The following is a 57,671-nucleotide window of genomic DNA, read 5'->3' as shown; positions in this document are numbered from 1 at the left end:
AAAAATAAAAATATAGTTATTATTGGTTGTGGTGCTCAAGGTTTAAATCAAGGATTGAACATGAGAGATGCAGGACTACATGTTTCTTATGCATTAAAAAAAAATAGCATTTTAGAAAAAAATCAATCTTGGATTAATGCTGTTGAAAATAATTTTAATGTAGGTGATTATGAATCACTAATACCAAATGCTGATTTGGTAATTAATTTAGCGCCTGATAAACAACATCATAATGTTGTAAAAAAACTACAAACATTAATGAAAAAGAATTCTTGTTTAGGTTATTCACATGGTTTTAATATTGTAGAATTTGGAGAAATAATAAGAAAAGATATTACCGTCATTATGGTTGCTCCAAAGTGTCCTGGAACAGAAGTACGAGAAGAATATAAACGAGGATTTGGAGTTCCGACATTAATTGCAGTACATTATGAGAATGATATTAACAAAATAGGATTAGAAATTGCAAAAGCATGGGCTTTTTCTATTGGAGGACATCGTGCAGGTGTACTTGAATCATCATTTGTAGCAGAAGTAAAATCAGATTTAATGGGTGAACAAACGATTTTATGTGGAATGCTTCAAACCGCCTCATTATTATGCTATGAAAAGTTAATTAAGGAAAACTATGATTCAGCATATGCTTCAAAATTAATACAGTATGGATGGGAAACTATTACAGAATCTCTCAAACATGGCGGTATTACTTTAATGATGGACCGATTATCTAATACATCGAAAATAAGAGCTTATAAACTTTCTAAAACAATTAAAAAAATATTATCACCATTATTTCAAAAACATATGGATAATATTATTTCAGGCGATTTTTCTCATGAAATGATGAAAGATTGGAAAAATGGAGATAAAAAATTATTAAATTGGCGATATAATACAAAAAATACAGCTTTTGAAAAAGCTCCTTCTTACCAAGGTAAGATACCAGAACAAGAATATTATGATCATGGTACATTAATGGTTGCAATATTAAAAGCAGGCATTGAATTATCTTTTGAAACAATGATTCAAACGGGTATTATACAAGAATCAGCTTACTATGAATCATTACATGAACTACCATTAATTGCTAATACTATTGCAAGAAAAAAATTATACGAAATGAACAAAGTTATTTCAGATACTGCTGAATATGGTAGTTATCTTTTTTCTGAAGCAGCATATCCTATTTTACAAAAATTCATGTTAACTCTTGAAAAAAGTGATCTTGGTTGTTCGTTACCTAATCAATTAATAGATAATATTGAGCTATATAAAATAAATCACAAGATTCAAAATCATTCAATAGAAATTATTGGACGTCAACTAAGAAGTTATATGAGCAAAATGAAATCTATTATAGTTGCAAGATAAAAATTAAAATACACAATTTTTATTTATCAATTCAATAATATTATCTATCAATTAAGTATTAATATTTTATGTCTCTAAATCTTACTCAAAAAAATGCTGTTGAATTTACTAATGGTCCCTGTCTAATATTAGCAGGGGCTGGTTCTGGAAAAACAAAAGTTATTATTAATAAAATCATTTATTTAATTAATAAATGCGAATATAAACCTGATAATATTGCAGCAGTAACTTTTACAAATAAAGCTGCTTATGAAATGAGAATACGCTTGTCACAATGCTTGAATATATCACAAATAAAAAGAATCACTATTTCGACATTTCATTCATTGGGATTAAATATTATCAAAGAAGAAATTAATGAATTAAGATTTAATTATAATTTCACTCTATTAGATGAAAAAGATCAAATGATCTTATTGAAAAAAATATGCAAAAAAGAAATATACAATAGTATTCAAGCATTAAAAAAATTAAATTTTATGATTTCTTATTGGAAAAATAAATTTTTTACTCCTTTGCAAGTTCAATTATTAGCAAAATCTAGTGAAGAAAAAGATTTTGCATATATTTATAAAGAATATAATCATTATCTTTATCAAGCTAATATATTAGATTTTGATGATTTGATTTGCATACCAACATTATTATTAAAAAACAACAAAAAAATAAGAACACGTTGGCAAAAAAAAATCTCATATTTATTAGTAGATGAATACCAAGATACAAATAATAGCCAATATGAACTTATTAAAATGCTTACTAATAATAATTCTAGTTTTACATTAGTTGGAGATGAAGATCAATCAATTTATTCATGGAGAGGAGCAAATCCTCAAAACATTTTTTTATTAAGAAAAGATTTTCCCAGTTTAAAAATTATAACAATGGAACATAATTATCGATCTTCGGGTAGAATTTTAAAAGCTGCTAATATTCTTATTGCTAACAATATACATTTTTTAGAAAAAAAGTTATTCTCCAAACTTAAATATGGAAAAATTATAAAAATTCTCATAGGTGAAAATGAAGAAAATGAAGCTGAAAAAATAGTTAAAAAAATCATTTCCCAACACTTTAAAAAAAAAGTAAAATATCAAGATCATGCTATTTTATACCGTGGTAATTATCAATCTCGAATTGTTGAAAAAGTTTTAATAAAAGAAAATATACCATACAATATTTCAGAAAAATCATCATTTTTTTCTCGTCCTGAAATTAAAGATTTATTAAGCTATCTTCGCATTGTTATTAATCCAGATGATAATCATGCTTTTTTAAGAATTATCAACGTTCCTTCTCGTCAAATAGGGAAAATTACATTAACAAAATTAGAAGAATGGGCAAAAAAAACAAATAAAAGTCTTTTTCAAGTATGTAATGATGTACTAATAAAAAACTTTCTAAAAGAAAAAACTATCAATAAAATCAAAAAATTTATTTTAAAAATAAAAAAGTTTACCAAACTATCTTATTTACAACCACATAATGTTTTAGATTATATTATTGATGATATTGAATACAAAATATGGTTATCTAAAATTTTAAAAGAACCTGATAAAGTTAAAAATAGCATCAACAATATTTATACTTTATCAAAATGGTTTAAAAATATGCTTAAAGGAGATGATTTTGAACAACCAATGACTTTATCACAAATTGTTACACGAATGACAATTCGTGACATTCCAGCAAAAAATATAAAAGAAGAACAACAAGATCAAGTACAATTAATGACTTTGCATGCTTCTAAAGGATTAGAATTTTCTTCAGTATTTATAATTGGTATGTGTGAAGGAATCTTACCTAATCAAAAAAGCATTGATAATAACAATATAGAAGAAGAAAGAAGATTAACTTACGTGGGGATAACTCGAGCAAAAAAACAGCTATTTTTTACTTACTGTTATAAGCGTAATCAATATGGACGAATATTAGATATGCTACCTAGCAGGTTTTTGTTTGAATTGCCTCAAGAAGATTTAGAATGGGAAAAAAATATTTTTTTAAATCAATCTATCGAAAAAATAAAAGAAATTAAATCAAAAATATCTAATTTTAAAAAAAAATCAAAAAAAAACAAAATAATTTTAAACAAAATTTTTTAAATTTAGTTTTAAAAAATTATTAAAAATGATATTATGATAATACATACTTTTAAATTGTAAGAATTCAAATTTTATTTTATTTAAAATTTCTTACGACTGAGCAAACATATCAAAATGAATAAAATAGTTAAACTAACCGATGAGAATTTTAAAGAAAAAGTTTTAAACTCAAAAAATTTTGTTTTAGTTGATTTTTGGGCCCAATGGTGCAATCCTTGCAAAATTTTAGCACCTATTTTAGAAGAAATATCAACAGAATATTCTAATAAAATTATTATTGGAAAATTAAATATTGAAGAAAATCCCAATACTGCACCATTATATTCTATCAGAAGTATTCCTACGTTATTATTATTTCATAATAGTGAAGTTCTTGCTACAAAAGTTGGAGCCATATCTAAACTACAACTGAAAGAATTTTTAGATGAACATATTAACTAAAAATATTAAAATAGTTAATGAAAAACATTAAAAATTTCATTTAAAATTTACTAGTAAATTTTAAAATTATGTCATAATTTTTATTTCGAGATATACCCCGATTTTACTAAGAACCCACCATTATGAACCTTACCGCACTTAAAAATATGCCAGTTTCTGAATTAATTACTCTTGGTGAAAAAATGGGGTTGGAAAATTTAGCGCGTATGCGTAAACAAGATATTATTTTTGCCATCCTTAAACAACATGCAAAAAGTGGAGAAGATATATTTGGAGACGGTGTTTTAGAAATACTGCAAGATGGGTTTGGTTTTTTACGTTCTGCAGATAGCTCTTATTTAGCTGGTCCTGATGATATTTATGTTTCACCAAGTCAAATTCGTAGATTTAATTTACGCACAGGTGATACTATCGCTGGAAAAATAAGACCGCCTAAAGAAGGTGAAAGATATTTTGCTCTACTTAAAGTAAATGAAGTGAATTATGATAAACCTGAAAATGCAAGAAGCAAAATATTATTTGAAAATTTAACACCATTGCATGCTAACTCTAGATTAAGAATGGAACGTGGAAATGGATCTACTGAAGATTTAACAGCTAGGGTATTAGATTTAGCATCACCCATTGGACGAGGACAAAGAGGATTAATTGTAGCACCTCCAAAAGCAGGAAAAACAATATTACTACAAAATATAGCACAAAGCATTGCTTACAATCATCCAGATTGCGTTTTAATGGTATTATTGATTGATGAAAGACCAGAAGAAGTAACTGAAATGCAAAGACTAGTCAAGGGGGAAGTAGTTGCTTCTACTTTTGATGAACCTGCATCAAGACACGTACAAGTTGCTGAAATGGTTATTGAAAAAGCTAAAAGATTAGTTGAGCATAAAAAAGACGTAATTATTCTACTTGATTCTATTACTCGTTTAGCAAGAGCATATAATACAGTAGTTCCAGCATCTGGAAAAGTCTTAACGGGAGGGGTTGATGCTAATGCTTTACATAGACCCAAAAGATTTTTTGGTGCCGCACGGAATGTAGAAGAAGGAGGAAGTTTAACAATTATTGCAACTGCACTAGTAGATACTGGTTCTAAAATGGACGAAGTAATTTACGAGGAGTTTAAAGGAACAGGAAACATGGAACTTCCATTATCTAGAAAAATTGCAGAAAAACGTGTTTTTCCAGCTATTGATTATAACCGATCAGGAACAAGAAAAGAAGAATTGTTAACCTTACCAGATGAACTACAAAAAATGTGGATCTTAAGAAAAATTATTCATCCTATGAGTGAAATAGATGCAATGGAATTCTTACTTAATAAACTCTCTATGACTAAAACAAACGATGAATTTTTTGACATGATGAAACGTTCGTAAATTTAAAAATATTTGTAATATTTATTAAATATATTTTTTTTTTAAAAAAAGCTGGACAATCAAGATTATTAATTTTAAAATCTAATTTGTTTTTATATTTAATGCGCTCGTAGCTCATTTGGATAGAGCGCTACCCTCCGAAGGTAGAGGTATCAGGTTCAAATCCTGTCGAGCGCACTTTTTCTTTTTTTTATAGAGAAAAATTTTTAAATTGGTGGCTATAGCTCAGTTGGTAGAGTGCTGGATTGTGATTCCAGTGGTCATGGGTTCAAATCCCATTAGCCACCCCAAATAATAATGCTATATAATAAATATTATTAAAAACTTATTATTAAAAACGGCGAATAGCGCAGCTTGGTAGCGCAACTGGTTTGGGACCAGTAGGTCAGAGGTTCAAATCCTCTTTCGCCGACCAAAAAACTACATTTTAAAATTTATACTTTTAATTATTTTAAGAAAAGATTCATTATTAGCATAGTTTGAAACTATAATATCTTTCCAACCTAATTTTTTTGCTATCTGTAATAATCTTTTTCCTACAACAAAAATTTTACACTCAAGTAACCATTGGCTTTGATTAGCATTAGAAATAATATTCTTTATTTGATATAAAGCCTCACTACTCGTTACTAATAAAGTGTCTATTTTGTAAAAACGCCATTTTTTTACTTCTATATTGCTATCCAAAACTTTAAAAACTCTTTTATAACATTCAATTAAACAAATTTTAAAACCTTCTTTTTTTAATTTTTTTGCTATTAATTTTCGACCATTTTCTCCTTGTAATAAAACAATTTTGTTATTTTTTATTTTATCTCTATATAATATTTTTAATAAACCTTCACTATTTTCTTTTTGTAGAGGAAAAGTAATTTTTTTTTAATATATTTTTGCAGAAAAAAAGCACTGCTTTTTCCAATAGCATAATATTTTACATGAAAAGGCCATGTTAAATTATTATTTTTTAAATACAAATTAGTGTAAAAAACAGACTTTTTAGAAAAAATAACAATAATTTTTGATTCATATAATTCATTAATTTTTTCTGATAAACTTATCGAACTAGTACTTGGATAAAAATCAAATAAAGAAAAATGCCAAGAAGGTATACCCGTATTGTTTAGATTTTTTACTAATTCTTCTCCTGAAGGAGAAGGTCGTACGACTAATATTTTCATATATGATGAAATTGTTTAATATAAAGATTGTTTAAAATATTTTTAGCTCCATTACTAAGTAATTCATCAGCAAGTGAATATCCCATTTTTTCTGCTGTATTGTACCAACCTATTCTTTCTCCCTTTAATATTATTTTACCATTAGGTGAACCTACTAATCCTCTTAACCAAATCTTATTTTTTTTTAAAATAGCATAACTTCCAATGGGAATTTGACATCCCGATTCTAATTTTCTGCAAAAAGCTCTTTCTGCATTTATTTCGATGAAAGTATTTATATGATTGAGACGAGATAAAAAAAACAAAACTTTTTTATCATGTGTTCTAGATTGAATACCAATAGCACCCTGTCCACATGGTGGTAAAGATAATTCTGCAGGTATAATTTGAGTGATTCTATTTTTCAAACTTAATCTATTTAATCCCTCAGTAGCAAGAATAATTGCATCATATTTACCTTGATCTAATTTAGCTATCCTAGTTTCTATATTGCCTCTTAAAGGAGAAATAATTAAATCTGGACGATAAGTAATTAATTGACACTGTCTTCTTAAGCTGGATGTCCCAATTATAGCACCTCTAGGTAATTGATTTATGGATTGATAATTATTAGATACTAGTGAGTCTAAAGCATTCCCTCTTTTACATATGCTAACTAAACACAATTCTTTGGTAATATTTACAGGAAGATCTTTCATAGAATGAATTGCAATATCTGCTTTATTTTCAAGCAAAGCAAGTTCTAATTCTTTAATAAATAATCCCTTTCCTCCAATTTTTGAAAGAGATTTATTTAAGACATTATCTCCATGAGTCACAATAGGAATTAGCTTGATATTTAAATCAGGATATAAAGACAGTATTTTTTTTTGAACATATTTAGTTTGCTCTAAAGCTAAGGGACTTCTTCTAGTAGCAATTCTTAATGTTTTATTGTGCATATCAGGATTCATATTAAAATAGATGCATTTTTTATAATTTTGTACAATAAAAATATTTTTTTATTTAAAAAATATTATCATTTGTTATATTCAACATATATTATTTTTTATAAAAAATAAAATCTTTATTTGATTGAATAGAACATGCATTTTCAAATATCTCCCAAAAATTTTTATTAGTACGATTGCAGATCCATTCATTATTTTTATAATTAAAATGATATCCATTTATCTTTGTAGCTAACCAAATTTGTTTTAATGGTTCTTGTTTATTAATTATAATTGAACTTTTGTTTTCAAAAGTAATAGTTATGACATAATCTTGAATTTCGTAATCAAAATCAATTTGATCATGTAATTGTAAACCATCTTCTATTTTTAAAAATAAACTATTTACTAATGCATAAAAATTGTTATTCTCTTTTTCAGAACTTATTTTTTTTTTCATAAAAAAATCCTTAATTTAATTTTAATTATAACAAATTATAAAAAATAAAAATAATCAAATTTACACAAATAAAAACTATCTCATTTTCTTAATAAAATTAAAATATGATATAAAAGTATTAAAATGTTAATTATGATAAATAAATAATAATATCAAAAATATAGAAATAATTATTAGAGAACATAATGAACTTACACTATAAAAATAAAAAAAAAATAAACTTTTCTAAAATGCATGGGTTAGGTAATGATTTTATGGTTATTAATTGTATTAAAGAAAATTTTATTTTATCATCATTTATAATAAAAAAATTGTCTAATCGATATACTGGAATTGGTTTCGATCAACTTTTGCTTGTAGAAAAATCAAAAAATTCTCTATTTGATTTCAATTATAGAATTTTTAATGCTAATGGGAACGAAGTGGAACAATGTGGAAATGGTGCACGATGTTTTGGTCTTTTTTTATTATTAAAAGGCCTAACTAAGAAAAATAAAATCTCAGTTAGTACAAAAAAAAGTCACTTAATTATTGAATTTCTATCTAAAAATATGATTAAAGTAAATATGAATCAACCTGATTTCAACTTGTATGATTCATTTTCATCAAAAAATATTTTGCATGAAAATTTTTCAATAAAGATTTTTAATGAAAATTTAATTTGCAGTTTGGTGTCTATGGGTAATCCTCATTGTATTATTAAAGTACAATGTATTAAACATGCACCTGTAAATATTCTTGGTAAACGTATAGGAAAAAATTCAATATTTCCAAAGGGAATAAATGTAAGTTTTATGGAAATTATAAATAAAAAAAATATTAAATTAAGAGTATATGAACGTGATGTAGGTGAAACACAAGCTTGTGGAAGTGCTGCTTGTGCTGCAGTTGCAATAGGTATAGCACAAAAATTACTTTCTAATGTTGTTGAAGTTGAACTACTAGGTGGGAAACTAATTATAATATGGGAAGGTTTTGGAACTCCGCTTTATATGATAGGACCTGCAAAACATGTTTATGACGGTTGCGTATACATATAAAAACTATTTTTAATCAAAAAAGAGGCTAGATATTTTGATTTTATTAAACAATACAAAAAAATTATTAGAAAAAGAATACATAAAAAAAAATACAAAAAAATTTAATCAAGTTATTTTAGCTCTTTTTTCCGGTGGTTTTGCTACTTTTTCTATTTTATATTGCGTTCAATCAATTCTACCGATATTTTCTAAACAATTTTATTTAACTCCTGCAGAAAGTAGTTTATCTCTTTCTGCTGCAACTGTAACAATGGCTTTAGGTATGCTTTTTACAGGACCATTATCTGATATAATTGGTAGAAAATCAATTATGTCTACCTGTTTATTTATAGCTGCAATATTAACTATAATATGTTCAATGATGACTAGCTGGACTAGTATTGTCCTATTACGATCATTAACTGGATTAGCCTTAAGCGGTGTTGTTGCTGTTGCAATGACATATATTAGTGAAGAAATACATCCAAATTCTTTATCTTTTTGTATGGGATTATATATTAGTGGAAATACTATAGGTGGCTTTTCAGGAAGATTTTTAAGTAGTATTTTAGCAGAAAAATTTTCTTGGAATGTTTCACTAATGATAATTGGTTTATTTGCTTTCATAGCATCTTGTTTTTTTTTGTATTTTTTACCCCCTTCTAAAAATTTTTCATCCATTTCCATTAATTTTTATAAATTTTTAAATCATTTTTATTTACAAATAAAAAATCCAGCGTTATTCATTCTTTTCATAATAGGTTTTATACTAATGGGGAGTTTTGTTACTATTTTTAATTATATTGGTTATCGTTTGATGTTAGCACCATTTTTTCTTTGTCAATCAAGTATAGGATTAATATCTATTATTTATTTAACTGGAGTATACAGTTCTCCTAAAGCTGGTATTTTAATTCATAAATATCATCGTAATAATATTCTTATTGCATCGTTACTATTAATGATAATAGGTGTTTTTATTACACAATATAATCAATTATTAATAATAATTCTGGGTTTAGTAATATTTTCTGGCGGGTTTTTTGCATCTCATTCAACTGCTAGTAGCTGGGTCGGTTCATATACCCATGTTGCTAAAATTCAAGCTACATCTTTATATCTATTTTTTTATTATCTAGGCTCTAGCGTATTTGGTACATTTGGCGGTTTTTTTTGGTTTCATATGAAATGGTCTGGAATTTCTATTTTCATAATAATAACATTATTTTTTGGTGTTTTTTTATCTTTTAAATTAAAGAAAAAAAATTTTTAAAAAAATTCTAATATTTTTTTGCGTTATACAAAATGTTTTATAAAATAAAAAATATATTTTACTTTCCTCAAGCATAGTTTCTCACAGATAATAAACTTAGTTTAATTCATCAAAATGGCTTAAAGATTATGCTAGATTTATTTTCTTATTCTGATTTGAATCATAGTTTATTGGTTTTTTTAGCTTTATTTTTTGTTTTATTTTATGAAGCTATTAACGGGTTTCATGATACAGCAAACGCAGTATCAACTTTAATATATACTCGAGCAATGTCTGCAAATATTGCAGTTATAATGTCTGGTATATTTAATTTTTTAGGTGTTTTATTAGGAGGCTTAACTGTTGCTTATGCAATTGTTCATTTATTGCCAAACGATTTATTATTAAATACCACTTCAAAAAATGCTCTTGCTATGGTTTTTTCAATGTTACTAGCAGCTATAATTTGGAATTTATCTACATGGTATTTTTGTTTACCTGCATCAAGTTCGCATTCTTTGATTGGTGCAATTATTGGAATAGGTTTAACAAATGCAATAGTTACAGGTTCATCTTTAGTAAATGCACTTAATGTTCCTAAAATGACTAATGTTTTTTTATCTCTTATTTTTTCTCCTATTATTGGATTAATAGTAGCTGGAAGTTTAATTTTTTTACTACGATACTATTTAAATAATAATAAAAATTTTTATCGTATTCATATGACACCATTAGAACGTGAAAAAATAGATGGTAAAAAAACACCACCATTTTTAATTAGAATAGCCTTGATTTTATCATCTATTGGAGTTAGTTATGCTCATGGTGCAAACGATGGACAAAAAGGTATTGGGTTAATAATGCTAGTACTAATAGGTATTTTACCTAATTCTTTTTTAGTAAATTTAAATGCTAATAAATATGAAATAAAATATACAAAAAACACACTAAATAATTTAGAAAAATATTATTTAGAACACACTACTCATAAATTAAATATTGCAAAAAACAAAAATGCAATAAACAATTCAATTGTAAATTATCAATTTTATGATGCTATAAAAAATATTCAAAACACTAAATTATTATTAGAAAACGTGTCTGACTATAATGTTTTAAATATTCAGAAAAGATTTCAATTACGGCATTTTTTACTATCAATTTCTGATTTCATCGACAAAACAGTCAATTCTTCTGATGTTAATTCAAAAGACAAATATTTTTTAATAACAAGCAAAAAAATGATACTTAAAACAATCGAATATGCACCAATGTGGATTATATTAATTATTGCTTTGTCTTTATCAATAGGAACAATGATAGGTTGGAAACGTATAGTTATTACTATTGGTGAGAAAATAGGAAAAAGAAGAATGACATATGCACAAGCTATGTCAGCACAAATAACAGCTTCTTTTTCTATTGGGATAGCAAGTTATACAGGTATACCTGTTTCTACTACACATATCCTTTCATCTTCTGTGGCAGGTACTATGTTAATTGATGGTGGTGGAATTCAAATAAAAACCATAAACAATATCGCTTTAGCATGGATATTAACTCTACCCGTTTCAATTTTCTTGTCTGGATTTTTATATTGGATTACATTGTTTATAATATAAAAAATTAAATCTTAATATATTTATAATATTTATCAATAAATTAACAGGAGTACCTGTGAAATATATGTACTCCTGTTATATTGAAAAAGGTTGGTATATGTCAAAACGATGTTTTTTTGTGGTAATAGTAAAATTCACTTTATCTTTAGATAAAGGCTTTGCATAATAAGGACGTTTTACAATAATTCTATTTTTTGCTAATTTTCTAGAAGTATTTAACAACATTTCAGAATCATAATTATATCCTATTAATTTTCTAATAAGCTGCATATTTTTTTTAGGTAAAGATTTTTTATTATGAGAGGGATACATAGGATCTAAATAAATTATATCTGGTCTTGAAATAGGCATTTCTAACATATTAGAACTATCGTTTATTACTAAACGCAATCTTTTTTTTAACCAATGACCTATTTTTTTATCTTGATATCCTCTTTGTAAACCATCTTTTAACAAAGCAGCCACTATTGGATGACGTTCTATCATAAGAACTTGACAACCTAAAAAAGAAAACATGAAAGAATCATTACCTAAACCTGCAGTTGCATCTAATATAGAAGGAAAATAAGAACTTTTTATTCCCGCAACTTTAAATAAAATTTCATTTTTTTTTCTAAAATGAAAACATCGATAATTATTTTTTTTTGAAGTAAAATCAACTTTTATAGATTTTTGATTAAAATTTTCACGGTTATATAACTCTAATGAGTTATGATTTATTATCAAACCCATAGAACAATTTTCATCATGTTTTAATTTAAGTGAATTAATTAAACTGTATATTCTTCTATTGTAATGGTTAAATTTTAAGTATATTTTCATATTTTCTATCTTTTTTATTTTCTAAAATTAATATTTGACTTTTAAAAAAAAATAATTAAAATATAGAATAATAATTTTTTTATATATTTTAAAGTTTTAAAAGCACATTTAAAGTATATTAAAATAATTCTTCAAAAAGGCACAATATTATGTCATCTAATTTTTTATTTAATATAGATATAGTAAACAAAAGATATTCAAATAAAACAGATTTTTATGAAGATACTATAAAAAAAATGTTAAATAACAAAAAAAATATTAATAAATTCCAAAAAACTAATTTTGATGATAAAAATTCTGAAAAATTAAATGATGTTGAAAATAAAACAAATTTAACAAATTTAGAAAAATCATATAAAAATTCTTTGATTTTATTGGATATAATGCAAAAAAAAATCGAAAAAACTATTCTTCTTGAAAAATATCATATAGAAATGAATAAAGAAGAAAAAAATAATATAATTATTAAAAAAAGTGATGATAAAAAAAATCAAAATATACTCATAAAAAAAAATTCTTGAAGAATCCCCTTCAAATTTTTTCAAAAAAAAAACAGAACCTTCTAATAACAAATTCCTAGATTTTGATATTTTCGAAATAGCTGAAAGCATTCTTGAAACAATAAAAAACACAGTTGTACAAACTTATGAAACTGTTAAAACAGAAACTATAAATTTATTTAATGGTACAACATTTAAAAAAATGTTTTTTTTGCCAGATGATAAAATTTTAAAATCAAAACCAAAATCAGAATCCCTCGCTGCTCTATCTGAACATATTAAACAGCTTGAAAGAATTATTGAATCTTCAAAAGCTTATATTAGAGCCATTATTGAAAAAATTAGATATCAAGGAAAAATAAAAATTGTCAATAAACTAAATGGCAATCCACTTCATCCTGAGTATCAAAGTTCATTTCCTGATCTTTTAACTCCAACACCTAAACCTAAAAATGACAATGATTTTTATCCCTTCAAAAGATTAGATGAAAATTTCGATTCAGAAGGAAGAAAAGATATATCAAAAACAGATCAAAGTTTTAAAACGAGAATGAATAAAAGCATTCAAGAAGCTTATTATAGTAATTTTATTAATAATGACGTATGGATAGTTTCAGATCAATTAAACTCACTTCAAAATATTCAATTCACAATTAAAAATTTTCAAAAACACTATGAATCTTTAAAATTATCTGATAATTTAGATCAAAAATTTATGGCTGATTCAAATCCATTTCTTTTTATTATAAACAATGATTTTATTCCCATTAACAATCGACAAAAAATGCTAGAAGATTTTAAGAAAATAATACCAGATATTGAATCTCAAAAATTGATTTCCACATATGCAAATCAAAAATTTTTGTATCAATCTTATCTTCAGTTAATTTCTGAACATCCAGAGATTGATCAATATCTAATAAAAAATTCAAGAAATATTTACAAAGTAAACTTTCTAAATGACGGTTCAATCAAATTAGTTGCTACTAATTTATCTGACTTAGATGTAAATAATGATAGTAATCAAATTCAAAAATATAAATCTTTTGGAATACGTGCAACTATAATTTTTCCCCCAAATAATTCTCCAATAATGAAATATTCACATTTCGTAAAATAAATATTTTTAAATTTTTAATGTATTAGTAGGGTATACTATATACCCTACTATTTGAAAAAAATAATTTCATTTTATAGAATTATTATTGAGTTTTCTTAATAATGCAGAATGAACTTCTTTAGGAATATAAGGTTTGATGTTACCTTTATATTTTGCAATTTCTTTAACAAAAGATGAGGATATAAAAGAAACTTCTTTAGAAGAAAGTAAAAAAATACTATCCAAATCTGGATAAATCTGTTTATTTATAGCAGCTAATTTTATTTCATAATCAAAATCAAATATTGTTCTAACTCCTCTAATTAAAACATTAGCCTTTTCTTTTTTTGCTAAATTAGCAAGTAAGTCATTAAATCCAAGTATTTTTTTTACATTTTTTAAATTAATTGTAACTATTCTAGTTAATTCTATACGTTCTTTTAAATTAAAAATTGGTTTTTTTTCAACATTATTAGAAATTGCAATAGTTATGCTATCAAATATTTTTGTTGCACGTGTTATGATATCTAAATGTCCGTATGTAATTGGATCAAAAGTACCTGGATATATTGCAGTTTTATTCATATTTTTATTTTTTTGTTTTATTTTGAATCAACTTTTCTTAACCTTAGTAAATTTCAAGGAAAATTAAAATGAAAAAAATAGTCTGGAAACCTAGCGCTTCTATTGCAAGTTTAATTAAAAGATCGAAAATTATTTCTAACATTCGTTTATTTTTTTCTCAAAAAAATGTCCTTGAAGTAGAAACACCAATTTTATCGCGTTCAACGGTTACTGATATAAATTTATCATCATTTGAAACCAATTATTTTCCATCAAACAATGTCAACGAAAAATTAAAACTATGGTTAGTAACTAGTCCAGAATATCATATGAAACGCTTATTAGCATCAGAAAGTGGACCTATATATCAAATTTGTCATAGTTTTCGAAATGCAGAATTAGGTCAATATCATAATCCAGAATTTACTATATTAGAATGGTATCAACCATTTTATTCAATGAAGAAATTTATTAAAGAAATAGATAAATTTCTTCAAAATATATTAAATTGCAATCAATCAGATAAAATTTCTTATCAAAATCTGTTCATAGATTTTTTTAAAATAGATCCATTATCTACGAACTTGTTAGAGTTACATCAACTATCTAAAAAACTAAAATTAGATTATTTAACTCATTCTGAAAATGATTTAAATAAATTTATACAATTATTATTTACACTAAAAATAGAACCTAATATAGGAAAAGATAGACCTATTTTTGTTTATCATTTTCCTGCAAAACAAGCGTCTCTTGCTGCTATTAATTCACAAGATTCTCGCATATCAGATAGATTTGAGATTTTTTTTAAAGGAATAGAATTAGGAAATGGTTTTTATGAACTCACAGATGCTAATGAGCAAAAAAGACGTTTTATCAAAGATAATCAGGAACGTTTTTCTATGAATCTTCCAGTACAAAAAATAGATAATTTTTTTTTGGATGCTTTATATCATGGTTTACCGCCTTGTTCAGGAGTTGCAATAGGTTTAGATCGATTAATTATGTTAGTTTTAAACAAAAAGAATATTCAAGAAGTTATCTCTTTTGCATTAGATCGTTGTTAAGATTAGAAGAAATATTCTACCAATAATTTTCTGTTGTAATGTTACCTTTTTTTCGACGTAAATGTTTTTCCATATTTCTATTATTTTTCAAGAATAAAAAAGTATCTTTCACCATAAAGGGATTTCCACACAACATAACATGTGAAGTTTCAGGATTGATTGAAAGACCGATATTTTTTTCTAATATTTTATTTTTTAATAAAAAAGGTATTCTACCAGTTAAAGAATTTATATTATTTTCTCTACTAGTAATAGTTTGAATTTTTAATTTTCCATTATATTTTTTATATAATTCTTTCATAAGAGGCAAGTAAGTTAATTCATTTTGATACCGAACAGCATGTATTAGGACAATGTGGTTAAATCTATCAATATTTTTACCTTCTTTTAAAATTGAACAATAAGGACCTATGCCTGTACCGGTAGCAAACATCCATAATGTTTCGCAATCTGGCACTTCATCTATAATAAAAAAACCAAACGCTTTTTTTTTAATAAAAATTTTATCGCCTCTTTTAAGATTATACAATAGATTGCTCAGTTTTCCATTTATTACACGAACGATATAAATTTCTAAATTTTTTTCACTAGGAGCATTAACGTATGAATATGCTCTTTGAATTTTATTTTGATTGAGCATATTACTATCACATAAAGCTAGTTTAGTAAATTGTCCGGCAAGAAAAGGTTCTATGGAAGCATTTAAAATAAGACTGAATAAATTTTTAGTCCATCTTTTTACTGTTAAAATATCTGCACTGATCCATGGGTTCATTATTTATTCTCAATAATTTGCAATTAAACCGCTGTACTTATTTTTATAAGTACAGCGATTTTTATCTTGTTTATAGTTTTATTTTTTATCAATTTTTTTAGTATCTTCAGGAAGATTAATTAAAATTTTTTTAGGTTTTTCTTCTTCTGGAATATTACATTCAAAGTCTAACTTTAATAAACCCAAAGATAGTTCTGCTTTTTTTACTTTGATTTTATGATCTAGATTAAAATTTAAAGAAAAATTATTAAATATTATACCCTTATGTAACCATTTACTACATTCCTGGTTATTATAACTGTTATTATCTTCTTTTTTACCTTTAATAGATAATTGATTGTTGTGTACAGATATATCTAATTCTTCTTCTTTATATCCAGGAACACTCAGTGTTAATTGATATTGAATTTCATTTATTTGACATAAATTATATGTCGGTGTATCAGATATCGGTTTCTCTCCTGTTAAAGTACTAAACATTTTATCGATTTGATTAAATCTGTTTGAAAAAATATTATGATCATTAAAATTTGGAATAAATGAAAGAGAACGATAAGACATAGCAGATTCCTCTTAAATATTTTCTGATTAAAAAATCAATAAATGTTTTATTGTATAGTAAGGTTTTATTTTTTTTTTTCAATAGAAATTGTTAAATTAATTTAAATTTATTTTTAATAATGCAAAAAAATATTTATTTTTTTTACAAAAAATTATAAAATAAAACGGCTAAGATCTTCATTAGATATTAATTGATCTAAATTTTCACCTACGTAATTTGAATTAATTTCAATGGTTTTACCTTTATTATCGCTGGCATTAAAAGATATGTCTTCCATTAATTTTTCTAACACAGTATGTAATCGACGAGCTCCAATATTTTCCATAGATTCATTCACCTTCCAAGCGGCTTCTGCAATATTACGTATTCCTTCTTTTGTGAAATTAATACAGACACCTTCTGTTTCCATAAGTGCTTTATATTGTGCAGTAATAGATGCTTTAGGTTCAGTTAAAATTTTTTCGAAATCATCAATGGTAAGTGCTTGCAATTCAACTTTAATTGGCAGGCGACCTTGTAGTTCAGGAATCAAATCAGAAGGTGTAGAAGTTTGAAATGCTCCAGATGCAATAAATAAAATATGATCTGTCTTAACCATACCATGTTTAGTAGATATAGTACATCCTTCAACTAATGGAAGTAAATCTCTTTGAACACCCTCTCGAGAGATATCTGGACCAGAGGAATCACCTCGTTTACATATTTTATCAATTTCATCAATAAAAACTATTCCATGTTGTTCAACTGCATTGATAGCTTCTTTTTTAATTTCTTCTTGATTAATCAGTTTAGCTGCTTCTTCTTCTGTTAAAAGTATGATGGCATCTTTAATTTTAAGACGTCTACTATTTTTTTTCTGTCCTCCTAGATTTTGAAACAAAGATTGCAATTGACTGGTTAACTCTTCCATTCCTGGCGGCGCCATTATTTCAACACCCATAGTAGTTGCTAATACATTAATTTCTATTTCTTTGTCATCTAAAACACCTTCTCGTAATTTTTTTCGAAATATTTGAATTGTTTTTGAAAGACTTTCATTTTTTTCGTTTTCTGCCCAATTTTTTTTGGGTCTAGGAACAAGAACATCTAAAATTTTCTCTTCTACTATTTCTTCTACGCGAATTTTGTTTTTTTCTATGTTTTTAATTCGAATCATTTTTATTGCAGCATCAGTTAAATCTCGAATAATTGAATCTACTTCTTTTCCAACATATCCTACTTCAGTAAATTTAGTAGCCTCTACTTTAATAAAAGGAGAATTTGCTAATTTAGCTAAACGTCTTGCAATTTCTGTTTTTCCTACTCCTGTAGGCCCAATCATTAAAATATTTTTAGGTGTTATTTCATGACGTAATTCACTATTTAACTGCATACGGCGCCAACGATTTCTTAATGCAATAGACACAGCTCTTTTTGCTTTTTCTTGACCAATAATAAATTTATCAAGTTCAGAAACAATTTGAGGAGGAGTCATTTCAGACATAGAGATAATCCTTATTTTTCTGAAAATAGTTCTTTTATAGTGAAAGTGTGATTTGTGTATATACAAATATTAGCAGCAATATTTAATGATTTTTTTACAATTTGATTCGCATCCAAATCAGTGTTATCTATTAATGCTCTAGCAGAAGATTGAGCATAAGCACCACCAGATCCTATAGCTATTAAATCATCTTCAGGTTGTATTACATCTCCATTTCCTGTAATTATTAATGACGTTTCTTTATCAGCAACTGCTAATAAAGCTTCAAGTTTTCGCAACATTCTATCTGATCGCCAATCTTTTGCTAATTCAATAGCAGAACGTTGTAATTGACCTTGATACATGGCTAATTTTTTTTCAAACATTTCAAATAACGTAAATGCATCTGCAGTACCACCTGCAAAACCAGCAATTACTTTTTCATGATATAACGATCTGATTTTTTTTACATTGCTTTTCATGATTGTATTGCCTAAAGTTGCTTGTCCATCACCTCCAATTACTACTTTATCTTTTAATCTTACGCTTAATATTGTGGTCACAAGAAAAACCTCTTCAAAATAATATTTTTATTTCTTATACTTTTTTATTAATATAAAAATATTTTATATATAAGATGTAATTGGCTATTTTTTTAAATAGCATATGATTTTAAGTTATATTATTTTTTTAAAATATTTTTCTAAAATACTTTTTGAAATAATTTATTTGATTGTGTAAAACTGTAATAAATCAATTTGATTAATTGTAAAAAGATATGCATTTTACAAATTTTCTAATTTGTGAATATATTCCCATTTTTCCTTTGGTTTAGGTGGTAATACGTTATTATTTTTACTATTTTTTGTAATATTTTTAATTTTATTTTCAGAAGATTTTTTCGTATTTATATTTAAATAAATAAAAAAAATAAATATAGATATTAGAACTAAACATATATATGAATTCAATTTTTTGTTTTTATTTTTTTTTTTATTAAAATACACAGAATTGATTTTTCTTTTATCATCATACATATATTTTTTGAATATTATATTTTATAAATAAAAATTGATAATTTTTTAGTATTAATACATTAATACTCGTATAATAAATATAGATATTTAAAATTAATTCAGGAGTTTTTTAGATGAAAAAAAACATCCATCCTTGTTATTCTAAAATAACAGCTACCTGTTCTTGTGGAAATATAATTGAAGTTTGTTCTACTATTAATCATAATCTAAATTTAGATATATGTGCAAAATGTCATCCATTCTATACGGGAAAACAAAGAGTTATTGATACTGGAGGCCGTGTTGAAAGATTTAAAAAGCGTTTTAAATTTATTAAGAAAGAATTAAATTAAAATTATTTTTTATAATTAATGTTTTTAAAATTTAAGCATCTAAAAATTACATGTTTAGATGCTTAATGAGCACGAAATTACTATTTTAAAATGTATTTATTTTCTTAAAAGTTAATAGAATGATTAAAATAATTCTTAAGACCTAAATAGATAGAACTAGCAATTTTATTCTGGTGATCAGCAGTTCTCAATTTTTTTTCTTCTAAAAAATTTGTAATAAAACCAGTTTCTATTAATATTGAAGGTGTATTAATAGAACTTAATATACTTAAACTAGCATAATTTGGGTATGTTTTATTTAACTTTGTGTTTTTTTTAAGTTGTTCTAATATTTTTTGAGACAAATCTAATTCCATTTTTTGAAAATTATTAAACTGTAAATCTAAAATGGTTTTTTTTAAAAAAAAATCGTATTTATTTTCGTTAAATATATTTTCAATTTTTTTAGAAAAAAGTATTGCTGGTTTTTTTTTTAAATAATCATCAATTTCACGATTTATTCTAGTTTTTGATACCATCCAAACGGATGCTCCTGATACATATTGTTTTCTAGAAGAGTCGGCGTGAATAGATATTAATAAATTTACGTGATTGTTTTTGAGAAACTGTTTTCTTTTTGTTAATGAAAGATAAGAATCATTATTACGAGTTAGAATTGTGCAGAACAAACTATCATGATTTAGTAAATTTTTAAGGCGAAGTGCTATTTCAATGTTTACTTTTTTTTCTTGTAATCCTTGAATTCCAATTGCTCCAGGATCGTGTCCACCGTGTCCTGCGTCTATTACTATAGTAATTTTTTTTGATGTATTCAAATTATTGTAAAATTTATTTTTAGTATAATAATGAATTTTTTTAAAATTTTTATTTTTTTGGTTTTTTGCTAAGCACATTTTCTTAAAAAAAAATTTTCTGTTTTTTTTTTGCTGTCTTTAATAAATAAAAAATTTTTTTTGTTACTAGCTTCGATTTGGAATATAAATACAAATAGAAAGATAAACAATATCATCCATTTATAAGAAAAAACCATAAATTTCCTTAAATTTTTTTCGATATACAATTATTTTTTTCTATTTAATTAAAAAAAAATTCTTAGATTTTAAAGTGAATATTTCGTTATATTAAGAATATAGTTATACTAAAACTATAGTAATTATGTAGTTATTTTAAAAAATCTTATTGGAGCGGGAAACGAGACTTGAACTCGTGACCCCAACCTTGGCAAGGTTGTGCTCTACCAACTGAGCTATTCCCGCAATAATATATAAAAATTTAAAAGCTTTAAAGTATGTATTTTATATATATAAAATATATTTTTCAAGCTTTCTTTTGTAAAAAATTATTTTTATTTAAATTTAAAAAAATTTTTTTTATAAAAATTTAACTCTCTTACTGATTCACGAATATCTTCTAATGCTTTATGATTATTGTTTTTTTTAAATTTATTGAATACCTTTGGATTCCAACGGCAAGCTAATTCTTTGATAGTACTAACATCTATACATCTATAATGAAAATAATTTTCTAATTTTGGCATGTATTGAAATAAAAATCTCCGATCTTGTGCAATACTGTTACCGCAAATTGGGGATGATTGAATTGGTACCCATTTTTTCAAAAATAGTATAGTTTCAAACTCTGCTTTTTTTTCATCATAAAAACTTTTTTTAACTCGTTTTATTAATCCGTTCTTTTTATGAACTGTTCTGTTCCAATTATCCATTAGCAAAATTTGTTCTTTTTCTTGATGTATAGGAATTACTGGACCTTCGGAAATTATATTTAAGTTAATGTCTGTAATTAATGTCGCAATTTCAATAATACGATGTATTCTAGGATTCAGTCCAGTCATTTCTAAATCTATCCAAATCAAATTTGTCTTGTTAATTTTCATTTTTTATAATTATTGAATTAAATTTTTTATATTAACTTTTAAATTCAATTTTTAAAAGAGAAGCACAGAATAATTTGATTATTGATCTACGATTTTTTATTATATATTTAATTTTTGTATTATATATGTTAATTATATATGAAAATTTTTAATGAAAAATATATTCCCTAGAATATTTTAGAAATTTTTTTACATAAAAATAAAAAATTAAAATGATTTTAGCTTTTTAGCATCTTCAAAACAAAAATCTTTTATACCTTTTAAGAGGGATAAATTCTTTAATGAAAAATATGAGTTTTAATCATACTAAATCTTATCAAGATTTAAAAAACCATTTTAAAAAAATAAAAAATGTTCATTTAAGAGATCTTTTTTCGTCTGATTTAAATCGATTTAAAAAATTTTCGATTTTATTTGAAAACGAAATGTTAATTGATTTTTCAAAAAACCGCATTAATGATGACACTTTAATGTATCTATTAAACTTAGCTAAAGAAACTAATGTGAAATCGGGAATACATTCTATGTTTTCCGGATCTAAAATAAATCAAACAGAAGATCGTTCTGTGTTACATATAGCATTACGTAATAGAAATAATCATCCTATTATAGTAAATAATTGCAATATTATGTTGGAAATTAATAGTTTACTGGAAAAGATGAAAAATTTTTCAAAAATTGTTATTAATGGACAATGGAAAGGTTACACAGGTAAGTCTATTTCTGATGTTGTAAATATTGGTATCGGAGGTTCTGATTTAGGACCTTATATGGTCAGCGAGGCATTACGACCATATAAAAATCATTTAAATATGCATTATGTTTCAAATATTGATGGTACTCATTTGACTGAAGTGTTAAAAAAAATCAATCCTGAAACAACTATTTTTTTAATTGCATCTAAAACATTTACAACAGATGAAACTATAACTAATGCATATAGTGCAAAAAAATGGTTTTTAGATTATTTAACGGATAAAAACGATTTAGACAAACACTTTTTTGCGTTGTCAGCTAACATAGAAAATGCTTTAAATTTTGGCATTCATATTAATAATATTTTTAAATTTTGGGATTGGGTGGGAGGACGTTTTTCATTATGGTCTTCAGCAGGATTATCTATAATATTATCTATTGGATTTCATAATTTTGAGAAATTTTTAGATGGTGCTCATGCTATGGATAATCACTTTTATAATGCTGATTATAATAAAAATATTCCAATATTATTAGCCTTAATTAGTATCTGGTATACTAATTTCTTTCAATCTGAAACAGAAGCGATATTTCCATATGATCAATATATGCATCGTTTTTCTGCGTATTTTCAACAAGCTAATATGGAATCTAATGGTAAATCAATTAATAGAAATGGAGAAAAGATAGAGTATCAAACTGGTCCTATTATTTGGGGTGAACCTGGTACTAATGGTCAACATGCGTTTTATCAACTAATACATCAAGGTACTAAATTAATTCCTTGCGATTTTATCGCTCCAATTTTTTCACATAATGATTTGGGTGATCATCATATAAAATTAATATCTAATTTCTTTGCTCAGACAAAAGCACTAGCTTTTGGTAGATCTAGAGATGATATTTTACATGAATTGATATCATCTAAAAAAAATAAGGATGACATAGATAGAATTTTACCTTTTAAAATATGTGATGGAAATCAACCTACTAATTCAATTTTAATTCGGAAAATTACTCCTTATAATTTAGGAGCATTAATTTCTTTATACGAACATAAAATTTTTGTGCAAGGTTATATATTAAACATTTTTAGTTTTGATCAATGGGGGGTTGAAATAGGAAAAAGATTATCTCAAAATATTTATAACTATTTAAATAACAACATCAAAAACGGATATTATGACTCTTCAACTAAAGGTCTTATTGATTTTTATCAATCTTTTCTAGAGTAAGATGTTATTTTAAAAAAATCTATAAATTAAAAAGTATATTAAAGTTTTCTTTTAAATATTTTATATATTAGAGTTAAATGCTTATTTTCAGATAATCAAATCAGCAATTTAATGGTTAACGCTTTAATTTCAAATGACTTTTAAAATATTAGTTTTTGTAAGAATATGAGTGATTATTATGTTGATATTAATTAAATTAAAAATACAGAATTTTGGTCGATTTTTAAGTAATATGATAATGCCTAATATAAGTATTTTTATCGCATGGGGAATGATGAATGCTTTATTTATGCCATTAGGATGGCAACCTAATAAAACTTTGGAACAATTAATATCACCAATTATTTTTTATCTTGTACCCATTCTAATTGGATATACCGGAGGTAGTTTAGTTGCTAATTCTAGAGGAGGCTTAGTTGGAAGTATAACTACTATAGGAGTGATTGCTAGTACCAATATACCAATGTTATTAGGTGGAATGATTGTAGGACCTTTAGGTGGTTGGGCTATAAAATATTTTGATAAAAAGGTAGAAAATAAAGTAAAAAATGGTTTTGAAATGTTAGTAAATAATTTCTCTCTTGCTATATTCGGAATGTTTTTAGCAATAATTTCATTTTTTACAATCGGTCCGTTTATCGAATGGATTTCTCTTTTTTTAAGTGAATTAATAAAAGTTATCGTATCATACAACTTATTACCTCTGACTTCTATAATTATAGAACCAGCTAAAATATTTTTTTTAAATAATGTTATTAATCACGGCGTTTTTTCTCCTTTAGGCATTCAAGACGCATTAGATAAAAATAGCTCTATATTTTTTTTAATTGAATCTAATCCAGGTCCAGGACTAGGTGTGTTAATAGCATGGTTTTTTTTCGGAAAAGGCGAGCTTTCTAAATCTTCTGGAGGAGCAGCAGTCATTGAATTTTTAGGAGGTGTTCATGAGATTTACTTTCCTTATATTCTAATTAAACCAAAATTAATTATTTCTCTTATTTTAGGTGGTATGAGTGGTATTTTTATGCTTGTTTCATTGCATGGGGGTTTAATTTCAGCAGCATCACCAGGCTCTATTTTATCTATTTTAGCTATGACACCTAAAGGCCTTTATTTTGCTAATATCATTTCTATTTTTTGTTCTTTTATCATTTCATTTATAACTGCTTCTATGTTTTTAAAATATCATTTTTATACAATCAAAAAAAATAATAAAAACATTGAGAACACATGTGAAAATAATTTAAATTTAAGAATATCAAAAGATAGTTCTAAAACTTCTAGTCTTAGTGATATTAATACAATTATCGTTGCCTGTGATGCGGGAATGGGATCTAGTGCAATGGGTGCAAGTATTCTTCGAAAAAAAATAAAAAATGCTAATTTAAATCATATTTCTGTTTTAAATATGGCAATTAATGTATTATCAAGTAAAAATGCAGATTTAATTATTACACATCAAAATTTAACCGAGCGAGCTAAAAATTATGCTCCATATGCTCAGCATATATCTTTAAAAAACTTTCTTAATAATAATTTTTATGATAATTTAGTTGAAAAATTAAAAGACAGTATCATTAATTCAGATAATATTTATATTAATTCTGAAAATATAGATAATAAACAAAAATCACATAATTTATTTCAGTTAAGTGAAAAAAATATTATTCTTAATCAATATGCAAATAACAAAGAAGAAGCAATTAATATTGTTGGGAAAAACCTAGTCAAACAAGGTTATGTCAAGTCTGATTATATTAATTCAATGTTAGCAAGAGAAAAAATTGCTTCCACTTGGCTAGGGGAATCAATAGCATTACCGCATGGAACTATTGAATCAAAAGATTCCGTTTTAAAGACCGGCATAATTTTTTGTCAATTTCCTCATGGTGTTCATTTTGGAGAAGATGTAGACGATATTGCCTATCTTGTAATTGGAATTGCAGCTAAAAATAATGAACATATTATGGTAGTAAGTAATATCACTAATGCGTTAGACAATAAAGATACAATTAAAAAATTATCTAACACTACTAGTGTAAAAGAAGCATTATCACTTTTAACTGTTGAAAAAATTTAGTTTACTATTAATTCTAAATATATAATTTCATTGGACTTGCGTATGAAAGCACTACATTTTGGAGCTGGAAACATTGGGCGTGGTTTTATTGGAAAAACATTATCAGAGTCCGGTTTTAATGTTATTTTTTCTGATGTTAATCAAGATATAGTTGACAACATCAATCATAATAAAGAATATTCTATTAAAATAATAGGAACCAATGAAAAAAATATTTTTAATATTAAAGATATAACTGCTATAAATGCTAACAATCCAGATATTATTAAAATCGTTGCTTCAGTTGATTTAATTACAACTGCAGTTGGTCCTAATACGTTAGATAAAATTGCTCTCATTATTGTTTCTGGGATAATATTAAAGATTAAAAATAGATCCATAAAAACACTTAACATTATTGCTTGTGAAAATAAAATTAAAGCTAGTTCTTTTTTAAAAAAAGTAGTTCTTGAAAAATTACCTATAAAATATCACGATTATTTAAATAAATATATTGGTTTTATAGATTGTAGTATTGATACAATCATACCTTCAGTTGATAAAAAAGATTGTTTATTTTTGATCGTTGAAGATTTTAAAGAATGGATTGTTAACATTACACAATTTAAAGGCACATTACCCAAAATAGTTGATATGAAAATGAGTAATAATTTAGATGCTTTTATAGAAAGAAAATTATTTACATTAAACACAGGACATGCTATAGCGTCTTATTTGGGTTTAATAAAAAAACATAAAACAATGCAAGAAGCTATCTCGGATAAAAAAATACGTGTTATTGTAAGGTGTGCTATGGAAGAGAGTGGATCAGTATTGATAAAAAAATATAATTTTAAAAAAAATGATCACTTAGCTTATATTGATAAAATTTTCTCGCGTTTTGAAAATCCTTTTTTATCAGACAGACTTGAACGTATAGCAAGGAATCCAGTTCAGAAACTAAGAAAAGAAGAACGTCTAATAAAACCTCTTTTAGGAACCATTAAATATCACTTGCCTTTTTCTAATTTAATTAAAGGTATTGCGGCAGCATTGCATTATAATAATCCAAATGATCTAGAATCAATATACATTTCGTCTTTAATAAAAAAACAAGGTTTAAAAAATACTTTAATCAAGATTTGTAATTTATGTGAAAATAGTAATGTAATAGATTTTATTATTTCAGAATATAATACAATTGTGCAGACAATTAAATAGATTATAATATATCATAAAAAGATTTTATTTTTTAATTTAAAATACTATTATTTTATTTTTCATTAATAATATTGTAAATGCATTTAGAGAATAAGGTAATGCCTATTCGTATATTACCATCTGATTTATCAAGTCAAATTTCTGCTGGAGAAATTATTGAACGTCCGGCTTCAGTCGTTAAAGAAATTATAGAGAACAGCATAGATGCTGGTGCAAAAAATATTAATATTGTAATAGAAAAAAGTGGATTTCAATCTATTATGTTAAACGATGACGGTTGTGGTATTCATAAAAAAGAATTATTACTTGCAGTATGTCATCATGCTACTAGTAAAATTAATTCATTATCAGATTTAGATAAACTTACTACATTTGGATTTCGAGGAGAAGCTTTAGCTAGTATTAGAGCCGTTTCAAGATTAACTCTGATTTCTTCTAATCAATTGCATGATATTGCTTGGAAAATATACTTAGAAGGATTTTCTAGTAATCATATTGCTGTTCAACCAATAGCTCATCCTCAAGGAACTACTGTTTTAGTGGAAAGTTTATTTTATAATATGCCAGTTCGTCTTAAATTCTTAAAAAATAAAAAATTAGAATTTATAAAGATTTTAGAAATAGTAAAAAAAATAGCTTTATCTTATTTTCATATAAATTTTTCTCTTAAACATAACAACAGATTAATTGTACAATATAATTCAATAAATCATAAAAAAAATAAAATCAACCGATTAAAAGATATACTAAATATAGTTGATATAAATCAATTTATAGAAATAACAGAAAAAAAATATAATCTGCATCTTTTTGGATGGATAGCAAATCCATACAATTATAAAAAATTAAAAAAAATTCAGTATTGTTATATTAATAATCGATATGTTTATAATAATATTTTCATGAATGCAGTTCGTTCTGCTTACTATAAAATATCAGTAAAAATAGATCTGTCATTTATTTTATATTTAAATATTTCACCTAGTGATATTGATGTTAATATCCATCCTTCTAAAAGTGAAATAAAATTTCATAAACCTAATGTAGTTTATACATTTATTTATCAAACTCTTTTGTATCATTTAAAAAAATATAAAAAACAATATTTTTTAAACAATAATTTTTGCGAAAAACAAAATAATGCTTATCAACAAAAACAATCCAATTTAGATTCCTTACACTTTATTTTTTTTACATTAATGCCTTTATTTTTTTTGAGAAAAAATTTTTCTGGAAGTTTTAATTCAGAAAAAAAATATAATCATCGCATTTTAAATATTTCGTCAGGAAAATATCAGTGCTCTATTGGAAAGTTATTAATAATTACACATAAATACTATGGTTTAATTTATAATAGAAATAATTTTTCATTAATTTCTTTCCCCTTAGCTAAAGCAATAGTTAGAAGAGAAAAATTGCAGAATGATATTAAACAAAAATCTACACTGCAATGTTTTTTAAGCAATATTAAAGTTAATATCACATCTCAAGAACATTTAATACTACTTCACAACAAAGAAATTTTATTAAAAATTGGATTTCATTTAATTTTTGAAAAAAAATATGTTATTTTATCTTCTATTCCTATTTTTTTAAAAAAACGGAATATTTATCTGATAATATCAGATTTTTTTGCATTTTTATTTTTTAAAAAACAAGTCTTAATTTCAGAAATAATAAATTGGTTTTATATTAATGTTTTTATAGAATCAAAAAATTGGACTCGTTCTAATGGAATTGCAGTGCTGTTAGAAATGGAATATTTTTGTCCTTTATTGTTAATAAATCCTCCACCAAAATTGTTACAAAAAATAAATATTAATAGAGCATTATGTATGTTAAAAATATAAATATTTATAAAAAAAAACCCATTGTTATTTTTTTAATGGGACCTACAGCATGTGGAAAAAGTCACCTTGCTATTTATCTTAGAAAGTACTTGCCAATAGAATTGATCAGTGTAGATTCTACATTAATTTATCGTGGAATGGATATTGGAACAGATAAACCAAATTTTTCTGATTTATCTAGTCATCCTCATCGTTTATTAAATATTAAAGATCCAATTGAACAGTATTCAGCTGCAGAATTTCAAAAAGACGTTTTAAAAGAAATTGACGATATTATTAAATTAGGCAAAATACCTTGTCTTGTTGGCGGGACGATGTTTTATTATAATACATTACTGCATGGATTATCTATTTTACCACCATCTAATATTAAAATTCGCGAATTTTTATTACAAAATAGTCATGACAAAAATTTTCTACATAAGAAATTAGAATTAATAGATCCTATTTCTGCTAGTCGAATTCATAAAAATGATTTCCAAAGATTGCTAAGAGCTTTGGAAGTTTTTTATCTATCCGGGAAAAGTTTAACAGAACTAAAAGAACATAATAACTATCAATTACCATATAATATTTTTCAATTTGCAATTATGCCTCCAGATAAAGAATGGTTGAATAATAAAATTGAACGTCGCGTAAAAAAAATGTTAATTTTAGGTTTTCAAAAAGAAGTAGAAATTCTTTTTTTAAGAGGAGATTTACATATAAATTTACCATCTATTCGATCTATCGGATATCGTCAAATGTGGGAATATCTTGAATATAAAAACAGTTATCAGGAAATGTTTAATAAAATAATATATGCTACGAGAAAACTTGCTAAACATCAATTAACGTGGTTAAAAAAATGGAAAAATCTCAATAAAATATTATATCACCCTATTCCTGATATTTTAGTTCAAAATATATTAAATATTCTTAAAAAAAAATAATTATCTATATAATTTTAACAATTTTTATAAAAGTTATGTTTTATTATTACGGGATAAAAGATTTACTCTTTTCAATAAAATTTTCTTATTAAAAAACATAATCTCTTAAATAATTTTTTCAAAATTTATTTTAGCAAAAAAAACAATAAATGAGGCATAATATGGTTTGGAACAAACCAAATGATAATAAACCAGAATTTGATCCATGGGGGAACAATAACAGTAATAATCAAAATGGTTCAGATAATACACATGAAAAAAAAACGACTGTGTCCGATGTAAAAAATTTTTTATACGGTCTGAGAAATATTATTACTAAAAAAACTAATTCTTCAGGTTCATCGAAAAAAGTAATTCATCCTTTTCCAATAATAATATTTATAAGTTTTTTTATTTGGGGTGTTAGTGGGTTTTATACTATTAAAGAAGCTGAGCGTGGTGTGGTTACGAGTTTTGGTAAATTCAGTCATTTAGTTCAGCCAGGATTAAATTGGAGACCTATTTTTATTAATGAAGTTAAAGCTGTTAATGTTGAGACAGTACGTGAATTAGCGACTTCAGGTATGATGCTGACTTCAGATGAAAATGTAGTACGCGTCGAGATGAACGTACAATATAAAATAACTAATCCTGCTGATTATCTTTTTTCTGTATGTTATCCAGATGACAGTTTACGTCAAGCAACAGATAGCGCACTTAGAGGCGTTATTGGGCATTCCACTATGGATCGAGTGTTGACAGAAGGCCGAACTTTAGTTCGAAGTGATACTCAAAAAGAAATTGAAGAAACAATTAGACCATATAAAATGGGTATTACAATATTAGATGTTAATTTTCAAACAGCTCGGCCTCCTGAAGAAGTGAAAGCTGCTTTTGATGATGCGATTGCTGCACGTGAAAATCGTGAACAATATGTGCGTGAGGCCGAAGCTTATTCAAATGAAGTACAGCCGAAAGCTAATGGTAAAGCACAAAGAATCATAGAAGAAGCTCGAGCATATTCTTCACGCATAATTTTAGAAGCTCAAGGAGAAGTTGCTCGTTTTTCTAAAATTTTACCTCAATATAGAATAGCTAAAAAAATAACTTTAAAACGTCTTTACATAGAATCTATGGAAAGATTATTAAGCAAAAATAAAAAAATATTCATTGATAAGAAAAATAATTCAGTATTTTTTTTATCTTTAGATCATTTTTTTTCTAAAAAAAAATCACTTAATGAAAATTTCAAAAAGAATATTAAGTCTAATAAAAATAATGCTCCCCTTAACAATCAAGAAAAAAATATTAATTATTTTTCTTCATCATCTCCTAATAACATTTTAGAACAACGTCGTATTGATTCGATTCGAAATGATCTTAAAAACATAGAAAGAGAATGAATATGAACAAAGTTTTTATTTTTCTATCAAGTATTTTTGTTCTTTTATTATCTTCTTCTTTTTTTATTGTTAAAGAAGGAGAATGTGGTATTGTTTTACAATTTGGAAAAGTTTTACGTAACAATGAACAAAAAACAGTAGTATATAATCCTGGATTACATTTTAAATTACCATTTCTAGAAACCGTTAAAATGTTAGATGCACGAATTCATACTATGGATAATCAAGCAGATCGTTTTGTTACAAAGGAAAAAAAAGACCTTATTGTTGACTCTTATATAAAATGGCGTATTAATGATTTTAGTCGTTATTATCTTGCAACTGGAGGAGGAGATATTTTTCAGGCAGAAGTATTATTAAAAAGAAAATTTAGTGATCGATTACGTTCTGAAATAGGTCGTCTTAATGTCAGGGAAATTGTTACTGATTCAAGAGGAAGATTAACAACTGATGTTTTAAATTCTTTAAATAAAGGAAGTGTTAATTTAGAAAAAAATTCTTTAATCAATGTCAATAGTATGAATGCATTAGGAATTCATGTAGTAGATGTGCGTATTAAACAAATTAATTTACCTGTCGAAGTCTCTGATGCTATATATAATCGAATGAGAGCTGAAAGAGAAGCTGTAGCTAGAAGTCAACGTTCTCAGGGACAAGAAAATGCTGAAAAATTACGTGCAACAGCAGATTATAAAGTATCTATAATATTATCAGAGGCACAAAAATCAGCGTTGATAATTAAAGGTCAAGGAGAAGCTGAAGTAACGAAGTTATTTGCAGAAAATTTTAGTGAAGAACCAGATTTTTATTTTTTTATTCGTAGTTTACGTGCCTATGAAAATAGTTTTAAAAATAATCAAAATATTATATTAATTAATTCAGATAGTGAATTTTTTCAATACATGAATAAAATGATCAATATTAAAAATTAATAATTTTAAATATCATAGTAAAAAAGTCCAATAAAATAGGCATTATAAAGAAATGAATAAAAATATTGTAATATTAGGAACACAATGGGGTGATGAAGGTAAAGGAAAGATAGTAGATTGTTTAACTTCAGATGGTTCGTATGTAGTTCGATATCAAGGAGGACATAACGCAGGCCACACCTTAGTTGTCAATGGCAAAAAGATTGTTCTTCATTTAATTCCATCGGGAATGTTGCATGAAAATGTGATTGGAATAATTGCCAATGGTGTAGTCGTTTCTCCCTTAGCATTAATAAAAGAAATAAAAATGTTAGAACAACACAATGTTTTTGTCAATAAACGTTTATTTATTTCTAGTGCTTCTCCTTTGATTTTAGAATATCATATTGCAATGGATATAGCTCGTGAAAAAAAATTAGGAATCAGTGCGTTAGGTACTACAGGAAGAGGTATTGGACCAGCGTACGAAGATAAAATCGCAAGAAGGGCTTTACGTATTGGAGATTTAAAAAATGAAAAAACTTTATCAATACGTTTAGAAAAAATAGTTAGTTATTATAATCATCAATTAGTGTCTTTTTATAAACATAAACCTGTTGATTATAAAATCGTTTTAAGAGATTTGCTCCCAACAATAGATGTAATTTATGATATGATAAAAGATACTACGAATGTTCTTCATAAAGCTATCAAAGATAAGAAAAAAATAGTTTTTGAAGGAGCTCAAGGTAGTTTTTTAGATATTGATCATGGTACATATCCTTATGTTACTTCTTCTAATAGTACTATTGGTGGTGTTATTACAGGTACAGGAGTAGGTCCTAAAAATTTAGATTACATACTTGGCGTGACAAAAGCGTATTCTACACGAGTTGGCTATGGTCCTTTTCCTACTGAATTATTTGATGATACAGATAAACATTTTTCAAAAAAAGGTCATGAATTCGGTTCAACAACTGGTAGAAAAAGACGTACTGGTTGGTTAGACGCAGTATCTTTATCTCGATCAGTAAATATTAATTCTTTATCTGGTTTATGTATAACAAAATTAGATATATTAGATGGATTAAATGAAATAAAAATTTGTACTGCTTATAAAAACATTCATACTTCAGAAATTATATCATTTTCTGATGTAGATGAATGGGAAAATATAATTCCAATATATGAAACTTATCCTGGATGGAGGAAAAAAACTTTAGGAACAAAAAAATTAAAAGATTTACCTTATGAAGCACGTAATTACATAAGTCGCATAGAAGAAATAATAAAAATTCCTATTGATATTATTTCTACCGGTCCTGATCGTTCTGATATTATTTTAGTTAGAGATGTTTTTTATTAGAAGATAAAAGTCTTTAATATTACAGATTAAAAAGTAATTTTCATTTTAGTTAAATTCTTAATGAATCAAAAAAAATAAAATAGATTAAAAATTTTTAATATATAATTATTTTATAAAATAATATACATGGAGAAGTAAATATGGTAGTAGATCCCTACCAAAAAAGAGAAGCTAAAAAATATAAAAATCCTATTCCAAGTCGAGAATATATTTTATTATGTCTGAGAAAGTGTGAAGATCTAATAAGTCAAAAAAATTTAGAAAAGAAATTTGACATTAATAATCAAGAAGAAAAAAGAGCCTTGCGTCGAAGATTAAGAGCGATGGAGCGAGACGGTCAAGTTGTATATACTAAAAATCGTTGTTATATTTCTCCTGAAAATCTTAAAGTAGTTAAAGGAAAAGTTATAGGTCATAGAGATGGTTATGGTTTTCTTAGAACAGAAACATTAAAAGACGATCTTTGGCTATCATCAGAACAAATGAAATCTTGCATTCATGGCGATGTCATTCTTGCTTACATTGTCAATGATCATAGAAAAAGAAGAAATTCAGCAAGATTTTTAAAATTATTAGAGCCCAATAGGGTGTTAATTGTTGGTAGATATTACATTAATAATAAAATTAGATTTGTTGTTCCAGATGATACTCGTTTTAGTTTTAAGATCTTTATTTTATCAGATATTAAACAAGATATTTCCGTGGGATCTATCGTAGTAGTAAAGTTAAAACAACACCCTACAAGAAATAGGAAAATAGAAGGATGTATAGTAGAAATTCTTGGTACAGAAATGGGTACTGATTTAGCTATAGATATAGCTTTACGTACATATTCTATTCCTTCTTTATGGTCAGAAGAAATTAAAACACAAATATATAAAATTAGTAATAAAATAAATCAATGTGATTTTAAAAATCGTGTAGATTTAAGACATCTTCCTTTTTTTACGATTGATGATGAAGATGCTCGTGACTTTGATGATGCTATTTTTTGCAAAAGAAAAGAAGACTTAGAAGAGGGATGGAACTTATGGGTAGCTATTGCAGATGTAAGTTTTTATATTAAACCTAACACTCCTCTAGATAAAGAAGCATTAGAAAGAGGCACATCTATATATTTTCCTTCATTCGTTGTTCCTATGTTTCCAGAAAAAATTTCTACTGATTTATGTTCTTTAAATCCTCATGTGGAACGTTTGTGTTTAATATGTGAAATGAGTTTATCAAATACAGGAGAATTAATTAGTTATAAACATTATGAAGCAATTATATGTTCACATGGACGATTTACATATGATGAAATTTTTAAAATCTGGAATGGTGATATTTTACTTCGTGCTAAATATAAAAAAGTCTTAACAGATATAGAGAATTTATCATGTTTACAAAAAATATTAAGTCAAGATAGTATTTCTAAAAAAGGCATTTATTTTGAAAATATAGAACCTAAATTTATTTTAAATTCTAATTCTCGAATTGAAAATATTTATCAAAATGTTCGTAATGACGCACATAAATTTATTGAATCATGTATGATTTTAGCTAATATAGCTTCAGCTTATTTTGTTGAAAAATATAAACATCCTGTTTTATTTCGGAACCATGATCGTCCAAAAAAAGATAATATTATTAGTTTTCGTTTATTTTTAAATGAATTAGGATTAACATTATCAGGAGGAGATATTCCAGAATCTACTCATTATTCAAATTTATTAAAACATGTTTCTGACCGTCCTGAATATGAAATGATTCAAACAATGTTATTACGTTCTATGAAACAAGCTGTATATTCTCCAGATAATCGTGGTCATTTTGGTTTATCTTTGTCCAGTTATGTTCATTTTACTTCACCTATTAGACGTTATCCTGATTTGATATTACATAGAGTTATAAAATATTTATTAGTGAAAAATGAAAACATATCTATCGGTCATTATAATTTCGATGGTTCTTACTTATATAGTACAAGTGAAATGAAAAAAATAGGAGCACATTGTTCTATAACTGAAAGACGTGCAGATGAGGCAAATAGAGATGTAGTTGATTGGTTAAAATGTGATTTTATGCATAAAAAGATTGGTCATATATTAAATGGTGTTATTTCTAATGTGACTTCATTTGGTTTTTTTGTTCGTTTAAATCAATTCTTTATTGATGGGTTAGTTCATATAGCTTCTTTAGATGATGACTATTATTATTTTGATTCCTTAAAACTTAAATTGATTGGCAGATCTAGCAAGAATATTTATTGTCTTGGCGATACTTTACAAGTTAAAGTAATTTCTGTTAATTTACACGAAAGGAAAATAGAATTATCTTTGTATAAATCCTAATAATTTTTGTTTTTAAAACTATGAAATAGTATTGATTTTTTTAAATAAGTAAATTACTATATAGATTAATTATTTTTAATATTTATAAAAGTTCCTTGCTTCCTTAAAAAATATTTATAAAATTATCTTGTAAGGAAGCTAAATAAACCAGAAGGAGCATCGTAATGCGTCATTATGAAATAATATTTATGGTTCATCCTGATCATAGCGAAAAAATATCATTATTACTTGAAAAATATAAAAAAATTATCAGCAATGACGGCGGAATCATACACCGTTTAGAAGATTGGGGTAGACGTCAATTATCGTATTCAATAAATAAATTGCAAAAAGCACATTATATTTTAATGAACATAGAAGTCTTTCCTAAAACCATAACTCTTCTAGCAACAGAATTCCGTTTTGATAATACAATCCTTCGCAATATGATTATGTCTATGAAAAAAGCAATAGTTGAATCATCTCCTATTTTAAAATTAAAAGATGATAAAAAAGAAAAAAAATAGTTTAGTATATTCTACTATGTTTAAAAAAAATTCTTAATTAAACTTGAACTTTGTAATATATTTTATAAAAAAATCATATAAAAAATTTTATCATTTGTAATGATTTTTGGAGAAAAAAATGGCACGTTACTTTCGTCGTAGAAAATTTTGTCGATTTACTGCAGAAGGTATTCAAGAAATAGATTATAAAGACATCGCTATTTTAAAAAATTATATCACAGAAAGTGGCAAAATCGTTCCGAGTCGAATTACTGGTACTAGAGCAAAATATCAAAGACAATTATCTAGAGCTATTAAACGAGCACGTTATCTTGCTTTATTACCATATACTGATCAACATCGTTAAAATAATTTAATTTTTATATTATAAAAAAAAGGAGAATAATAAATTATGGAAGTTATACTTTTATCTAAAATTCAAAAATTAGGTGATTCAGGTTCAGTTATAAATGTAAAATCTGGTTATGCAAGAAATTTTTTAATTCCAAAAGGAAAAGCTATTGTAGCTAATAAAAAAAATATTGAATCTTTTGAAGCTCAACGTCTCGCTTTAGAACAAGAAAATATTAGTAAATTTCTTATAGCTGAATCCAGGGCTGAAAAATTAAAAAAAATAAGTTCTATAACTATTTCATCTAAAGTTGGAAAAGAAGGTAAGATATTTGGTTCCGTAGGTGTTAGAGATATTATTAAAGAAATTACATTGTTAGGTATAAAAATCAATAAAAAAGAAATTCGATTGCCTAACGGTTTGCTTCGTCAAGTTGGTGAGCACGTAGTTATTTTTCAACCACATGTCAAAGTTTCTATTAATTTTATAGTTAATATAATTTCAAAAAATTAATTTAATTAATTTTTTTTTCTAATACCTTTAAAAATATGGCGTAAAATGTTAGATAAAATTTGTGAATTGGCACGTCGTGCCGGTAGTTGTATTATGAATTTTTACAATTCTGAAAAATTTATAAACGTTTCTTATAAAGTAGATGATACTCCTATAACCAATGTTGATTATACAGTTAATAATATAATTAAAAGAGGCCTTCTATCTATTTCTCCCGAATTTCCAATCATTTCTGAAGAAGAATCATATGATTTTAAAATTTGTCGTCATTGGAAAAATTACTGGTTAATTGATCCCTTAGATGGAACTAAAGAATTTTTAAAAAAAAATGGTGAATTTACAGTAAATATTAGTTTAATTAAAAATGGATCTCCTGTTCTAGGAGTAATATATGCTCCTTTTTTTGATATTTTATATTCTTCATTTTCGAATCATGCTTGGAAAGAAAGACGATTAGGTTTAAAAGAAAAAATTAATGTTTCTCAATCAAAAATTCCATTATTAATTACTAGTCGGTCCCATTCTGATAAAGAATTAAAAAATTACTTAAAAGACATAAAAAACTATAAGTTAAAAAAATTAGGTTCGTCATTAAAATTCTGCTTAATAGCAGAAGGAACTGCTCAAATTTATCCGCGATTTGGGAATACTCATATATGGGATACTGCTGCTGGTCATGCCATTGTTACTGCTGCTGGTGGAAAAGTCAAAACATGGACGGGTGAGAATTTAAGTTATTCATTATCTTCTCGTTCTTCTTTTATCAATTCTGGTTTTTGTGTATCTGTATTATAATTTTTCGTTTAACATTCATCTTTCAAAAAATATATAATTTTATTATGAACAATATTGAAATAAAAATTTTAGATTCACGTATAAAGAAAAATTTTTCTTTGCCTTCATATGCGACATCAGGATCGTCTGGACTAGATCTCAGAGCTTGTTTAGAAAAAAAAATTAAATTGCAGTCTCAAAAAACTATTTTAGTGCCAACTGGATTGGCAATATATATTGCAGATCCTAATATTACAGCATTAATTTTACCTAGATCTGGACTAGGTCATAAAAAAGGTATTGTTTTAGGTAATTTAGTTGGTTTAATTGATTCTGATTATCAAGGTCAATTAATGATATCACTCTGGAATCGTAGCAATAAAGATTTTTATATAAATCCAAATGATAGAGTGGCACAAATAATATTTATTCCAATTATTCGACCATGTTTTTCTTTGGTAAAAGAATTTAATAAAACTTTCCGTTCAGAAAAAGGTTTTGGTCACTCTGGTCTTATCTAAGAAAAAACATTTTTAAATTCCATATTTTTCACGATATTTTATTAATTCAGGTATATGTTTTTTTAATTTTTTATCTTCTAGTAAATAAGATATTAAATCTTCAATGGTTATTATGGAAGTAATTTTATAACTTTTTTTATTTGTGAGATGATTAATGGTATATAAATTTCTTTTTCCTTTTTCTTTACGATCTAAAAGTACAAATACAGAAGAAATTTTTGCTCCTTTTTTTTCAATAATTTCAATTGAATTATGTATTGCAGTTCCTGATGTGATTACATCATCTAAAATAATAATTCTTTTTTTATTTATTTTCTCTCCAATTAAATCTCCTTTTTCTCCGTATGTTTTTTTTTCTTTTCTATTAAAAGAATATGGTATATTTAAATTATAGTGACTTTTTAACGCTATAGAAGTAGCTACAGCTATAGGAATACCTTTATATGCTGGACCAAATAACATGTCAAATTCTATTTTTGAATCTACTATAGAATGAGCATAAAATAAACCGATTTTAATAATGTCTGTGCCTGTAGATAGTAAGCCTGAATTAAAAAAATAAGGGCTAGTTCGTCCTGATTTTAGTTTAAAAATTCCAAATTTTAATGCTTGTTTTTTAAATGAAAAATCAATAAATTCTTTTTTCCAGTCCATAAAAATTAAATCCTAATTAATTGTAAAAATTTAGAATAGAATTTCACATATTAATCACTTGAATTAATATTAAAAATTAAGCATGATTTTATTTTTATTAGATAAAATATAGAGAAAAAGTTAATTTTATTTTTTCTTGATGGCCCTTGCTGGATTTGAACCAGCGACCAAGCGATTATGAGTCGCCTGCTCTTACCACTGAGCTAAAGGGCCATTTTTCTTACCCTCATACTATAAATCAATTTTTTCTAATAATCTAGAACTCTTTTAAAATTTTTATATTTTTTTAAATATTTTTTTATATATATTTGACAAATATAAAAAATTTTGATATATATATTCTTATTTTCCTCTGTAGTTCAGTTGGTAGAACGGCGGACTGTTAATCCGTATGTCACTGGTTCGAATCCAGTCGGAGGAGAAAAATATTTCTAATTAATAATTAATTTTAATTCTTTTGACAAATTTCTTTTTTCTTGAGATAATTCTGCGTTTTTAACAATATAATCATCTATTCTATCTTCATAATCACTTTTCATCATGAAAATTATCTTCTTAATTTCTTCATAATTCATGTCTGAAGTAATATATTGGCTAAGATTATCTAATAGTAATATTCTTTTTTGGTTATCTCTTATTTTTTTTTCAATATCACTTATTTCTCTTTTAATTTTATTTTTTCTTCTAAATTTATGTACAAATTCTAATACATTTTTAAACGATTTTTTTGTATCTGACATATTAAGAAGCCTTTTTATATTTTCATTCAATTTTTATTGGTTGATTTAATTTTTTGAAAGTTTAACATTTTATTTAATTATTTTATTAAAATTAGAAAATGATGCAATTTAAAAAAAATATGCCTACTTTTTTGTTTTATGATTATGAAACTTTTGGTATACATCCAGCTTTAGATAAACCTGCTCAATTTGCATGTGTTAGAACAGATATGAATTTAAACGTAATAGATAAACCGCGGTATTTTTATTGTTTTCCTCCAGATGATTATTTACCCGATCCTCAATCTGTTTTAATTACTCATATTACCCCTCAATATACAGAAAAAAATGGAACTAATGAATATAATTTTTCTAAAAAAATATATAATATTTTAATAGAATCTAACACTTGTATTCTTGGTTATAATAATATTAATTTTGATGATGAAATCACAAGAAATATATTTTATAGGAATTTTTTTGATCCTTATGAATGGAGCTGGAAAAATGGAAATTCTCGTTGGGATCTATTAAATCTACTGCGAGCATGTTATGTATTGCGACCTAGTGGTATAAAATGGCCTAAAAATAAATCAGGTTTACCAAGTTTTAAACTATCTGATTTAACAGAAATAAATAAAATTGCACATTTAAATGCACATGATGCTCTTTCAGATGTATATGCAACCATTGAAATAGCAAAACTTATTAAGAAAAAACAACCTAGACTTTTTAATTTTTTCTTTAAAATAAGGAAAAAAAATCATATATGTAAATTGATTGACTTAAAAAAATTTCAACCAATAATTTATATTTCTAGTCATTTTGGTGCTATTCGTCATAATATGAGTTTTATACTTCCCATACTATGGGATAAAAATAATAGCAATATAGTCATTGCGGTTGATTTATTTAAAGATGTTAGAGAATTAATACATATTTGTAAAAAAATATCTTTTGATGATATTTTTATTAAAAATTTATTTAATTTAGGAATAGTTTTTTTGTACTTGAATCGTTGTCCTATATTAGCACCAATTAAAACAATGCGAGAACAAGATTATATTCGATTAAATATTGAGACTTCTTTTTTTTATAAAAATGTTGATTTAATAAGAGAAAATGATTTTTTTATTAAAAATATTCAAGTTATTTTTTCTAGGGAAAAAGTTTTTAAAAAAAATTTTAATGTTGATTTAGAAATATACAGTTCTTTTTTTGATACGCATGATAAAAAAATTATAAAAATTATAAGGAATACTGAACCAGTTTTTTTAAAAAATACTAATTTTGATTTCCATGACTCTCGTTTAAAAAATATATTTTTTCGTTATCGTGCTCGTAATTTTTTTAACACGCTAGATAAAGATGAAAAAGAAATGTGGTTAAAACATTGCATACATTTTTTCAATTCAAGATTTTTAGAAGAATATCAAAAAAAAATTCAATCCTTATTAAAAAAATATTCTAATGATTTAGAAAAAGTAATATTATTGAAAAAATTATTAGATTATGTTTTAAAAAAATATAAGAAACTATTTTTTAAAGATTTTAATTTAAATTAATATATTCAATTATTTCAAATTGATATTTTTTTAAAAAAACTAATAATTTTTTAAAATTATCATTCTTTTTTGAATATAAAAAAATATTTTTCTTTATATTTAACTTAATTTCAGATTGATTGAGATAATTTTTAACTTGATATGTAATTATGTTTATCGAATCAATAAAATAAATTGATGATTTTACACATAGTATTTTTTTTATTTCTTCTCTTAATAACGAGAAATGAGTACAACCTAAGATAACAGTATCTGGACATATTGAAAGATTTATCCATGGTTTAAAAATATTTTTCAATTGTATTTGTGAAACTGTAGTACCCCGAATTTTTTTTTCAGCTATTAAAGCTAATTTATTTGTACTTATTATTTTTATAGTATTAGAAGAATTTTTTTGTATTTTGTTTTTGGTGTAAAAAGAATTAATTGTTGCTTGAGTAGCTATTAAACCAATAATTTTATTTTTAGTAATCTTTTCCGCAGTTTCTATAGCAGGAAATATCCCAATAATGGGCAAGTTAAATTTATTTCTTAAAATAGACAGAGCTACAGTACTTACTGTATTACAAGCAATAACAACTATAGTAATAGGATAAATTTTTTTTATTGTATTGATTATTTTTATACTTCTTTGAAGTATAAACCATTCCGTTTTATTTCCATAGGGAAACGCTTCATTATCTAGCATATAAACATAATTAATTTTTGGTAGATTTTTTTTTATATTTTTTAAGACAGATAGTCCGCCGACTCCAGAATCAAGTATAAGCACTGTTCGAATTTTTTTATAAAGTGAGTAATAGATATTAGAAAAAAATTTTAAATATTTAAAATTTTACGTAAATTGTTACTATATAATATTTTTATTTTTGAATAAAAATGCTTTCATATACTCTTCAAGTTTTTTACGGTCTTCTAATATTAACATATTAAGATTTTTTTCATTAATTAAAATAGTCTGTTTCTCCAGCCATTTTTTCCATGCTTTTTTTGAGATATGATTATATATTTTTTCACCTAATTCACCTGGATAAGATTGAAAATCTTGACCAATAGATTTTTTTTTTAAAAACATACAAAAAATGATACGTTTCATTATTTTAATATTCCTTTTTTAAAAAATATCTTTTTTCAAGGATTCAAGTATTTTCTCGATTGGTCGAGGTAATCCTATACGTTGAGGATTTTTAAAGTTGTACCAAATATTTTTTTCATTTGTTTTTAAAAATTCCGGAATATAGGGTATTGTAATTAAAATTGGATGAATATGTAAAATAAAATGACTAAATTTATGAAAAAATGATATCATATTTTTATATTTATTTATATTTATTTCTTTTTCTTTTAACCAATTCAAAGCTGTTTTTTTGTTATTAAATTTTGGAAAACAAAATAAATTTTTCCAAATTTCTTGTTCTATATTTTTTTTTAGCAAAATACTATTTTTATATTTGATAATAATAAACCAAGCGATTTTTTCAGGATATATTTTTTTTATATTTTTTAAAGGGTATTTTTCCCATTTTTGTGTTATTTTAGCAATGCATTCCTTATTTAATGGACAAATTATACATTTGGGTTTTTTAAACGTGCAAATTGATGAACCTATATCCATCATTCCCTGATTAAATTTGCCGGTGTTATGTATTGGTGTAACTGATTCAGTTATATTCCATAATATTTTTTCTGTTTTTTTGTCTTTTAAAAATCTTGTTATTCCATAATAACGAATTAAAATTCTTTTTACATTCCCATCTAAAATAGGATAATAAAAATTTAACGATAAAGATAAAATAGCTCCCGCTGTAGATCTTCCTATGCCAGGCAATTTGATAATATCTAAAAATTGATTAGGAAAGATTCCTTTATATTTTTCTGTAATTATTTGTGCGGATTTATAAATATTTTGAGCTCTTCTATAATAGCCCAGACCGCTCCATATATATAAAATATCATCTAATTTACTATCGCTCAAAGATTTTATATTTGGAAAGTTTAACATAAACTTTTTAAAATAAGGAATGACGGATTTTACTGTTGTTTGCTGTAACATTATTTCAGATATCCAGACTATATACAACGTTTTATTTTTTTGCCATGGCAAATCTTTTCTACCATGTTTATGGTACCAGTTTAAAACTAATTGTGAAAAAATATATTTTGTCATTATAATATAAACCATTTTTTACAAAAAATTATAAGTGTATTTTAAAAAAAATATTAATACAAAAATATTTTTTAGATAAAATATTTTAATCAATTTTAAATAAGATGCTAAATAAAATATGAAAGATAATATTCTGACTCCAAGGCATAATCCTAATGGTATCTTTTTACGTCAAATCCGTAGTTTTGTGTCCAGAAAAGGTCGTATTACTAGAGCTCAATTAAGTGCAATTCAAAAATATTGGCCTTTTATTGGTATTGATTTTCAATTAAGACCATTAAATTTATCATCTATATTTAATTGTTATGCTCCAGTTGTATTAGAAATTGGTTTTGGATCAGGAGAGTCTTTAGTGAAAGATGCGATAAATTTTCCTAATAAGAACTTTTTAGGAATAGAGGTTTATAAATCAGGAATAGGGTCTTGTTTAAATTTTGCATCTGCTTATAAGATTCAAAATTTAAGGATTATTTATTATGATGCAATTGAAGTTATGCATAATATGATTTTAGACCATACTTTATCGACTATACAAATTTTTTTTCCAGACCCTTGGCATAAAAAACGCCATCATAAGAGAAGGCTTTTAAAAAATGATTTTTTAAAAATAATTGCGAAAAAATTAATAATAAATGGTATATTACATATTGCTACTGATTCAGAATCATATGCTTTCTACATACTAAATGAAATCAAAAATATTAAAAATTACAAAAATTTATCTAAAGAAAATAATTTTATTACACGTCCTATTTCACGTATTGTAACTAAATTTGAACAAAAAGGATACCTGCAAGGTAATAAAATTTTTGATTTAATGTTTCAATTGAAACAATAGACTTATAGGTCTAGTTTAAAAATATTTCTAATAGCAAATTTAAAAAATTTTTCCCTTTTTTTGTTGTATGCCAAAAATCGAGTTCATTAATTAAAAATCCTTCTTGTATTGCTATTTGAATATTTTTTTTTATTAAACTTTCATTTAAATTAGTTTGTTCTCGAAAATGTTTCTTGTAAACTGGTTGATAAAGTCTAAAAACGTTCATAAAATATTCAAATATTTTATCTCTTTTAGATACCGTAAATATAGAATTAAGGTAATTTCCACTTAAAAAATCATTTATATTTTTGTTTTTAATAGTTCGAATAATTTTCCCATTTTTTTGAGTGATTTTTCCATGAGCGCCGCAACCTATCCCTATATAATCACCAAAATTCCAATAATTAAGATTATGTTGACATTGATAATTGAGTTTTGAATATGAAGATATTTCATATTTTTTGTATCCTGATTTTTCTAATAATTTATCTCCTTCAATTAACATGTTAAATATTATGTTTTCATGAGGCAATTTTATTTTTTTTGCATAAAATGAGGTGTTAGGTTCTATAGTTAGTTGATACCATGATATATGGGATGGATTATATTTAATAGCATATTGTAAATCTAATAATGCATCTTCTAGTGATTGATCAGGTAAACCATAAATTAAATCTAAATTTAAATTATCATTAACTTTCTTTGATTCTATAACTGCACTTATTACTTCTTTTGAAGTATATGTACGTTCTATTTTTTTTAATAAATTTGAATTAAACGTTTGGACACCTAGAGAAAAACGATTAACACCAGCATCTTTATAATGCATAAAACGTTGATATTCTAAAGTTTTAGGATTAGCTTCTATGCTGATTTCTGCATTTTTAGAAATCATGTTTCTTATTTTTATACCATGTATTAGTTTTTTTATAGAGTTGCTCTGCAATAAACTAGGTGTTCCACCTCCAATAAAAATAGTACTTATCTTTCTATCATTAATTAAATGTAAATCTTTTTCAAAATCTTTCAATAAATGTTCGATATATTTTTTTTCGGGAATACTGTCTTTGCTAACATATGAATAAAAATCACAATATCCACATTTTTTTAAACACCAAGGAATATGAATATATAGACTAATGGAAGGCAATTTAAACATAATATTAATTTCATCTTTTTTAGATTAAATTTAAAAAAAAATAAATATTTATCTATTAAAAATATCACGTCCAATTCTTATCATGTTACTTGTAGCGAATAATGATTCTTTTATATCAAGACTAGTGCCCAATGATAAAGTATCAACGGAAGAATATTTTCTTTTTAATTGATTAAATATAATTTTTATTTTTTCATATTGAAGATTATTTGCAATGATATTGTTTTTCATTAAAGGCATTGCCATAATTCCTCTTAAATTTAAGTTAGGCATTAAAGAAATTATTTTTGCTAGTTTTTGAAATTGATCTGTATCAATATCATTTTTTGTTGATTTTTTATCATAGTTAATTTGTATTAATACATTTATTGGAAGCAAATTTTTTGGTCTAAATTTATTTAATAGGATAGCTATTTTTTCTCGATCAATTGTTTGACACCAAGAAAAATTTTGCGCAATTTTTTTAGTTTTATTAGACTGTATTTTCCCAATAAAATGCCATTTAATATGTTTATATTGCTGTAATTTTTTTATTTTAAAAATGCTTTCTTGCAGATAATTTTCTCCGAAATTATTAATTCCTGATAATATTGCTTGTTCAATAGTATTAATATTTTGATTTTTACTTACGGCTATTATTTTTATTTTTTTTAACGGAAGATTATTATCCTTGATAATATCTTGTATTTTTTTTTTTATAAATTGATAATTGCAACAAATTTTTTTCATATTATTCTCTTATAAATATTTTTTTAAATGACTATATTTTAAAAAAAATTTTGACTAAACCAACTTTCTAATATAATTGTAGCAGCAAAAGAATGAATTTTTTCTGTTTTTAATCCTTTAAAACCATCTCTTTTAAATATTATTGATTTCGCTTCCACAGTAGTCAAACGTTCGTCATGCATTTGTACAGTAACATTAAAATTACATTTCAATAAATTAGCAAACTTTTCTGACTTATTAGTCATGTTTTGTTTGGTTCCATTTATATTTAATGGCAGACCTACTATTATGAATTTAGGTTGCCAATATTGAATTAAATTATTTAGAATATTCCAATTTGGATCACCATTTTGAGCTTTTAAAACGTTTAAAGGTCTTCCTTTTTTAGTTATACTTTCTCCTACAGCTACTCCAATTTTTTTTATGCCAAAATCAAATGCAAGTGCTATCATTTTATGATCTCTAATGTAATATTTTTTTTTCAATATAATCTAACAACATTCCAGTAATAGAAATATTTTTTGCTGATTCAATTTCACAAATACACGTTGGACTTGTAACATTAATTTCTGTTAGTTTATTACCTATTACATCTAATCCAACAAAAATTAACCCTTTTTTTTTCAAGATAGGAGATAAATAATTTGCTATTTTCCAGTCCATTTCACTTAATGACTGTATTTTTCCTTTTCCTCCTAGTGCTAAATTAGCTCTTGTTTCTCCAGTTGGTGCAATTCTAGCTACACACCAAGGAATGGGTTTTCCATTAACAATTAAAATTCTTTTATCACCAAATTTTATTTCTGGTAAATAATTTTGAATCATGCAATATTTTTTTCCATATTTTGTCATTGTTTCAATAATAACTGAAAAGTTAGGATCATGTTTTTTGATGCGAAAGATACTAGCTCCTCCCATTTTATCTAATGGTTTTATTATAATGTCTTGATGTTTTTTCCAAAATTTATGTATTTCAAAAACATTTCTTGTAACTAAAGTATCAGGAGTTAAATCAGAAAACCATGATATGAACATTTTTTCATTACAATCTCGTAAACTTTGAGGTTTATTTATTATTAAAACACCTGTTTCTTCTGCACGTTCTAGAATATATGTTGCATAAATAAATTCAGTATCAAATGGAGGATCTTTCCGCATTAAAATCACATCTAATTCGCTTAAAGGAATATTTTCTTCTTTAATGAATTCATGCCATTTTTTTATATTTTTTTTTAATTTTATTAAACGAGTTCTTGCATATGGATGTCCTTTTTTTAAAAAAATATCATTCATTTCCATATAGTAAATGGCATGATTTCTTTTTTGAGACTCCAGCAAAATAGCAAAACTTGAATCTTTTTTAATATTAATCGATTCAATAGAATCCATTAATATTCCGATTTTTAAATTTGTTTTTTTGTACATGTATTTTATCTTAGTAATTGAATGATTTTTTATGAGTAGATAATAATTTTTTCAGTTAAGTAAAATCAGTAAAACATTTATATATTTAGATCTAAAATAATATTATTTTAATTATTTTTTTAAAATATATTGATAAACTTATTTTTATAAAATTTTTTTTTATAAAATTGAATAGTTTTTAATATTTAAATGATCTATCTAAAAAAGAATTAATTTTTTATTATTAAATAATTAAAAAAATATTTTTTGATAATTATAATTTACATTTTATTTTTAAATTATTTGAAAATTTTAAAAGAATATTAACATTTAATCGTATTTATGACCAGAATAGTTATCAAATCTAGACCAATGTCCATTAAAAGTTAAACATACTGTCCCAATAGGTCCATTCCTCTGCTTTCCTATTATAATTTCTGCTATTCCTTTAAGATCACTATTTTCATTATAAATTTCATCGCGGTATATAAACATTATTAAATCTGCATCTTGTTCTAAAGATCCTGATTCACGTAAGTCTGAATTTACTGGTCTTTTATCAGATCTCTGTTCTAAAGACCGATTAAGTTGTGATAGTGCTATTACTGGAACTTGCAGTTCTTTAGCCAATGCTTTTAATGTTCTAGATATTTCCGCAATTTCAAGTGTACGATTTTCAGATAAAGAAGGCACTCTCATTAATTGTAAATAATCTACCATAATTAAAGTTAATCCATTATTTTCACGATAAATACGACGTGCTCTTGAACGGACTTCACTAGGAGTTAGTGCTGAAGAATCATCAATGTAGATATTCTTTTTTTTCAAAAGTATGTTAATGGTACCAGATATACGAGCCCAATCTTCATCATTTAATTGTCCAGTGCGAATTCGCGCTTGATTGACTCTAGATAAAGATGCCAACATGCGCATCATAATTTGTTCTCCAGGCATTTCTAAACTAAATATTAATACAGGTTTATCATAAAGCATGGCGGCATTCTCACATAGATTCATTGCAAATGTTGTTTTTCCCATTGAAGGCCTAGCTGCAATAATAATAAGTTCAGAACGTTGTAATCCTGATGTTTTTTTATTTAAATCTTGATAACCTGTATTAATTCCTGTTACACCATCATGAGGTGATAAAAATAATTTTTCAATACTAGCAACAGTTTCATCAAGAATTTGTTCAACATTTTTAGGTCCTGAATCTTTTTTAAATCGTTTTTCCGCAATTTTAAATACACTTGATTCTGCATAATCTAATAGTTCTTCACTTTTTCTCCCTTGTGTATCATATCCAGCATTGGCTATTTTATTGGCTACTAATATCATTTCTCTTACTATTGCACGTTCTCGGACTATGTCGGCATATGCAGTGATATTTGCGGTGCTAGGAGTGTTTTTTGATAATTCAGCTAAATAGGAAAATCTACCAACGCTTTCTAACTTTCCTTTTTGTTCTAAAGATTCAGATAGAGTAATTAAATCTATTGGATATCCTAAATCAAGAAGTTTTTGCATTTCTTGAAATATTAAGCGATGAGGCTTGCTAAAAAAATCATCAGCAACTACATGTTCTGAAACACTGTCCCATTGTTCATTATCTAACATTAATCCACCTAATACTGATTGTTCTGCTTCTAAAGAATGTGGTGGAATTTTCAATCTATTGATTTGATTTAAATACAATTTATTTTTAGCCATATTTATTGCATATACCATTATTTAGTGAATCTGTATGAAATTATATCGTAATATTGCAATAATATACTATCTAAGGATTAATCTATTTAAGTCATTTTTTAATATTTTTTTAGTTTGATTTTGATTGTATAATTTTAATATTATTAGATTCTAATATATTTAAATAATAGAATTGTTTTATAGAATATTTTATAAGAGATATTTTTATATATATTACAATTAATTATTTATTAAAAATATTATATCTATGTTTGTAAGGTATGAAGAAAGACCTTTAGTATTTAAAATAGTGAAAATTATATTTAATGATATTAGTTATTTTAAAAATTTAAAAAATATAAAATTTTCATAGAAAATTCATAAATATTTTTTTATGCCGTAAAAGACAGAATATATAACTATTTTTTGAAATAAATAATAATTTCCAGTTGATAATATGAAAATAAAAACATTTTTTATGTTAATGATAAGAAATAAAAAGAAATTAATATTTCACATATTTAAAAAGTTCTGAAAATAATATAGCATTTTTATAGATTTGATTATACTAAATAAAATATTTAACATGTATAATTTCAATTAATACACTTGAATGTTTTTTAATCAAATTTAAAAAATGGAGTTTTATTATGGCCAGTAGAGGTGTAAATAAAGTTATTCTTATCGGACATTTAGGACAAGATCCTGAAGTTCGTTATATGCCAAATGGGAATGCAGTAGTCAATATGACATTAGCTACTTCAGAGAATTGGAAAGATAAAAACACTGGTGAAAACAAAGAAAAAACAGAATGGCATCGAATAGTTTTATTTGGAAAATTAGCAGAAATTGCCGGTGAATATCTTCGAAAAGGTTCTCAAGTATATATCGAAGGATCATTGCAAACTAGAAAATGGCAAGATCAAAATGGACTTGAACGTTATACCACAGAAATTATTGTAAATATTGGTGGTACAATGCAAATGTTAGGCAATCGTAATTCTAACTTACAGACAATCTCAATACATGATAATAAAAATGCTACAGTCCAAACAAAAAAAATAGATAAAGTGGACTTTGATAAAAATATAGAAACACATAAATCTAGTAAAGAGTTAATTCATTCTGATTCGGAAATAGATTTCGATGATGAAATTCCTTTTTAGTATAAATATTTTAAATAGGTAATAAATCAAAGCCCCAACTTTTTGGGGCAAATTTTTTCTTTAAATTTATAGATATTTTAAAAATTTAACAAGCTAGAATAAAACACGTTTTTATATGAAAATAAAAGAGTATAAGTTGCTTTTTCTATAATAAATGAATTATTTTTTTTCATTTTTATTAAGTATATCAGGTATTTTTTTAGGAACTAAATTATTTAGTGCACTATATATTCTCAAAATAGGTACTTCAATAAAAGCAGTATCTAAAAGTAAATCAATTGAAAAAATTATTTCTAAACTACTTTTTAATATTTTTAATCTTAGTATAGATTGAATAGATAATATTATTTTAATATATTTATATTTTTGAGGATATTTTACAAAACTTATATTTTTTAAATTTAAAAATTTAATTATTGTTTGATAATATTATATTTTTTTAATACATACATAGTATACTATATCTTTTTGTATAAAATATGCAGAAGAAAGGCTAATTATAGATAAAATATTTTTAGTTAAGATATCTCTAAGATAAGATAACACAAAATAACTAGCAACTATTTCACTTATAGACTAGTTTATACAAATAAAATTTTTTGTCATATTACAGTTTAATATTTGAATTTTTTATCCATTTTTATAATTATTTTCCTATTTTTTAAGAAAATATTTTTCAATATTCAACAATATTATTTTTCTTTTAATAAATTAATGATATTATTTATGGAATAAACATTTATTTTGAATAACTCTCATGATTAATATTTCTCAAAATGCACAAGAACATTTTACAAAGCTTTTATTAAATGAACCTAATGGAACTCAAATACGGATTTTTATTGTTAATCCAGGTACTCCTAGTGCAGAATGCGGTGTTTCATTTTGTCCAGAAAATGAGGTAGAAAAATCAGATATTCAATTAAAATATGAAAAATTTTTCGTTTATGTTAATAAAAATATTCTTTCTTATTTAAAAAACTCGGAAATTGATCTTATAGTCGATAAACTTGGTTCGCAATTAACATTAAAAGCACCATATGCTAAGAATAATTTTTCTAAAAAAACATCTTCTTCGTTAGAAGAGGCAGTAAAACATTTTTTAAATGTAGAAATTAACCCCCAATTATCAATGCATGGAGGACAAGTTAACTTAATTCAAATAAACCAAGACGGAATTGCTACAATACAATTTAGTGGAGGTTGTAATGGATGTTCAATGATTGGATTAACTTTAAAAGAAACAGTTGAAAAAAGATTATTAGCTTCTTTTTCTGAAATAAAAAAAGTATGTGATGACACAGATCATTTACATGGAAAACATTCTTTTTATTGAGGTTTTATATTATTAAATAATATTTTTGAACTATTTAACGGGTTCCGTTAATTCGCCACGTAAGTTGTTTTGCATTTGAAATCGAATTTTTTCTTTTGAAATATTTTGACTTAATAAAAAATGCAACTTAGTTAAAGCGGATTCTATTGTTAAATCATAACCACTAATAACTCCGACGTTTATAAGTGAACTACCGGTAGCATATCCGTTCATATCGACTCCTCCAGATGCACATTGTGTTAAGTTAACAATAACAATATGCTTTTTTTCATATGCAAGATGTAATTCTTTTAAAAAATCTTGGTTTTGAGGTGCATTTCCTACTCCGTACGTACATAAAATCAACGCTTTAACTGGATATAATAAGAAATTATGAATAATTTTTTTACAGATTCCTGGGTAAATAGTAATTATACTAATTGGCTGTGGTGCTATTTTATAAACTTTTAATTTTTTTTTATTTTTTTTTATTTTTTCTTTATAAAAACAACGAACATTTACTCCCACTTCTAATAATGGTTTTAAATTAGGAGAAGAAAAAGCATCAAAACTATTAGCCTGTGATTTAGTTGTTCTATTTCCTCGGTAAAGCTTATTATGAAAAAACAAAGTGACTTCATTAATAGGATAATTTGCCGCCATGAGCAGTGAGTTTAATAGATTTTGACGACCATCAGAACGTATTTCTGATAAAGGAATTTGAGAACCTGTTATAATTACTGGTTTTTCTAGATTTTCTAATATAAACGATAAAGCAGAAGCTGTATATGCCATTGTATCAGTTCCATGTAGAATAACAAAACCATCATATTTATCATAATTTTTTTCTATATCATTAGCAATTATTTGCCATTCTATTGGTGTCATATTAGAAGAATCGATTAACGGGTTGTATTCTTTTATAATAAAATTTGGAATTTCTTCACTATAAAATTCAGGCATTTTAAGAAGTTGTTTTTGAAGGTGTCCAGATATAGGAATATATCCACGTGTTGATTTTTGCATACCAATTGTTCCGCCTGTATATGCAATATATATAAATTTTTTCTTCATTCTACAACTCGTTTTCTCATTTATTTAAAATGATTATATTTTTTAAGATTATATTTAAAAAAATATGCAGTTTAGATTTGTTTTTAAGTTTTAATATATAAGATGTTAAAAAAATTAATATTATAATAAATTAAATAATTTTACTATTTTTATAAAATAAATCAAGGTAACTTAGTATAAGAACTTTAAAACAGACCTTGATCTTTATTTTATTAGACTAAATAATATTTTTTTATGTATGATATTTTGATATAAGAAGTATTTAATATTAAGTATTTTAAATGAGTGTATATATGTTTAATTCAAATCATGAAAAGGAATTAAGCAAAAGAAGAACTTTTGCAATTATTTCTCATCCTGATGCGGGAAAAACTACTATTACCGAAAAAATGTTACTGCTTGGAAAAGTAATCCGTATTTCTGGGACAATAAAAGGCAGAGGAAATGGAAAATATGCTAAATCAGATTGGATGAATATTGAGAAAGAACGTGGGATTTCTGTAACGACTTCAGTTATGCAGTTTACGTATAAAAATATTTTAATGAATTTGTTAGACACTCCTGGTCATCAAGATTTTTCAGAAGATACATACCGTATTCTGACTGCTGTAGATTGTTGTCTAGTCGTAATTGATGCTGCTAAAGGTATAGAAGAACGAACTAAGAAACTTATAGATGTTACACGTATTCATAATACTCCTATTATTACTTTTATCAATAAATTAGATCGTGATAGTCGAGAACCAATAGAAATTCTAGATGAAATTGAGAAAGAATTAAAATTAAATTGTATTCCTATTAATTGGCCTATAAGTTGTGGAAAAAATTTTAAAGGGATTTATCAGATTTATGATAAAATAGTTTATTTATATAAAAATAAATTATTTGAAAAAAAATTTTTAAATTTATATAGTTTTTCTGATTTTTCTAATAGCTTAGTTAGTGAATATATTGGAACAGATATAGCTATATCTATTCATCAGGAATTAGAATTAATTATTAATATATATTCCAAATTTAATAAAGAAAAGTTCTTAAGAGGGATTATCACTCCTATTTTTTTTGGTAGTGCACTTGGAAATTTTGGAATTGATCATTTATTAGATAGTCTCATAAAATGGGCTCCTAGTCCGTTATATCGTCAAAGTAGTAAACGCAAAGTATATCCTCAAGAAAAGAAATTTACAGGTTTTATATTTAAAATTCAAGCTAATATGGATTTAAAACACCGTGATAGAATAGCATTTATGAGAATTGTTTCAGGACAATATACAAAAGGAATGAAATTAAAACATGTGCGAGTAAAAAAAAATATAACTGTCTCTGATGCTTTTACTTTTTTAGCTGGTGATAGAATTTCAGTAAATAAAGCATATCCCGGTGATGTTATAGGTCTTCATAATCATGGGACAATTAAAATTGGAGATACTTTTACAGAAGGTGAAGAAATTAAGTTCATTGGAATACCAAGTTTTGCTCCAGAAATTTTTCGTCTAATTTATTTGAAAAATCCTCTTAAACGGAAACAATTAAAAAAAGGTTTGATGCAATTATCTGAAGAAGGAACTGTCCAAGTATTTCGGCCTATTCTCAATAATAATTTAATTTTAGGTGCTATTGGAATATTACAATTCGATGTTGTTATTGAACGTTTAAGAGTAGAGTATAATATAGATGCAATATACAAAAAGGTTAACATTATTCTTGCTCGTTGGATTAGGTCTAAAAATTTTCATAGTATTGATAAGTTTAAAAAAAATTATAGTAATTATTTAGCATATGACACTTCTAATAGTTTAATATATTTAGCACCAAGTAGTGCTAATTTAGATGTAGTTATGACTCAGAATTCTGATATTTTTTTTGATAAAATACGAGAACAGTAACATTTTAAAAAATCAAAAAAAAAATTATTTTTTTGATAAATTTTTGGAATTTTAATTATGAAACGTGTTTTTTTAATTGTTTTAGATTCTTTTGGAATAGGTTCTAGTCCTGATGCAGAAAAATTTAATGACGTTGGTTCAGATACATTTGGACATATAGTAGAAAAATGTTTTTTAGATAAAGCAAATAAAGGAAGAAAAGGTCCTCTATATATTCCTAATTTAGAAAGATTAGGTATAATAAATGCATACAAAGAATCTACAGGAAAATATCCTTTAGGATTCAAAAATAGTTTAAATATTATTGCTAGTTATGCTTATGCTAGTGAGATTTCTTCTGGAAAAGATACTACTTCAGGACACTGGGAAATTGCAGGAGTGCCAGTTTTAGATGATTGGTTTTATTTTAAAAATAAAAAATCTAGTATCCCTGATGATTTATTAGAAAAAATTATAAATAAATCAGAAGTAACAGGTTTTATTGGAAACTGTCATGCATCAGGAACTGATATTATAAATCGTTTAGGTGAAGAACATATTAAAACAAGAAAACCTATTGTGTATACTTCATCGGATTCTGTTTTTCAAATAGCGTGTCATGAAGATTTTTTTGGTTTGCTTAATCTTTATAAATTATGTGAAACTGTTCGTGCTATTTTAGATAAACATAAATATAAAGTTGCGAGAGTTATTGCAAGACCTTTTATTGGTAAGAATAAATTAAACTTTCAGCGCACAGGTAATAGACGTGATTTTTCAATTAAACCTTTTTCTACAACAGTTATTAAAAAATTAATAGATGAAAAAGCAGGGCAAGTAGTTGCTATTGGAAAAGTTTCTGATATTTATGGTGGAGTAGGGATAAGTAAGGAAATTAAATCTACTGGTCTTAATGAATTATGTAATGCAACAATTAATCAAATGAAAGTAGCTGTTGACAATACCATAATTTTTACTAATTTAGTAGATTTTGATTCCAGTTGGGGTCATCGTCGTGATGTTTCTGGATATGCTAAAGGTTTAGAATTTTTTGATTATAGATTATTCGAAATAATAAATTTAGTTCAAAAAAATGATTTATTAATTTTAACAGCAGATCACGGATGTGATCCGACATGGAAGGGTACAGATCATACTCGAGAAAATGTTCCTATATTAATTTATTCACCAAACATAAAAAAACGTTATTTAGGTCATCGTAAAACTTTTTCTGACATAGGACAAACTATTGCAAAATATTTTCTATTAACCGAAATGCAATATGGTCAAAATATGCTTTAAAAATTTATGTCGTAATTTTTATATGTAAAAAAAGGAAAAATTAGTGTCCACTCCTCATATTAATAGTAAAAAAAATGATTTTTCAGATGTAGTTCTTATGCCGGGAGATCCAGTTCGAGCAAAATATATTGCTGAAAAATATTTGAATAATTATGTTCAAGTCAATAATACTCGTTTAATGCTCGCCTATACTGGATTTTATAAAAATAGAAAAATTTCAATAATGAGTCATGGCATTGGAATACCATCAGCTTCTCTTTATACAAGAGAATTGATTGTTGAATTTAATGTAAAAAAAATTCTTAGAATAGGTACTTGTGGGGCTGTACGAGATGATATAAAGTTACGTGATATAGTAATTAGTATGGGTGCTTCTACTGATTCAAAAGTAAATAGAATAGGATTTAACAATCATGATTTTTCCGCTATTGCAGACTTTAATATGATTTATAATATAGTTTCCGTTGCAAAAAAAATGGGAACTAAGATCTCTATTGGTAATTTTTTTACAACAGATTCTTTTTATAATGATGATAATAAAATGCTTGAAATTTTAAAAAAATATAACATTATTGGGGTTGATATGGAGACCGCGGGAATATATGGAGTCGCCTCTGAATTAAAAGCACAAGCACTATCAATATGTACAGTATCAGATCATATTGTAAAAAAAGAGTCTCTTTCATCAACAGAAAGAGAATCGAGTTTTAATGATATGATTGAACTAGCTTTAGAGTCTGTTTTGTAAAAAATATTTTTTTCAAGGAGACAATATATTATTTTGGTGAGAAAGGGATTCGAACCCTTGATACGTTTCCATATACACGCTTTCCAGGCGTGCTCCTTAAGCCTCTCGGACATCTCACCATTTTTAAAAAAAAAGAAATTCTGAAAAATTAATATTTATATTTTAATATAAAAAAATAAACTACGTCAAGTTTTTACTTCTGTAGATTATATTTGGATTAAATTATATTTAATATTTTTCATATAAACAGAAAAAATATCTTTTTTAAAATAAAAATAGAAAAAATTATGCTGGTTCTGATAGAATATATTTTGTATTTTTTAAAAAAATTATGCTTTGTCTGTATTCAATTAAAAGGATTAAATAGACTAATGAAAAAATAATATAAAAAATCTTTTAAATGTGTATCAATCGTTAACTTAGAATAATTTGATTAATATTTTTATAAATATTATTCTTTAATTTATAAAATATTTTTATTTTTTAAAATTATTTATAATTTATTTTAAAATAATTAATTTTATTCTATTTTCAACTTGTGTTTATGTCCTGCCAGCAAAATATGCTGAGCATTGGTATTATTAACGAATTATCTTAGTAATAAAAACATGGCAGAAAAACGAAATATCTTTCTAGTTGGACCTATGGGTGCTGGAAAAAGTACTATTGGTCGTCAATTGTCTCAACAACTTAATATGGAATTTTTTGATTCTGATCAAGAAATTGAGAAGCGCACTGGTGCTGATATAAGTTGGGTGTTTGATGTAGAGGGCGAAAGTGGTTTTCGTTTGA

The 57,671-nt window shown here is 25.2% G+C and carries 56 protein-coding genes and 7 tRNA genes (2 of these 63 running past the window's edge); 37 read left to right on the top strand and 26 right to left on the bottom strand.

All coding sequences use genetic code 11. The annotated features are described in order from the left end of the window. From ilvC to D9V72_RS03025, 7 genes are all read left to right on the top strand, one after another. On the top strand, window positions 1-1,371 hold the 3' portion of the coding sequence (gene ilvC, locus D9V72_RS03055) for a ketol-acid reductoisomerase (protein ID WP_158355395.1). Its footprint begins 102 nt before the window's first position; only the last 1,371 of its 1,473 coding nucleotides appear in the window; the start codon falls outside the window, past its left edge; the stop codon is at window positions 1,369-1,371. A gap of 68 nt (window positions 1,372-1,439) precedes the next feature. Continuing rightward, window positions 1,440-3,476: a DNA helicase Rep gene (rep, locus tag D9V72_RS03050; RefSeq protein WP_158355393.1), complete on the top strand. Its 2,037-nt coding sequence runs from the start codon at window positions 1,440-1,442 to the stop codon at window positions 3,474-3,476. Window positions 3,477-3,590: 114 nt separating this feature from the next. Next, complete coding sequence (gene trxA, locus D9V72_RS03045; RefSeq protein ID WP_158355390.1) at window positions 3,591-3,917, top strand: thioredoxin TrxA; 327 nt, start codon at window positions 3,591-3,593, stop codon at window positions 3,915-3,917. 122 nt (window positions 3,918-4,039) lie between these two features. After that, window positions 4,040-5,299, top strand: a complete 1,260-nt coding sequence (gene rho, locus D9V72_RS03040; protein WP_158338928.1) for a transcription termination factor Rho — start codon at window positions 4,040-4,042, stop codon at window positions 5,297-5,299. A 103-nt stretch (window positions 5,300-5,402) separates the two neighbouring features. Next, window positions 5,403-5,476: transfer RNA gene (locus D9V72_RS03035), tRNA-Arg, on the top strand. Window positions 5,477-5,513: 37 nt separating this feature from the next. Beyond that, a tRNA-His gene (locus tag D9V72_RS03030) sits at window positions 5,514-5,589 on the top strand. A gap of 48 nt (window positions 5,590-5,637) precedes the next feature. Beyond that, a tRNA-Pro gene (locus tag D9V72_RS03025) sits at window positions 5,638-5,714 on the top strand. 5 nt (window positions 5,715-5,719) lie between these two features. Here D9V72_RS03025 and D9V72_RS03020 read toward each other — a convergent pair. The 4 genes from D9V72_RS03020 to cyaY form a co-directional block, all read right to left on the bottom strand. Next, window positions 5,720-6,109 carry a uroporphyrinogen-III synthase gene (locus tag D9V72_RS03020; protein WP_261979235.1) on the bottom strand — a complete coding sequence of 130 codons (390 nt, stop codon included), beginning with the start codon at window positions 6,107-6,109 and terminating at the stop codon, window positions 5,720-5,722. A 20-nt stretch (window positions 6,110-6,129) separates the two neighbouring features. Further along, complete coding sequence (locus D9V72_RS03015; protein ID WP_158355386.1) at window positions 6,130-6,477, bottom strand: uroporphyrinogen-III synthase; 348 nt, start codon at window positions 6,475-6,477, stop codon at window positions 6,130-6,132. Next, window positions 6,474-7,418 (bottom strand): hydroxymethylbilane synthase, encoded by a 945-nt coding sequence (hemC, locus tag D9V72_RS03010; protein WP_158355446.1) that lies wholly within the window; start codon window positions 7,416-7,418, stop codon window positions 6,474-6,476. The genes D9V72_RS03015 and hemC overlap by 4 nt, the downstream gene beginning before the upstream one ends. A gap of 100 nt (window positions 7,419-7,518) precedes the next feature. Continuing rightward, window positions 7,519-7,866 carry an iron donor protein CyaY gene (cyaY, locus tag D9V72_RS03005; RefSeq protein WP_158355384.1) on the bottom strand — a complete coding sequence of 116 codons (348 nt, stop codon included), beginning with the start codon at window positions 7,864-7,866 and terminating at the stop codon, window positions 7,519-7,521. 185 nt (window positions 7,867-8,051) lie between these two features. On the opposite strand from cyaY, the gene dapF reads away from it, so the two are divergent. The 3 genes from dapF (at window position 8,052) to D9V72_RS02990 (ending at window position 11,759) form a co-directional block, all read left to right on the top strand. Next, window positions 8,052-8,906: a diaminopimelate epimerase gene (dapF, locus tag D9V72_RS03000; RefSeq protein ID WP_158355382.1), complete on the top strand. Its 855-nt coding sequence runs from the start codon at window positions 8,052-8,054 to the stop codon at window positions 8,904-8,906. A 34-nt stretch (window positions 8,907-8,940) separates the two neighbouring features. Further along, on the top strand, window positions 8,941-10,158 hold the full coding sequence (locus tag D9V72_RS02995; RefSeq protein ID WP_158355380.1) for an MFS transporter: 1,218 nt from the start codon (window positions 8,941-8,943) through the stop codon (window positions 10,156-10,158). A gap of 128 nt (window positions 10,159-10,286) precedes the next feature. Beyond that, complete coding sequence (locus D9V72_RS02990; protein ID WP_158355378.1) at window positions 10,287-11,759, top strand: inorganic phosphate transporter; 1,473 nt, start codon at window positions 10,287-10,289, stop codon at window positions 11,757-11,759. A 75-nt stretch (window positions 11,760-11,834) separates the two neighbouring features. On the opposite strand, the gene D9V72_RS02985 is transcribed toward D9V72_RS02990, so the two are convergent. Next, window positions 11,835-12,581 (bottom strand): class I SAM-dependent methyltransferase, encoded by a 747-nt coding sequence (locus D9V72_RS02985; protein ID WP_158355376.1) that lies wholly within the window; start codon window positions 12,579-12,581, stop codon window positions 11,835-11,837. Between the two features lie 149 nt (window positions 12,582-12,730). Between D9V72_RS02985 and D9V72_RS02980 the strand changes: the two genes are divergently transcribed. Both D9V72_RS02980 and D9V72_RS03155 read left to right on the top strand, forming a co-directional pair. Further along, entirely contained in the window at window positions 12,731-13,102 is a 372-nt protein-coding gene (locus D9V72_RS02980; RefSeq protein WP_158355374.1) for a hypothetical protein, read from the top strand. Then, complete coding sequence (locus tag D9V72_RS03155; RefSeq protein ID WP_187308308.1) at window positions 13,095-14,201, top strand: hypothetical protein; 1,107 nt, start codon at window positions 13,095-13,097, stop codon at window positions 14,199-14,201. Before D9V72_RS02980 ends, D9V72_RS03155 begins: the two co-directional genes overlap by 8 nt. A gap of 66 nt (window positions 14,202-14,267) precedes the next feature. Here D9V72_RS03155 and coaD read toward each other — a convergent pair whose 3' ends face one another. After that, entirely contained in the window at window positions 14,268-14,765 is a 498-nt protein-coding gene (gene coaD / locus D9V72_RS02970; protein WP_158355372.1) for a pantetheine-phosphate adenylyltransferase, read from the bottom strand. A 68-nt stretch (window positions 14,766-14,833) separates the two neighbouring features. Between coaD and epmA the strand changes: the two genes are divergently transcribed. Then, on the top strand, window positions 14,834-15,811 hold the full coding sequence (gene epmA, locus D9V72_RS02965) for an elongation factor P--(R)-beta-lysine ligase (protein ID WP_158355369.1): 978 nt from the start codon (window positions 14,834-14,836) through the stop codon (window positions 15,809-15,811). Window positions 15,812-15,827: 16 nt separating this feature from the next. Here epmA and D9V72_RS02960 read toward each other — a convergent pair whose 3' ends face one another. The 4 genes from D9V72_RS02960 to hslV all read right to left on the bottom strand — a co-directional run bounded on the left by D9V72_RS02960 (window position 15,828) and on the right by hslV (window position 19,173). Next, window positions 15,828-16,586, bottom strand: coding sequence for an FAD-binding oxidoreductase (locus tag D9V72_RS02960; RefSeq protein WP_158355367.1), 759 nt, complete (start codon window positions 16,584-16,586; stop codon window positions 15,828-15,830). A gap of 78 nt (window positions 16,587-16,664) precedes the next feature. Beyond that, complete coding sequence (locus D9V72_RS02955; protein WP_158355364.1) at window positions 16,665-17,147, bottom strand: Hsp20 family protein; 483 nt, start codon at window positions 17,145-17,147, stop codon at window positions 16,665-16,667. A 152-nt stretch (window positions 17,148-17,299) separates the two neighbouring features. After that, window positions 17,300-18,631 carry an HslU--HslV peptidase ATPase subunit gene (hslU, locus tag D9V72_RS02950; RefSeq protein ID WP_158355362.1) on the bottom strand — a complete coding sequence of 444 codons (1,332 nt, stop codon included), beginning with the start codon at window positions 18,629-18,631 and terminating at the stop codon, window positions 17,300-17,302. An 11-nt stretch (window positions 18,632-18,642) separates the two neighbouring features. Then, window positions 18,643-19,173, bottom strand: a complete 531-nt coding sequence (hslV, locus tag D9V72_RS02945) for an ATP-dependent protease subunit HslV (RefSeq protein ID WP_158355360.1) — start codon at window positions 19,171-19,173, stop codon at window positions 18,643-18,645. 587 nt (window positions 19,174-19,760) lie between these two features. On the opposite strand from hslV, the gene rpmE reads away from it, so the two are divergent. Continuing rightward, complete coding sequence (gene rpmE / locus D9V72_RS02935; RefSeq protein ID WP_158355356.1) at window positions 19,761-19,979, top strand: 50S ribosomal protein L31; 219 nt, start codon at window positions 19,761-19,763, stop codon at window positions 19,977-19,979. Between the two features lie 104 nt (window positions 19,980-20,083). Here rpmE and D9V72_RS02930 read toward each other — a convergent pair whose 3' ends face one another. The 3 genes from D9V72_RS02930 to orn all read right to left on the bottom strand — a co-directional run bounded on the left by D9V72_RS02930 (window position 20,084) and on the right by orn (window position 21,873). Further along, window positions 20,084-20,872: an N-acetylmuramoyl-L-alanine amidase gene (locus D9V72_RS02930; RefSeq protein ID WP_158355355.1), complete on the bottom strand. Its 789-nt coding sequence runs from the start codon at window positions 20,870-20,872 to the stop codon at window positions 20,084-20,086. Between the two features lie 287 nt (window positions 20,873-21,159). Beyond that, a tRNA-Gly gene (locus D9V72_RS02925) sits at window positions 21,160-21,235 on the bottom strand. 89 nt (window positions 21,236-21,324) lie between these two features. Next, window positions 21,325-21,873: an oligoribonuclease gene (gene orn / locus D9V72_RS02920; RefSeq protein WP_158355353.1), complete on the bottom strand. Its 549-nt coding sequence runs from the start codon at window positions 21,871-21,873 to the stop codon at window positions 21,325-21,327. 281 nt (window positions 21,874-22,154) lie between these two features. On the opposite strand from orn, the gene pgi reads away from it, so the two are divergent. The 14 genes from pgi to dut all read left to right on the top strand — a co-directional run bounded on the left by pgi (window position 22,155) and on the right by dut (window position 38,503). After that, window positions 22,155-23,804 carry a glucose-6-phosphate isomerase gene (gene pgi / locus D9V72_RS02915; RefSeq protein WP_158355351.1) on the top strand — a complete coding sequence of 550 codons (1,650 nt, stop codon included), beginning with the start codon at window positions 22,155-22,157 and terminating at the stop codon, window positions 23,802-23,804. Between the two features lie 178 nt (window positions 23,805-23,982). After that, on the top strand, window positions 23,983-25,884 hold the full coding sequence (locus D9V72_RS02910) for a PTS mannitol transporter subunit IICBA (protein ID WP_158355349.1): 1,902 nt from the start codon (window positions 23,983-23,985) through the stop codon (window positions 25,882-25,884). Between the two features lie 42 nt (window positions 25,885-25,926). Next, on the top strand, window positions 25,927-27,084 hold the full coding sequence (locus tag D9V72_RS02905) for a mannitol-1-phosphate 5-dehydrogenase (protein ID WP_158355347.1): 1,158 nt from the start codon (window positions 25,927-25,929) through the stop codon (window positions 27,082-27,084). Between the two features lie 98 nt (window positions 27,085-27,182). Next, entirely contained in the window at window positions 27,183-28,934 is a 1,752-nt protein-coding gene (mutL, locus tag D9V72_RS02900) for a DNA mismatch repair endonuclease MutL (RefSeq protein WP_158355345.1), read from the top strand. Between the two features lie 35 nt (window positions 28,935-28,969). Next, on the top strand, window positions 28,970-29,866 hold the full coding sequence (miaA, locus tag D9V72_RS02895; protein ID WP_222836981.1) for a tRNA (adenosine(37)-N6)-dimethylallyltransferase MiaA: 897 nt from the start codon (window positions 28,970-28,972) through the stop codon (window positions 29,864-29,866). Between the two features lie 161 nt (window positions 29,867-30,027). Beyond that, window positions 30,028-31,248, top strand: coding sequence for an FtsH protease activity modulator HflK (hflK, locus tag D9V72_RS02890; protein ID WP_158355342.1), 1,221 nt, complete (start codon window positions 30,028-30,030; stop codon window positions 31,246-31,248). A gap of 2 nt (window positions 31,249-31,250) precedes the next feature. Beyond that, window positions 31,251-32,180, top strand: coding sequence for a protease modulator HflC (gene hflC / locus D9V72_RS02885; RefSeq protein WP_158355340.1), 930 nt, complete (start codon window positions 31,251-31,253; stop codon window positions 32,178-32,180). Between the two features lie 52 nt (window positions 32,181-32,232). After that, complete coding sequence (locus D9V72_RS02880) at window positions 32,233-33,525, top strand: adenylosuccinate synthase (RefSeq protein ID WP_158355338.1); 1,293 nt, start codon at window positions 32,233-32,235, stop codon at window positions 33,523-33,525. A gap of 140 nt (window positions 33,526-33,665) precedes the next feature. Then, window positions 33,666-35,858, top strand: a complete 2,193-nt coding sequence (gene rnr / locus D9V72_RS02875; protein ID WP_158355336.1) for a ribonuclease R — start codon at window positions 33,666-33,668, stop codon at window positions 35,856-35,858. Window positions 35,859-36,022: 164 nt separating this feature from the next. After that, complete coding sequence (rpsF, locus tag D9V72_RS02870; RefSeq protein ID WP_158355334.1) at window positions 36,023-36,364, top strand: 30S ribosomal protein S6; 342 nt, start codon at window positions 36,023-36,025, stop codon at window positions 36,362-36,364. Window positions 36,365-36,482: 118 nt separating this feature from the next. Beyond that, on the top strand, window positions 36,483-36,710 hold the full coding sequence (gene rpsR / locus D9V72_RS02865) for a 30S ribosomal protein S18 (protein WP_158340861.1): 228 nt from the start codon (window positions 36,483-36,485) through the stop codon (window positions 36,708-36,710). Window positions 36,711-36,755: 45 nt separating this feature from the next. Beyond that, window positions 36,756-37,208 carry a 50S ribosomal protein L9 gene (gene rplI / locus D9V72_RS02860; RefSeq protein WP_158355332.1) on the top strand — a complete coding sequence of 151 codons (453 nt, stop codon included), beginning with the start codon at window positions 36,756-36,758 and terminating at the stop codon, window positions 37,206-37,208. A 45-nt stretch (window positions 37,209-37,253) separates the two neighbouring features. Further along, window positions 37,254-38,003: a 3'(2'),5'-bisphosphate nucleotidase CysQ gene (gene cysQ, locus D9V72_RS02855; protein WP_158355330.1), complete on the top strand. Its 750-nt coding sequence runs from the start codon at window positions 37,254-37,256 to the stop codon at window positions 38,001-38,003. 41 nt (window positions 38,004-38,044) lie between these two features. After that, window positions 38,045-38,503 (top strand): dUTP diphosphatase, encoded by a 459-nt coding sequence (gene dut / locus D9V72_RS02850; RefSeq protein WP_261979234.1) that lies wholly within the window; start codon window positions 38,045-38,047, stop codon window positions 38,501-38,503. A 12-nt stretch (window positions 38,504-38,515) separates the two neighbouring features. Here dut and pyrE read toward each other — a convergent pair whose 3' ends face one another. Further along, window positions 38,516-39,157: an orotate phosphoribosyltransferase gene (gene pyrE, locus D9V72_RS02845; protein ID WP_158355326.1), complete on the bottom strand. Its 642-nt coding sequence runs from the start codon at window positions 39,155-39,157 to the stop codon at window positions 38,516-38,518. A gap of 140 nt (window positions 39,158-39,297) precedes the next feature. Continuing rightward, window positions 39,298-39,370 (bottom strand) — tRNA-Ile (locus D9V72_RS02840). A gap of 135 nt (window positions 39,371-39,505) precedes the next feature. Here D9V72_RS02840 and D9V72_RS02835 point away from each other — a divergent pair. After that, a tRNA-Asn gene (locus tag D9V72_RS02835) sits at window positions 39,506-39,578 on the top strand. Between the two features lie 10 nt (window positions 39,579-39,588). Here D9V72_RS02835 and D9V72_RS02830 read toward each other — a convergent pair. Continuing rightward, the gene (locus D9V72_RS02830; protein WP_158355324.1) at window positions 39,589-39,897 is read right to left on the bottom strand and encodes a DUF496 family protein; all 309 of its coding nucleotides are present in this window, start codon (window positions 39,895-39,897) and stop codon (window positions 39,589-39,591) included. Window positions 39,898-39,995: 98 nt separating this feature from the next. Between D9V72_RS02830 and sbcB the strand changes: the two genes are divergently transcribed. Then, window positions 39,996-41,441 carry an exodeoxyribonuclease I gene (gene sbcB / locus D9V72_RS02825; protein ID WP_158355322.1) on the top strand — a complete coding sequence of 482 codons (1,446 nt, stop codon included), beginning with the start codon at window positions 39,996-39,998 and terminating at the stop codon, window positions 41,439-41,441. Here the strand turns inward: sbcB and murI are convergent. From murI to mutY, 3 genes are all read right to left on the bottom strand, one after another. Next, window positions 41,428-42,213, bottom strand: a complete 786-nt coding sequence (gene murI, locus D9V72_RS02820; protein ID WP_158355320.1) for a glutamate racemase — start codon at window positions 42,211-42,213, stop codon at window positions 41,428-41,430. The genes sbcB and murI overlap by 14 nt on opposite strands. Before the next feature lie 78 nt (window positions 42,214-42,291). Beyond that, window positions 42,292-42,537: an oxidative damage protection protein gene (locus D9V72_RS02815; protein WP_158355318.1), complete on the bottom strand. Its 246-nt coding sequence runs from the start codon at window positions 42,535-42,537 to the stop codon at window positions 42,292-42,294. An 18-nt stretch (window positions 42,538-42,555) separates the two neighbouring features. After that, window positions 42,556-43,608: an A/G-specific adenine glycosylase gene (mutY, locus tag D9V72_RS02810; RefSeq protein WP_158355316.1), complete on the bottom strand. Its 1,053-nt coding sequence runs from the start codon at window positions 43,606-43,608 to the stop codon at window positions 42,556-42,558. 118 nt (window positions 43,609-43,726) lie between these two features. Here mutY and trmB point away from each other — a divergent pair, with 118 nt between their 5' ends. Continuing rightward, window positions 43,727-44,446 (top strand): tRNA (guanosine(46)-N7)-methyltransferase TrmB, encoded by a 720-nt coding sequence (trmB, locus tag D9V72_RS02805; protein WP_158355314.1) that lies wholly within the window; start codon window positions 43,727-43,729, stop codon window positions 44,444-44,446. Between the two features lie 10 nt (window positions 44,447-44,456). Here trmB and hemW read toward each other — a convergent pair whose 3' ends face one another. From hemW to dnaB, 5 genes are all read right to left on the bottom strand, one after another. Continuing rightward, on the bottom strand, window positions 44,457-45,587 hold the full coding sequence (hemW, locus tag D9V72_RS02800; RefSeq protein ID WP_158355311.1) for a radical SAM family heme chaperone HemW: 1,131 nt from the start codon (window positions 45,585-45,587) through the stop codon (window positions 44,457-44,459). A gap of 48 nt (window positions 45,588-45,635) precedes the next feature. Next, window positions 45,636-46,316 (bottom strand): YggS family pyridoxal phosphate-dependent enzyme, encoded by a 681-nt coding sequence (locus tag D9V72_RS02795; RefSeq protein WP_158355309.1) that lies wholly within the window; start codon window positions 46,314-46,316, stop codon window positions 45,636-45,638. Between the two features lie 38 nt (window positions 46,317-46,354). Beyond that, the gene (gene ruvX, locus D9V72_RS02790; protein WP_158355307.1) at window positions 46,355-46,768 is read right to left on the bottom strand and encodes a Holliday junction resolvase RuvX; all 414 of its coding nucleotides are present in this window, start codon (window positions 46,766-46,768) and stop codon (window positions 46,355-46,357) included. Between the two features lie 10 nt (window positions 46,769-46,778). Next, window positions 46,779-47,741, bottom strand: coding sequence for a glutathione synthase (gene gshB, locus D9V72_RS02785; protein ID WP_158355305.1), 963 nt, complete (start codon window positions 47,739-47,741; stop codon window positions 46,779-46,781). A gap of 309 nt (window positions 47,742-48,050) precedes the next feature. Then, complete coding sequence (dnaB, locus tag D9V72_RS02780; protein WP_158355303.1) at window positions 48,051-49,448, bottom strand: replicative DNA helicase; 1,398 nt, start codon at window positions 49,446-49,448, stop codon at window positions 48,051-48,053. Between the two features lie 611 nt (window positions 49,449-50,059). Here dnaB and D9V72_RS02775 point away from each other — a divergent pair. Together D9V72_RS02775 and D9V72_RS02770 are read left to right on the top strand one after the other, a co-directional pair. Continuing rightward, window positions 50,060-50,575, top strand: coding sequence for a single-stranded DNA-binding protein (locus tag D9V72_RS02775; RefSeq protein ID WP_158355300.1), 516 nt, complete (start codon window positions 50,060-50,062; stop codon window positions 50,573-50,575). Window positions 50,576-51,332: 757 nt separating this feature from the next. Further along, on the top strand, window positions 51,333-51,911 hold the full coding sequence (locus D9V72_RS02770; protein ID WP_158355298.1) for an NfuA family Fe-S biogenesis protein: 579 nt from the start codon (window positions 51,333-51,335) through the stop codon (window positions 51,909-51,911). 30 nt (window positions 51,912-51,941) lie between these two features. Here the strand turns inward: D9V72_RS02770 and ansA are convergent, their stop codons facing one another. Continuing rightward, entirely contained in the window at window positions 51,942-52,964 is a 1,023-nt protein-coding gene (gene ansA, locus D9V72_RS02765) for an asparaginase (RefSeq protein ID WP_158355296.1), read from the bottom strand. A gap of 293 nt (window positions 52,965-53,257) precedes the next feature. Between ansA and D9V72_RS02760 the strand changes: the two genes are divergently transcribed. Genes D9V72_RS02760 through deoD form a run of 3 tightly spaced genes read left to right on the top strand, consistent with a single transcriptional unit; the run spans window position 53,258 to window position 56,879 of the window. Beyond that, window positions 53,258-54,850, top strand: coding sequence for a peptide chain release factor 3 (locus D9V72_RS02760; protein ID WP_158355294.1), 1,593 nt, complete (start codon window positions 53,258-53,260; stop codon window positions 54,848-54,850). A gap of 57 nt (window positions 54,851-54,907) precedes the next feature. Then, window positions 54,908-56,131 (top strand): phosphopentomutase, encoded by a 1,224-nt coding sequence (locus D9V72_RS02755; protein ID WP_158355292.1) that lies wholly within the window; start codon window positions 54,908-54,910, stop codon window positions 56,129-56,131. 43 nt (window positions 56,132-56,174) lie between these two features. After that, entirely contained in the window at window positions 56,175-56,879 is a 705-nt protein-coding gene (deoD, locus tag D9V72_RS02750; protein WP_158355289.1) for a purine-nucleoside phosphorylase, read from the top strand. 34 nt (window positions 56,880-56,913) lie between these two features. On the opposite strand, the gene D9V72_RS02745 is transcribed toward deoD, so the two are convergent. Next, window positions 56,914-56,998: transfer RNA gene (locus D9V72_RS02745), tRNA-Ser, on the bottom strand. 489 nt (window positions 56,999-57,487) lie between these two features. Here D9V72_RS02745 and aroK point away from each other — a divergent pair. Next, window positions 57,488-57,671 carry the start of a shikimate kinase AroK gene (gene aroK, locus D9V72_RS02740; RefSeq protein ID WP_158355287.1) on the top strand. It continues 338 nt past the right edge of the window, so 184 of the gene's 522 nt are visible here — the first part of the coding sequence; the start codon lies at window positions 57,488-57,490; the stop codon falls past the right edge of the window.

Source organism: Buchnera aphidicola (Macrosiphum gaurae) (genome assembly GCF_005080965.1).
Classification (GTDB): Bacteria; Pseudomonadota; Gammaproteobacteria; order Enterobacterales; family Enterobacteriaceae; genus Buchnera; species Buchnera aphidicola_S.
The sequence above is the reverse complement of the archived record's forward strand: the minus strand, read 5'-3'. Positions and strand labels throughout refer to the sequence as shown.

What these genes read in the sequence shown, in the direction of transcription:
- hemW (WP_158355311.1), bottom strand. Translation starts at nt 45,587, where the DNA reads ATGTTTAAATTGCCTTCCATTAGTCTATATATTCATATTCCTTGGTGT.
- rpsF (WP_158355334.1), top strand. Translation starts at nt 36,023, where the DNA reads ATGCGTCATTATGAAATAATATTTATGGTTCATCCTGATCATAGCGAA.
- sbcB (WP_158355322.1), top strand. Translation starts at nt 39,996, where the DNA reads ATGATGCAATTTAAAAAAAATATGCCTACTTTTTTGTTTTATGATTAT.
- trmB (WP_158355314.1), top strand. Translation starts at nt 43,727, where the DNA reads ATGAAAGATAATATTCTGACTCCAAGGCATAATCCTAATGGTATCTTT.
- D9V72_RS02980 (WP_158355374.1), top strand. Translation starts at nt 12,731, where the DNA reads ATGTCATCTAATTTTTTATTTAATATAGATATAGTAAACAAAAGATAT.
- miaA (WP_222836981.1), top strand. Translation starts at nt 28,970, where the DNA reads ATGGGACCTACAGCATGTGGAAAAAGTCACCTTGCTATTTATCTTAGA.
- D9V72_RS02990 (WP_158355378.1), top strand. Translation starts at nt 10,287, where the DNA reads ATGCTAGATTTATTTTCTTATTCTGATTTGAATCATAGTTTATTGGTT.
- ansA (WP_158355296.1), bottom strand. Translation starts at nt 52,964, where the DNA reads ATGAAGAAAAAATTTATATATATTGCATATACAGGCGGAACAATTGGT.
- hflC (WP_158355340.1), top strand. Translation starts at nt 31,251, where the DNA reads ATGAACAAAGTTTTTATTTTTCTATCAAGTATTTTTGTTCTTTTATTA.
- coaD (WP_158355372.1), bottom strand. Translation starts at nt 14,765, where the DNA reads ATGAATAAAACTGCAATATATCCAGGTACTTTTGATCCAATTACATAC.
- pyrE (WP_158355326.1), bottom strand. Translation starts at nt 39,157, where the DNA reads ATGGACTGGAAAAAAGAATTTATTGATTTTTCATTTAAAAAACAAGCA.
- ruvX (WP_158355307.1), bottom strand. Translation starts at nt 46,768, where the DNA reads ATGATAGCACTTGCATTTGATTTTGGCATAAAAAAAATTGGAGTAGCT.
- pgi (WP_158355351.1), top strand. Translation starts at nt 22,155, where the DNA reads ATGAAAAATATGAGTTTTAATCATACTAAATCTTATCAAGATTTAAAA.
- D9V72_RS02795 (WP_158355309.1), bottom strand. Translation starts at nt 46,316, where the DNA reads ATGAAAAAAATTTGTTGCAATTATCAATTTATAAAAAAAAAAATACAA.
- rplI (WP_158355332.1), top strand. Translation starts at nt 36,756, where the DNA reads ATGGAAGTTATACTTTTATCTAAAATTCAAAAATTAGGTGATTCAGGT.
- cyaY (WP_158355384.1), bottom strand. Translation starts at nt 7,866, where the DNA reads ATGAAAAAAAAAATAAGTTCTGAAAAAGAGAATAACAATTTTTATGCA.
- hemC (WP_158355446.1), bottom strand. Translation starts at nt 7,418, where the DNA reads ATGCACAATAAAACATTAAGAATTGCTACTAGAAGAAGTCCCTTAGCT.
- rpsR (WP_158340861.1), top strand. Translation starts at nt 36,483, where the DNA reads ATGGCACGTTACTTTCGTCGTAGAAAATTTTGTCGATTTACTGCAGAA.
- D9V72_RS02830 (WP_158355324.1), bottom strand. Translation starts at nt 39,897, where the DNA reads ATGTCAGATACAAAAAAATCGTTTAAAAATGTATTAGAATTTGTACAT.
- D9V72_RS02910 (WP_158355349.1), top strand. Translation starts at nt 23,983, where the DNA reads ATGTTGATATTAATTAAATTAAAAATACAGAATTTTGGTCGATTTTTA.
- mutL (WP_158355345.1), top strand. Translation starts at nt 27,183, where the DNA reads ATGCCTATTCGTATATTACCATCTGATTTATCAAGTCAAATTTCTGCT.
- rnr (WP_158355336.1), top strand. Translation starts at nt 33,666, where the DNA reads ATGGTAGTAGATCCCTACCAAAAAAGAGAAGCTAAAAAATATAAAAAT.
- D9V72_RS02985 (WP_158355376.1), bottom strand. Translation starts at nt 12,581, where the DNA reads ATGAAAATATACTTAAAATTTAACCATTACAATAGAAGAATATACAGT.
- D9V72_RS02775 (WP_158355300.1), top strand. Translation starts at nt 50,060, where the DNA reads ATGGCCAGTAGAGGTGTAAATAAAGTTATTCTTATCGGACATTTAGGA.
- D9V72_RS02880 (WP_158355338.1), top strand. Translation starts at nt 32,233, where the DNA reads ATGAATAAAAATATTGTAATATTAGGAACACAATGGGGTGATGAAGGT.
- D9V72_RS02770 (WP_158355298.1), top strand. Translation starts at nt 51,333, where the DNA reads ATGATTAATATTTCTCAAAATGCACAAGAACATTTTACAAAGCTTTTA.
- D9V72_RS02905 (WP_158355347.1), top strand. Translation starts at nt 25,927, where the DNA reads ATGAAAGCACTACATTTTGGAGCTGGAAACATTGGGCGTGGTTTTATT.
- dapF (WP_158355382.1), top strand. Translation starts at nt 8,052, where the DNA reads ATGAACTTACACTATAAAAATAAAAAAAAAATAAACTTTTCTAAAATG.
- dnaB (WP_158355303.1), bottom strand. Translation starts at nt 49,448, where the DNA reads ATGGTATATGCAATAAATATGGCTAAAAATAAATTGTATTTAAATCAA.
- rho (WP_158338928.1), top strand. Translation starts at nt 4,040, where the DNA reads ATGAACCTTACCGCACTTAAAAATATGCCAGTTTCTGAATTAATTACT.
- gshB (WP_158355305.1), bottom strand. Translation starts at nt 47,741, where the DNA reads ATGTACAAAAAAACAAATTTAAAAATCGGAATATTAATGGATTCTATT.
- hflK (WP_158355342.1), top strand. Translation starts at nt 30,028, where the DNA reads ATGGTTTGGAACAAACCAAATGATAATAAACCAGAATTTGATCCATGG.
- D9V72_RS02960 (WP_158355367.1), bottom strand. Translation starts at nt 16,586, where the DNA reads ATGAACCCATGGATCAGTGCAGATATTTTAACAGTAAAAAGATGGACT.
- epmA (WP_158355369.1), top strand. Translation starts at nt 14,834, where the DNA reads ATGAAAAAAATAGTCTGGAAACCTAGCGCTTCTATTGCAAGTTTAATT.
- rpmE (WP_158355356.1), top strand. Translation starts at nt 19,761, where the DNA reads ATGAAAAAAAACATCCATCCTTGTTATTCTAAAATAACAGCTACCTGT.
- hslU (WP_158355362.1), bottom strand. Translation starts at nt 18,631, where the DNA reads ATGTCTGAAATGACTCCTCCTCAAATTGTTTCTGAACTTGATAAATTT.
- trxA (WP_158355390.1), top strand. Translation starts at nt 3,591, where the DNA reads ATGAATAAAATAGTTAAACTAACCGATGAGAATTTTAAAGAAAAAGTT.
- cysQ (WP_158355330.1), top strand. Translation starts at nt 37,254, where the DNA reads ATGTTAGATAAAATTTGTGAATTGGCACGTCGTGCCGGTAGTTGTATT.
- D9V72_RS02930 (WP_158355355.1), bottom strand. Translation starts at nt 20,872, where the DNA reads ATGTGCTTAGCAAAAAACCAAAAAAATAAAAATTTTAAAAAAATTCAT.
- D9V72_RS02955 (WP_158355364.1), bottom strand. Translation starts at nt 17,147, where the DNA reads ATGTCTTATCGTTCTCTTTCATTTATTCCAAATTTTAATGATCATAAT.
- mutY (WP_158355316.1), bottom strand. Translation starts at nt 43,608, where the DNA reads ATGACAAAATATATTTTTTCACAATTAGTTTTAAACTGGTACCATAAA.
- D9V72_RS02760 (WP_158355294.1), top strand. Translation starts at nt 53,258, where the DNA reads ATGTTTAATTCAAATCATGAAAAGGAATTAAGCAAAAGAAGAACTTTT.
- D9V72_RS02755 (WP_158355292.1), top strand. Translation starts at nt 54,908, where the DNA reads ATGAAACGTGTTTTTTTAATTGTTTTAGATTCTTTTGGAATAGGTTCT.
- orn (WP_158355353.1), bottom strand. Translation starts at nt 21,873, where the DNA reads ATGAAAATTAACAAGACAAATTTGATTTGGATAGATTTAGAAATGACT.
- rep (WP_158355393.1), top strand. Translation starts at nt 1,440, where the DNA reads ATGTCTCTAAATCTTACTCAAAAAAATGCTGTTGAATTTACTAATGGT.
- D9V72_RS03015 (WP_158355386.1), bottom strand. Translation starts at nt 6,477, where the DNA reads ATGAAAATATTAGTCGTACGACCTTCTCCTTCAGGAGAAGAATTAGTA.
- D9V72_RS02815 (WP_158355318.1), bottom strand. Translation starts at nt 42,537, where the DNA reads ATGAAACGTATCATTTTTTGTATGTTTTTAAAAAAAAAATCTATTGGT.